This window comes from Streptomyces sp. NPDC093591, from assembly GCF_044764885.1.
GTDB lineage: Bacteria > Actinomycetota > Actinomycetes > Streptomycetales > Streptomycetaceae > Streptomyces.
On record NZ_JBIWIY010000011.1, the window covers coordinates 300950 to 358299 of the forward strand.

The 57350-nt window shown below is 70.4% G+C and carries 48 protein-coding genes; 27 read left to right on the forward strand and 21 right to left on the reverse strand.

Annotated elements, in window-relative coordinates; translation table 11 throughout:
* Nucleotides 1–133: 133 nt before the first annotated feature.
* Nucleotides 134–730 carry a hypothetical protein gene (locus ACIREI_RS24735; protein WP_403336594.1) on the forward strand — a complete coding sequence of 199 codons (597 nt, stop codon included), beginning with the start codon at nucleotides 134–136 and terminating at the stop codon, nucleotides 728–730.
* Nucleotides 731–743: 13 nt separating this feature from the next.
* Here ACIREI_RS24735 and ACIREI_RS24740 read toward each other — a convergent pair whose 3' ends face one another.
* The gene (locus ACIREI_RS24740; RefSeq protein WP_403336597.1) at nucleotides 744–1109 is read right to left on the reverse strand and encodes a DUF192 domain-containing protein; all 366 of its coding nucleotides are present in this window, start codon (nucleotides 1107–1109) and stop codon (nucleotides 744–746) included.
* A 70-nt stretch (nucleotides 1110–1179) separates the two neighbouring features.
* Here ACIREI_RS24740 and ACIREI_RS24745 point away from each other — a divergent pair, with 70 nt between their 5' ends.
* The 7 genes from ACIREI_RS24745 (at nucleotide 1180) to ACIREI_RS24775 (ending at nucleotide 9440) form a co-directional block, all read left to right on the forward strand.
* Entirely contained in the window at nucleotides 1180–2058 is an 879-nt protein-coding gene (locus ACIREI_RS24745) for an LLM class flavin-dependent oxidoreductase (RefSeq protein WP_403336600.1), read from the forward strand.
* Nucleotides 2059–2119: 61 nt separating this feature from the next.
* Nucleotides 2120–2632, forward strand: coding sequence for a GNAT family N-acetyltransferase (locus ACIREI_RS24750; protein WP_403336602.1), 513 nt, complete (start codon nucleotides 2120–2122; stop codon nucleotides 2630–2632).
* 37 nt (nucleotides 2633–2669) lie between these two features.
* The gene (locus ACIREI_RS24755) at nucleotides 2670–3470 is read left to right on the forward strand and encodes a methyltransferase domain-containing protein (protein ID WP_403336605.1); all 801 of its coding nucleotides are present in this window, start codon (nucleotides 2670–2672) and stop codon (nucleotides 3468–3470) included.
* 756 nt (nucleotides 3471–4226) lie between these two features.
* Nucleotides 4227–5000, forward strand: a complete 774-nt coding sequence (locus ACIREI_RS24760) for an isoprenyl transferase (protein ID WP_062704158.1) — start codon at nucleotides 4227–4229, stop codon at nucleotides 4998–5000.
* Nucleotides 5001–5353: 353 nt separating this feature from the next.
* A complete protein-coding gene (locus ACIREI_RS24765) occupies nucleotides 5354–6679 on the forward strand; it encodes a PhoH family protein (RefSeq protein ID WP_403336608.1) in 1326 nt (441 codons plus the stop codon).
* 398 nt (nucleotides 6680–7077) lie between these two features.
* The gene (locus ACIREI_RS24770; RefSeq protein ID WP_403336610.1) at nucleotides 7078–7791 is read left to right on the forward strand and encodes a transglycosylase SLT domain-containing protein; all 714 of its coding nucleotides are present in this window, start codon (nucleotides 7078–7080) and stop codon (nucleotides 7789–7791) included.
* 248 nt (nucleotides 7792–8039) lie between these two features.
* On the forward strand, nucleotides 8040–9440 hold the full coding sequence (locus ACIREI_RS24775; protein ID WP_403336613.1) for an AI-2E family transporter: 1401 nt from the start codon (nucleotides 8040–8042) through the stop codon (nucleotides 9438–9440).
* 24 nt (nucleotides 9441–9464) lie between these two features.
* On the opposite strand, the gene ACIREI_RS24780 is transcribed toward ACIREI_RS24775, so the two are convergent.
* Together ACIREI_RS24780 and ACIREI_RS24785 are read right to left on the reverse strand one after the other, a co-directional pair.
* Nucleotides 9465–9998, reverse strand: coding sequence for an alkyl hydroperoxide reductase (locus ACIREI_RS24780; protein ID WP_403336616.1), 534 nt, complete (start codon nucleotides 9996–9998; stop codon nucleotides 9465–9467).
* Nucleotides 9999–10003: 5 nt separating this feature from the next.
* The gene (locus tag ACIREI_RS24785; RefSeq protein ID WP_403336618.1) at nucleotides 10004–10558 is read right to left on the reverse strand and encodes a peroxiredoxin; all 555 of its coding nucleotides are present in this window, start codon (nucleotides 10556–10558) and stop codon (nucleotides 10004–10006) included.
* 170 nt (nucleotides 10559–10728) lie between these two features.
* Between ACIREI_RS24785 and ACIREI_RS24790 the strand changes: the two genes are divergently transcribed.
* A complete protein-coding gene (locus ACIREI_RS24790; protein WP_403336794.1) occupies nucleotides 10729–11685 on the forward strand; it encodes a LysR substrate-binding domain-containing protein in 957 nt (318 codons plus the stop codon).
* A gap of 432 nt (nucleotides 11686–12117) precedes the next feature.
* Here the strand turns inward: ACIREI_RS24790 and ACIREI_RS24795 are convergent, their stop codons facing one another.
* From ACIREI_RS24795 to ACIREI_RS24815, 5 genes are all read right to left on the reverse strand, one after another.
* Nucleotides 12118–14454 carry an ABC transporter permease gene (locus tag ACIREI_RS24795; protein ID WP_403336620.1) on the reverse strand — a complete coding sequence of 779 codons (2337 nt, stop codon included), beginning with the start codon at nucleotides 14452–14454 and terminating at the stop codon, nucleotides 12118–12120.
* The gene (locus tag ACIREI_RS24800) at nucleotides 14451–15140 is read right to left on the reverse strand and encodes an ABC transporter ATP-binding protein (protein WP_403336623.1); all 690 of its coding nucleotides are present in this window, start codon (nucleotides 15138–15140) and stop codon (nucleotides 14451–14453) included. Before ACIREI_RS24800 ends, ACIREI_RS24795 begins: the two co-directional genes overlap by 4 nt.
* On the reverse strand, nucleotides 15137–15661 hold the full coding sequence (locus ACIREI_RS24805) for a PadR family transcriptional regulator (protein WP_403336624.1): 525 nt from the start codon (nucleotides 15659–15661) through the stop codon (nucleotides 15137–15139). Before ACIREI_RS24805 ends, ACIREI_RS24800 begins: the two co-directional genes overlap by 4 nt.
* 496 nt (nucleotides 15662–16157) lie before the next feature.
* The gene (locus ACIREI_RS24810; protein WP_403336627.1) at nucleotides 16158–16415 is read right to left on the reverse strand and encodes a hypothetical protein; all 258 of its coding nucleotides are present in this window, start codon (nucleotides 16413–16415) and stop codon (nucleotides 16158–16160) included.
* Nucleotides 16412–17365 (reverse strand): SPFH domain-containing protein, encoded by a 954-nt coding sequence (locus ACIREI_RS24815; RefSeq protein ID WP_403336630.1) that lies wholly within the window; start codon nucleotides 17363–17365, stop codon nucleotides 16412–16414. The genes ACIREI_RS24810 and ACIREI_RS24815 overlap by 4 nt, the downstream gene beginning before the upstream one ends.
* 249 nt (nucleotides 17366–17614) lie before the next feature.
* Between ACIREI_RS24815 and ACIREI_RS24820 the strand changes: the two genes are divergently transcribed.
* The gene (locus ACIREI_RS24820; RefSeq protein WP_403336633.1) at nucleotides 17615–20020 is read left to right on the forward strand and encodes a transglycosylase domain-containing protein; all 2406 of its coding nucleotides are present in this window, start codon (nucleotides 17615–17617) and stop codon (nucleotides 20018–20020) included.
* 51 nt (nucleotides 20021–20071) lie between these two features.
* Here the strand turns inward: ACIREI_RS24820 and ACIREI_RS24825 are convergent, their stop codons facing one another.
* The 4 genes from ACIREI_RS24825 to ACIREI_RS24840 all read right to left on the reverse strand — a co-directional run bounded on the left by ACIREI_RS24825 (nucleotide 20072) and on the right by ACIREI_RS24840 (nucleotide 26767).
* The gene (locus ACIREI_RS24825; protein ID WP_403336636.1) at nucleotides 20072–22216 is read right to left on the reverse strand and encodes a SpoIIE family protein phosphatase; all 2145 of its coding nucleotides are present in this window, start codon (nucleotides 22214–22216) and stop codon (nucleotides 20072–20074) included.
* 277 nt (nucleotides 22217–22493) lie between these two features.
* The gene (locus tag ACIREI_RS24830) at nucleotides 22494–23189 is read right to left on the reverse strand and encodes a DUF402 domain-containing protein (protein ID WP_403336639.1); all 696 of its coding nucleotides are present in this window, start codon (nucleotides 23187–23189) and stop codon (nucleotides 22494–22496) included.
* 72 nt (nucleotides 23190–23261) lie between these two features.
* Nucleotides 23262–24671 (reverse strand): class II fumarate hydratase, encoded by a 1410-nt coding sequence (locus tag ACIREI_RS24835; RefSeq protein ID WP_403336642.1) that lies wholly within the window; start codon nucleotides 24669–24671, stop codon nucleotides 23262–23264.
* Nucleotides 24672–25099: 428 nt separating this feature from the next.
* Nucleotides 25100–26767 carry a fumarate hydratase gene (locus ACIREI_RS24840; protein ID WP_403336645.1) on the reverse strand — a complete coding sequence of 556 codons (1668 nt, stop codon included), beginning with the start codon at nucleotides 26765–26767 and terminating at the stop codon, nucleotides 25100–25102.
* A gap of 170 nt (nucleotides 26768–26937) precedes the next feature.
* On the opposite strand from ACIREI_RS24840, the gene ACIREI_RS24845 reads away from it, so the two are divergent.
* Together ACIREI_RS24845 and ACIREI_RS24850 are read left to right on the forward strand one after the other, a co-directional pair.
* A complete protein-coding gene (locus ACIREI_RS24845) occupies nucleotides 26938–27621 on the forward strand; it encodes a DUF1707 domain-containing protein (protein ID WP_403336648.1) in 684 nt (227 codons plus the stop codon).
* A 175-nt stretch (nucleotides 27622–27796) separates the two neighbouring features.
* Nucleotides 27797–28174 (forward strand): WhiB family transcriptional regulator, encoded by a 378-nt coding sequence (locus ACIREI_RS24850; RefSeq protein ID WP_403336651.1) that lies wholly within the window; start codon nucleotides 27797–27799, stop codon nucleotides 28172–28174.
* Nucleotides 28175–28347: 173 nt separating this feature from the next.
* Here the strand turns inward: ACIREI_RS24850 and glpX are convergent, their stop codons facing one another.
* Nucleotides 28348–29385, reverse strand: coding sequence for a class II fructose-bisphosphatase (gene glpX / locus ACIREI_RS24855; protein ID WP_403336654.1), 1038 nt, complete (start codon nucleotides 29383–29385; stop codon nucleotides 28348–28350).
* Nucleotides 29386–29512: 127 nt separating this feature from the next.
* Between glpX and ACIREI_RS24860 the strand changes: the two genes are divergently transcribed.
* On the forward strand, nucleotides 29513–30034 hold the full coding sequence (locus ACIREI_RS24860) for a DUF4245 domain-containing protein (RefSeq protein WP_403336657.1): 522 nt from the start codon (nucleotides 29513–29515) through the stop codon (nucleotides 30032–30034).
* A 99-nt stretch (nucleotides 30035–30133) separates the two neighbouring features.
* Here ACIREI_RS24860 and ACIREI_RS24865 read toward each other — a convergent pair whose 3' ends face one another.
* The 3 genes from ACIREI_RS24865 to xseA all read right to left on the reverse strand — a co-directional run bounded on the left by ACIREI_RS24865 (nucleotide 30134) and on the right by xseA (nucleotide 32458).
* Nucleotides 30134–30724 carry a malonic semialdehyde reductase gene (locus ACIREI_RS24865; RefSeq protein ID WP_403336659.1) on the reverse strand — a complete coding sequence of 197 codons (591 nt, stop codon included), beginning with the start codon at nucleotides 30722–30724 and terminating at the stop codon, nucleotides 30134–30136.
* 219 nt (nucleotides 30725–30943) lie between these two features.
* Complete coding sequence (locus tag ACIREI_RS24870; RefSeq protein ID WP_403336662.1) at nucleotides 30944–31183, reverse strand: exodeoxyribonuclease VII small subunit; 240 nt, start codon at nucleotides 31181–31183, stop codon at nucleotides 30944–30946.
* A gap of 9 nt (nucleotides 31184–31192) precedes the next feature.
* Complete coding sequence (gene xseA, locus ACIREI_RS24875; protein WP_403336665.1) at nucleotides 31193–32458, reverse strand: exodeoxyribonuclease VII large subunit; 1266 nt, start codon at nucleotides 32456–32458, stop codon at nucleotides 31193–31195.
* A 344-nt stretch (nucleotides 32459–32802) separates the two neighbouring features.
* On the opposite strand from xseA, the gene ACIREI_RS24880 reads away from it, so the two are divergent.
* The gene (locus ACIREI_RS24880; protein ID WP_403336667.1) at nucleotides 32803–33831 is read left to right on the forward strand and encodes a 4-hydroxy-3-methylbut-2-enyl diphosphate reductase; all 1029 of its coding nucleotides are present in this window, start codon (nucleotides 32803–32805) and stop codon (nucleotides 33829–33831) included.
* Between the two features lie 29 nt (nucleotides 33832–33860).
* A complete protein-coding gene (gene ppgK / locus ACIREI_RS24885; protein ID WP_403336670.1) occupies nucleotides 33861–34610 on the forward strand; it encodes a polyphosphate--glucose phosphotransferase in 750 nt (249 codons plus the stop codon).
* Between the two features lie 113 nt (nucleotides 34611–34723).
* On the opposite strand, the gene ACIREI_RS24890 is transcribed toward ppgK, so the two are convergent.
* Nucleotides 34724–35473 carry a DUF6542 domain-containing protein gene (locus tag ACIREI_RS24890; protein WP_403336673.1) on the reverse strand — a complete coding sequence of 250 codons (750 nt, stop codon included), beginning with the start codon at nucleotides 35471–35473 and terminating at the stop codon, nucleotides 34724–34726.
* 335 nt (nucleotides 35474–35808) lie between these two features.
* Here ACIREI_RS24890 and ychF point away from each other — a divergent pair, with 335 nt between their 5' ends.
* Nucleotides 35809–36897, forward strand: coding sequence for a redox-regulated ATPase YchF (gene ychF / locus ACIREI_RS24895; protein ID WP_403336675.1), 1089 nt, complete (start codon nucleotides 35809–35811; stop codon nucleotides 36895–36897).
* Between the two features lie 107 nt (nucleotides 36898–37004).
* On the opposite strand, the gene ACIREI_RS24900 is transcribed toward ychF, so the two are convergent.
* Nucleotides 37005–37586, reverse strand: a complete 582-nt coding sequence (locus ACIREI_RS24900) for a Uma2 family endonuclease (RefSeq protein ID WP_403336678.1) — start codon at nucleotides 37584–37586, stop codon at nucleotides 37005–37007.
* A gap of 384 nt (nucleotides 37587–37970) precedes the next feature.
* Here ACIREI_RS24900 and ACIREI_RS24905 point away from each other — a divergent pair, with 384 nt between their 5' ends.
* Nucleotides 37971–41846 carry a DEAD/DEAH box helicase gene (locus ACIREI_RS24905; RefSeq protein WP_403336681.1) on the forward strand — a complete coding sequence of 1292 codons (3876 nt, stop codon included), beginning with the start codon at nucleotides 37971–37973 and terminating at the stop codon, nucleotides 41844–41846.
* Between the two features lie 144 nt (nucleotides 41847–41990).
* On the opposite strand, the gene ACIREI_RS24910 is transcribed toward ACIREI_RS24905, so the two are convergent.
* Entirely contained in the window at nucleotides 41991–43991 is a 2001-nt protein-coding gene (locus ACIREI_RS24910) for a ricin-type beta-trefoil lectin domain protein (protein WP_403336684.1), read from the reverse strand.
* 856 nt (nucleotides 43992–44847) lie between these two features.
* Between ACIREI_RS24910 and ACIREI_RS24915 the strand changes: the two genes are divergently transcribed.
* Both ACIREI_RS24915 and ACIREI_RS24920 read left to right on the forward strand, forming a co-directional pair.
* Nucleotides 44848–45243, forward strand: a complete 396-nt coding sequence (locus ACIREI_RS24915; protein ID WP_403336687.1) for a PPOX class F420-dependent oxidoreductase — start codon at nucleotides 44848–44850, stop codon at nucleotides 45241–45243.
* A 176-nt stretch (nucleotides 45244–45419) separates the two neighbouring features.
* Entirely contained in the window at nucleotides 45420–45584 is a 165-nt protein-coding gene (locus tag ACIREI_RS24920; RefSeq protein WP_403336689.1) for an acyl-CoA carboxylase subunit epsilon, read from the forward strand.
* Between the two features lie 27 nt (nucleotides 45585–45611).
* Here ACIREI_RS24920 and ACIREI_RS24925 read toward each other — a convergent pair whose 3' ends face one another.
* The gene (locus ACIREI_RS24925; RefSeq protein WP_403336692.1) at nucleotides 45612–46577 is read right to left on the reverse strand and encodes a hypothetical protein; all 966 of its coding nucleotides are present in this window, start codon (nucleotides 46575–46577) and stop codon (nucleotides 45612–45614) included.
* 54 nt (nucleotides 46578–46631) lie between these two features.
* Nucleotides 46632–47543: a LysR family transcriptional regulator gene (locus ACIREI_RS24930; protein ID WP_403336694.1), complete on the reverse strand. Its 912-nt coding sequence runs from the start codon at nucleotides 47541–47543 to the stop codon at nucleotides 46632–46634.
* A 128-nt stretch (nucleotides 47544–47671) separates the two neighbouring features.
* Here ACIREI_RS24930 and ACIREI_RS24935 point away from each other — a divergent pair, with 128 nt between their 5' ends.
* The 8 genes from ACIREI_RS24935 (at nucleotide 47672) to ACIREI_RS24970 (ending at nucleotide 57334) form a co-directional block, all read left to right on the forward strand.
* Entirely contained in the window at nucleotides 47672–48502 is an 831-nt protein-coding gene (locus ACIREI_RS24935) for an oxidoreductase (protein ID WP_403336697.1), read from the forward strand.
* Between the two features lie 209 nt (nucleotides 48503–48711).
* Nucleotides 48712–50289 carry a S8 family serine peptidase gene (locus ACIREI_RS24940; RefSeq protein WP_403336699.1) on the forward strand — a complete coding sequence of 526 codons (1578 nt, stop codon included), beginning with the start codon at nucleotides 48712–48714 and terminating at the stop codon, nucleotides 50287–50289.
* 382 nt (nucleotides 50290–50671) lie between these two features.
* A complete protein-coding gene (locus ACIREI_RS24945) occupies nucleotides 50672–51793 on the forward strand; it encodes a DUF4190 domain-containing protein (RefSeq protein WP_403336702.1) in 1122 nt (373 codons plus the stop codon).
* A 147-nt stretch (nucleotides 51794–51940) separates the two neighbouring features.
* Nucleotides 51941–52693, forward strand: a complete 753-nt coding sequence (locus ACIREI_RS24950) for a GntR family transcriptional regulator (RefSeq protein WP_403336705.1) — start codon at nucleotides 51941–51943, stop codon at nucleotides 52691–52693.
* A gap of 430 nt (nucleotides 52694–53123) precedes the next feature.
* Nucleotides 53124–53315, forward strand: a complete 192-nt coding sequence (locus tag ACIREI_RS24955) for an SPOR domain-containing protein (protein ID WP_301997134.1) — start codon at nucleotides 53124–53126, stop codon at nucleotides 53313–53315.
* A 29-nt stretch (nucleotides 53316–53344) separates the two neighbouring features.
* Entirely contained in the window at nucleotides 53345–53752 is a 408-nt protein-coding gene (locus ACIREI_RS24960) for a (deoxy)nucleoside triphosphate pyrophosphohydrolase (RefSeq protein ID WP_403336708.1), read from the forward strand.
* Between the two features lie 222 nt (nucleotides 53753–53974).
* On the forward strand, nucleotides 53975–54376 hold the full coding sequence (locus ACIREI_RS24965; protein WP_403336711.1) for an ATP-binding protein: 402 nt from the start codon (nucleotides 53975–53977) through the stop codon (nucleotides 54374–54376).
* A gap of 258 nt (nucleotides 54377–54634) precedes the next feature.
* Nucleotides 54635–57334 carry a SpoIIE family protein phosphatase gene (locus tag ACIREI_RS24970; RefSeq protein WP_403336713.1) on the forward strand — a complete coding sequence of 900 codons (2700 nt, stop codon included), beginning with the start codon at nucleotides 54635–54637 and terminating at the stop codon, nucleotides 57332–57334.
* The last annotated feature ends 16 nt before the right edge of the window (nucleotides 57335–57350 follow it).

A 57350-nucleotide genomic window follows, 5' to 3' on the forward strand; every position in this document is an offset into this window, starting at 1 on the left:
TCCCGCTGGGCCCACCCATTTCCCCCCGCGTCGCCCCCCCCCCCCCCCGGCGCGGGCCCCCCCCCCCCCCCCCCCCCCCCCCCCCCGCGGCTCCGCAATCGCGTCCCCCCACGAGGAAGCAAGGCAAGGCACCATGAGAGAGCCACTGGCCGACATCGCCGCGACCGCCCTCCGGCTGGGGCGCCGCACCGCGTCCGGGCCGGTCGACGTCGCCGACGTGTGGATCGACGGCGCCCTCGGATTCGTACTCCTCCTGCACCGCAGGCACGACGGTCTGCCGGCCGAAGAGCTGTACCACTCGCTGCGGGACGAGGCCGGCGCCTGGAACCGACCGGACCATCTCGGCGGCGGCATCGTCGGTCTGGAACTGTCGGACCGCTCCGCCGTCGAGGAAGCGCTGGCCGGGGCCCCGATGGCCGTGGTCGCCGAATCCGAGTCCCTCGTCCACACAGGACGCGGCCCGAGCGGCGGCCAGGACGAAGCGGAACCGGAACTCGTCCATGTGTGGGAGCTCCTGGTGACCGGCGAGGCCGAACTCATCGAGATCGAGCACCTGCCCCAGGTGCCCGCGCCGGCCCCGCCCCCGTCCCGCACGCGCGAGGTGACGGGCCCGTTGACGCTCGTCGCCCTGCTGCCGGGCGAGCGGGTGCGCGTACACGCCCTGCGAAGGGAGGGCGCGTCCCACCTCCGCCTCGACGGCGCGCTGGACCTGCACAACCCGGGGGAGTGAGAGGGAGGGACGGTCACCCGGCCTCGACCGACACCCGCACCCCCACCCGCACCCCCCACTCCGCCATGGCCCCGGCCCCGGCCTCCAGCACATGCCGTGAACGAAGCCGGGGCAGCCCCAAGCGCCCCGGCTTCATCGTGCCCACGGCGATGACGTTCAGTTCGCGGTCGAGGTGGGCGACGTCGATGGCGATGCGCATGCGGAAGGTGTGCACGCCACTGGCGGGCGTCAGCAGCATCGCCCCGTCGACGAAGTCACGCCCCAGGAGCCCCTTCGTACGGGCCCGGTAGGACGACGCGACCTCCAGGGGAACGGAGACGTCCCCCCGCTCCCCGTGCACGACCAGCGTCCCCCGCCCGTCACGCCACCGTCGTCCCATGCTCGGACACCTCCTGGGGCCGTTTCGAATTCTGTTGTCCGCCGAGTACCGGCGGGGTAGGAAGAACCCCATGACCGGACTCGGTGCAATCTTCCGCCCCCAACTCGCCCCCGAGCGACTCCGATCCGTCGCTCGCCTCGCCGACGAGACGGGCCTCGACGAACTCTGGCTCTGGGAGGACTGTTTCCGGGAGGGAGGGATCTCCACGGCCGCCGCCGCCCTCGCGTGGACCGAGCGCGTGCGCGTCGGCATCGGGCTCCTCCCCGTCCCGTTGCGGAACGTCGCCATCACCGCCATGGAGGCCGCGAGCCTGCACCGGATGTTCCCGGGCCGTCCGATCCTCGCCGTCGGGCACGGTGTGCAGGACTGGATGGGGCAGGTCGGGGCCCGGGTCGAGTCGCCGGTGACCTTGCTGCGCGAGCATCTCGATGTGCTGCGCGCCCTGTTGCGCGGAGAGCGGGTGACCGTCGAGGGCCGGTACGTCAAGCTCGACGACGTCGCCCTGGACTGGCCGCCCGCCGAGCCGGTGCCCGTCATCGCCGGGGTCACCGGGCCGCGCTCGCTGCGGCTCGCCGGTGCGGCCGCCGACGGGACGCTGCTCACCGCCTCGACCTCGCCGGAGGGGCTACGGCGGGCACGGCAACTCATCGACGAGGGGCGGGAGTCGGCAGGACGTACCGGGGATGCGTCGCACCCGGTCGTCGTCTACCTCCTGACCGCCACCGGGCCCGACGGACCTGCCCGTCTCAAGGCCGAACTCGAAGCCGAGGGGCTCGGATCCGTGCCCGACCTCGGTGTCGCCGGGGACGCCGGCGCCGTCGCGAAGGCCGTGCAGCGGCTCGCGGACGCCGGTGCGGACACCGTGGTGCTGCAGCCGACGGGGGACGAGCCCGACCCGGAGGGGTTCGTGCGGTTCGCCGCCGAGGAAGTACGGCCCCTGGTGCCGTAGAGCGTTCAGACCGCTTGTCGGCCCAGGGGCGTTGTCAGTGGCTCCTGCCACACTCCTGGACATGCGCGAAGAACCCAGCGACGGCAACCACACGGATGGCTGCACGGACGACTGCACGGACGTACGTCTGCGAGACGTGCTGGACGCCGACCTCGAGACTTTCCTCGCCCAAGAGCACGATCCGGAAGCCGTCCGGCGGTCGGGATTCACCCCTCGGCCGCGCGACGCCTTCCTGAAGCACTGGAGGAAGAACGTCCTCGGGGACGAGACCTGCCTCGTGCGGACGGTCCTGGTGGGCGACGACGTGGCCGGCAGCGTCGTCTCCTGGTGGGACGGCGACCGCCGCTTCCTCGGCTACTGGCTCGGGCGGCCCTACTGGGGGCGGGGCGTCGGCACCAAGGCCCTCGCCCTCTTCCTCGCACTGGAGCGGACCCGTCCGCTGTACGCCGACCCCATCCACGGCAACACCGCATCCGTACGACTCCTCGAACGACACGGCTTCCAGCGCGCGGGCACCGTCCACCACGGCGACGACGAACACGTACTGCTGGTGCTGTCCGCCCCCGGAAAATGAGCGGCGCCCTCGCAGCTCTCCCTGAGACGATCAGCGTATGAAGGAGCCGCAGCCGCAGCACACCCGCACCTTCGAAGACCTCGTCGCCGAAGGCGCCGCCGTGCCCACCGAGGGCTGGGACTTCTCCTGGTTCGAGGGGCGGGCCACCGAGGCACGGCCGTCGTGGGGGTACGCCGCGTCCCTGGCCGAGCGGCTCTCCCGCTCCACCGCCGCTCTCGACATCCAGACGGGGGGAGGCGAGGTGCTCGACTTCGCGCTCCGCCGCGCCGCCCCCGAGGCACCCGCCCTCACCGTCGCCACCGAGGGCTGGCCGCCGAACACCGCCAAGGCCGCCGCCCTCCTCCGCCCGCACGGCGTCGCCGTCGTCGCCTCACCCGAGGACGCCCCGCTGCCCTTCGCCGACGGCACCTTCGACCTCGTCAGCAGCCGGCACCCGGTCAGTCCGAACTGGGCCGAGATCGCCCGCGTCCTCGAGCCCGGCGGCACGTACTTCGCCCAACACGTCGGCCCGCGCAGCGCCTTCGAACTGGTCGAGTACTTCCTCGGCCCCCTGCCGCAGGGGCAGAGCGCCGCCCGCCACCCGGACCGCGAGCGCGCCGACGCCGAGGCGGCCGGTCTGGAGATCGTCGACGTGCGGGCCGAGCGGCTGCGCATGGAGTTCCACGACATCGCGGCCGTCGTCCACTTCCTGCGCAAGGTGGTGTGGATGGTCCCCGGCTTCACCGTCGAGGCGTACCGACCCCGACTGCGCGCCCTGCACGAGCGGATCCGGACCGACGGCCCCTTCGTCGCGCACAGCACCCGCCATCTCTTCGAGGCACGCAAGTCCCACACCTGAGTGCGCCGCGCGCAGGCGGGCCAAGTCGTGCAAACCGTGCATCCGTGCGCGAAGAGCTTCCGCCCCCTGCGCATCAAAGGAAGCCTCACCTTTTCCACATTGTTATGGCGGCCGACTCGCTTTCCCTTCGGCCCTCACGTAAGTTCAGACCAAGGTAATTCGCGTAAGCAAAGCTTCGCGGCGGTGCCGCGCAGCGGAGGGGGCTGCGCGGTGCCGTGCCCCCGTGCGCACCCCTGATGGACGCGCATCGCATCGAACTCACGCCCTCCGTGCGCAATCTTGTGCGTCGTCAAGCGGGCGTTCGCGGTCGGGGTCACCCGGGGGAGGGAAGCGCGGACAAGTCGCCGAGCGCGACCCAAGATGCGGCAAACCCTCCGGATCCGGCCGCATCCGACGCGTTTCCCCTGGGAATCGGCTTCGAGCACGTCGTGAATCCGCCACGAAACGGCCCCGTCGTGGCCACCGGGCCGTCGCCGAATGACTTCGGAGAGTGATTGTGGCACGCCGATGCGCGCAGCATCCCTCACGAAGGGTTATGGTGGAAACCCCCCCTCGGGCCGGTCCGTCTCCCCCCCACGGACCGGCCCGTTTTTTGTGCCCGCGTGCCCCCGCCCGTCGCACCCCGTAAACCCGGCCCAGGCCCCGCAGGGGTAGGCTTCGCCTCCGGGGACCGCCATAGGGACAGGAACCAACCTCGCCTGCGCCGCGCGCAGCGCCACGCGCCTGTCCGATCCGTACGGAGGGGCTGACAATCACGTGAACCTGCGCGACAAGCTGCGCGGCCTGCTGGTCAGGCTGTACGCACGCCGGGTGGAGGGTCACCTGGACCACGCTCAGGTGCCCAAGCACATCGGCGTCATCATGGACGGCAACCGGCGCTGGGCGAAGGCCGCGGGTTCCTCCACCGTGCACGGTCACCGGGCGGGCGCCGAGAAGATCGAGGAGTTCCTCGGCTGGTGCTCCGAGACGGACGTCGAGGTCGTCACCCTCTGGCTGCTGTCGACCGACAACTTCGACCGGCCGCAGGACGAGCTCGTCCCGCTGCTCGGCATCATCGAGGACGTCGTGCGCACCCTCGCCGCCGACGGCCGCTGGCGGGTGCACCACGTCGGCACGCCCGACCTGCTGCCGTCCGGGATGCAGACCACCCTCAAGGAGGCCGAGGAGGCCACCGCGCACGTCGACGGGATACTGGTCAACGTCGCCATCGGCTACGGCGGTCGCCAGGAGATCGCCGACGCGGTGCGGTCGATGATCGTCGACGCCCATGACAAGGGCACCTCGATGGAGGACCTCGCCGAGTCCGTCAGCGTCGACCTGATCGGCCGCCACCTCTACACCGGCGACCAGCCCGACCCGGACCTCGTGATCCGTACCAGCGGCGAGCAGCGGCTGTCCGGATTCATGCTGTGGCAGACGGCCCACTCCGAGTACTACTTCTGCGAGGTCTTCTGGCCGGCCTTCCGCAAGGTCGACTTCCTGCGCGCCCTGCGCGACTACGCGGCCCGGCACCGGCGTTACGGCGGCTGATCCCCGCTCGGCGCTCTCACCGCCGTATCCGGACACGACGAAACTCACCCTCTCCGGGACAGAAGTAACAAGGAGTTCACCAGCGCGTCGTCATATGCGCTGGCATGGCACCGCATGTTCGAGGGCATAAGCCAGTCAGGTCGATGCCCGAACCACGGGTGTCGTATCTCAGCGGGCGGCGCCGGAGCCGTCCGCCCGGGAGGCCCTTTGCACCAGCCCTACCGTGCGGTCACGGCACGGAAGAAGCAGTGGAGGGCCGGTTTTCGGCCCATGCCAGGCGTGCAGGGCGGCCGACGACCGGTCCAGCTCCACTCCGTCGCTCCCCGACCTCATCCGAGGGGGTACGTCCTTCCGTGGTGACCAGCACAAAGCGCCACAAGCCAGACCGGCGCACCTACGTTCTCGACACCAGCGTCCTGCTGGCCGATCCGAACGCCCTGAACCGCTTCGACGAGCACGAGGTCGTGCTCCCCATCGTCGTGGTGACGGAACTGGAGGCCAAGCGGCACCATCCCGAACTGGGTTACTTCGCCCGGCAGGCACTGCGCCTGCTCGACGAGTTCCGGGTGAAGTACGGCCGTCTCGACGCCCCCATCCCGACCGGGGACCTCGGCGGGACCGTCCGTGTCGAGCTCAACCACTCGGACCCCAGCGTTCTGCCGACCGGCTACCGACTGGGGGACAACGACTCCCGCATCCTCGCGGTCGCCCGCAATCTGCAGGCCGAGGGGTTCGACGTCACCGTCGTGTCGAAGGACCTGCCGCTCAGGATCAAGGCCTCGTCCGTCGGTCTCCTCGCCGAGGAGTATCGGGCCGAGCTCGCCATCACGGACTCTTCCGGCTGGACCGGAATGTCCGAACTGACCCTGTCCGGCGAGCAGGTGGACGTCCTCTTCGAGGAAGGTCACATCTACGTCCCCGAAGCCGCCGCCATGCCGGTGCACACCGGGCTGACGATCCACTCCGAGCGCGGCAAGGCGCTGGGCCGGATCACGCCCGAGGGCAACGTCCGTCTGGTGCGCGGCGATCGGGAGGCCTTCGGCATCAAGGGCCGTAGCGCCGAGCAGCGGATCGCGCTCGACCTGCTGCTCGATCCGGACGTCGGGATCGTGTCCATGGGCGGCCGGGCCGGCACCGGCAAGTCGGCGCTGGCGCTGTGCGCGGGTCTGGAGGCGGTGCTGGAGCGCCGTCAGCACCAGAAGGTGATGGTCTTCCGGCCGCTGTACGCGGTGGGCGGGCAGGAGCTCGGCTATCTGCCCGGCAGCGAGGCCGAGAAGATGAGCCCCTGGGCGCAGGCGGTCTTCGACACGCTGTCCGCGGTCACCAGCCGCGAGGTCATCGAGGAGATCACCGCGCGCGGCATGCTGGAGGTGCTGCCCCTCACCCACATCCGCGGACGTTCGCTGCACGACGCGTTCGTGATCGTGGACGAGGCACAGTCACTGGAAAGGAATGTCCTGCTGACTGTTCTGTCCCGAATTGGCGCCAATTCACGGGTGGTTCTCACCCATGACGTGGCCCAGCGGGACAATCTGAGGGTCGGGCGCTACGACGGTGTCGTCGCCGTCGTGGAGAAGCTGAAGGGGCATCCGCTTTTCGCCCACGTCACGCTGACGCGGTCCGAGAGGTCCCAGATTGCCGCCCTTGTGACCGAAATGCTGGAGGACGGGCAGATCTGACCCAAGTGCTCAACTTGCGGTAGCTACTCGTTGGTTGGCGTCGTTCGGAAAGGCAGTGAGCCTATCCGGGCGGCGCCTCGGCGTGTGCGACTTTCCGTAAAACCCCTGGGACAAACGAGGTGTGAGCTTTCACACGCAACACAGAATTGCCTTGCGGCGTCCGGGTGCGGCAGAGTCTCCATCCTGTCAGGCCCCGCATACGACACACCTGTACCCCCAGCGGTACGGCATCACAGCAACACCATCAACTCCATACCGCCGTCGTATGCCGCCCGAGTTACCACGCGGCGCTCTCCTACACGGGAGTTGCCCACCGGGTCCGTGCCTCCCGTGACCCCGCAGTTGGGAGGCCAGCGCCAGGGGCACGATTGCGTCCGCCAGGGTCACCGAAGCGGGCGATGCTGGAAGGAAACCGTGTGAGTCCGATTTCGGTCAGGGGATTCGCAGTGGCCTCGGCCACCGCGGTCACCGCTGTCGGAAGCGTCGTCGGCGTTGCCTCGGGCAGCACCGCGCAGAACAACGACGCCCAGGCGACGGCTGCCGATTCGACGCTTCTCGCGGACATACCCGCGGGCCAGCAGGCCCAGGTGCAGACCGAGTCCCTGACGGCACAGGCCAACGTGCAGGCCATCGCCGCGGACGCGAGCGCCAAGAAGGACGCTGAGGAGTCGGCCCGCAAGGCCGCCGCCCAGACCGCGATCGAGAAGAAGGAAGCCGCCGAGAAGGCCGAGAAGGCGGCGCAGGAAGCCAAGGAGCGCGAAGAGGCCGAGGCGAAGGCCTCCCGTTCCTCCTCCGCGGACTTCCCCATTCAGAGCTCGTACAGCATCGCGCAGATCCAGGCGATGGCGCGCCAGATGGTGCCGGCCGACCAGTTCCAGTGCTTCAGCAACATCGTGGACCACGAGTCCGACTGGAACTACCAGGCCGTCAACCCCTCCTCGGGTGCCTACGGCCTCTTCCAGGCGCTGCCCGGCTCCAAGATGTCGTCCGTCGGCTCGGACTGGCAGACGAACCCGGCCACCCAGATCAAGTGGGGCCTGAACTACATGAACGAGCGCTACGACAGCCCTTGCGGCGCTTGGTCGTTCTGGCAGGCCAACCACTGGTACTAGGCGCTCCGCTGGTCTGGCCGCGATACGTCGTTTGTCGTCTGCGGCCGCGTCGTGGCTCGTCGCGCCCGCGCGGCGGAGCCGCAGATTCAATACAGCCCCGCGCCCCTTCAGGGCGCTTCTCAACCCTGCGTTGCCCCTCACCGTCCTTTGGGTGAGGGGCAATCGCGCTTCTGGGGCCCCGGGCATGTACGGTCGGACGGACGACTCCGGGGGGAGTGGTGAGGAGAGACGGGGGAAGAGGACGGATCATGTCGCGCATGCCAGGGTGGCTCGGTCGGCTCGGTGCCGGACTGACCGAGATGAGCGAGCGGTTGGACGAGCGTCGTGCCGCGGTGGAACGGGAAAGCGCTGACCTTCAGCCGGCGCGGCGGTCCGTCGACGAGTCCGACTCCTCCGCCGCTGACACCCCACCGCCGCCGGCCGACCACGTCCCCCGGCCCCCCGACTACGCGCCCGCGGTTCCGCCGCCCCGGCCCGACCCCACACAGGTCGTGCCGTGGGGTGTCCGGGTCGCGGCGGAGGCCGGCTGGCGGCTGCTGGTGCTGGCCGGCACGGTCTGGGTGCTGATGCGGGTGATCAGCGCCGTACAACTCGTCGTGCTGGCCTTCGTCATCGCGCTGCTCCTGACCGCGCTGATGCAGCCCTCGGTGGCGTGGCTGAGGCGGCGCGGTGTGCCGCGCGGGCTCGCCACCGCCCTGACCGCGATCCTCGGGTTCGTCGTCATCGGCCTGATGGGCTGGTTCGTGACCTGGCAGGTCATGGAGAACATCGACAACCTCTCCGACCAGGTCCAGGACGGCATCGACGAGCTGCGCAACTGGCTGCTCAACAGCCCCTTCCACGTCACCGACAAGCAGATCAACGAGATCGCCGAGAACCTCCGGGAGGCGATCGGCGCCAACACCGACGCGATCACCTCGGCCGGCCTGGAAGGCGTCACCGTCGTCGTCGAGGCGCTGACGGGCATTCTGCTGGCCGCCTTCTCGACGCTCTTCCTCCTCTACGACGGCAAGCGCATCTGGGAGTGGACGCTGAAGCTGGTGCCCGCCGCGGCCCGGCCGGGCGTCGCCGGCGCCGGTCCGCGCGCGTGGGCGACGCTCACGGCCTATGTGCGCGGCACGGTCCTCGTCGCCCTCATCGACGCCGTCTTCATCGGCATCGGCATCTACTTCCTCGATGTGCCGATGGCCGTCCCGCTGGCCGTCTTCATCTTCCTGTTCTCCTTCATCCCGCTCGTCGGCGCGGTGGCCTCCGGTGCGTTGGCGGTCGTGGTGGCCCTGGTGACGCAGGGAGTGTTCACCGCGGTCATGACGCTCGCCGTCGTCCTCGCCGTGCAGCAGATCGAGGGCCACGTCCTGCAGCCGTTCATCCTCGGGCGCGCGGTCCGCGTCCACCCGCTCGCGGTGGTGCTGTCGGTGGCGGCCGGCGGCATGGTGGCGGGCATCGGCGGCGCCGTGGTGGCCGTACCGCTGGTGGCGGTTTCGAACACGATCGTGGGGTATCTGCGGGCCTACTCGGAGGAGACGGTGCCCCGGCAGTCGACGCGTCCGGCGCTCGTGGACAAGGCCGTTCCGGTGGAAGCGGGCTCCGCGAGTGCGGCCCCCGGGGACGCCCAGGACAGCGCGGAGGGCCCCGCCCACCAGCAGTGAGCGAGGCCCTCGACGTCGTTCGGCCTACTCGGAGAGCACGGCCTCGGCGTCCAGAGTGACGCCGACCGCCTGAACGACGGACGCGATCTTGAACGCCTCCTGGACCGTCTCGCGGTCCACGCCGGCCTTGCGCAGCACCTGCTCGTGCGAGTCGAGGCACATGCCGCAGCCGTTGATGGCGGACACCGCGAAGGACCACAGCTCGAAGTCGACCTTGTCGACACCGGGGTTGCCGATGACGTTCATACGGAGCCCGGCGCGCAGGCTGCCGTACTCGTGGTCGGACAGCAGGTGCCGGGTCCGGTAGAAGACGTTGTTCATCGCCATCACGGCGGCCGCGGACTTCGCCGCGTTGTACGCCTCCGGCGTGAGGTTCGCCTTCGCCTCCGGCTCCAGCTCGCGCAGCACGATCGGGGAGCGCGAGGCGATCGCGGTGGCGAGCACCGTGCCCCACAGCTGCTGCGCCGGGAGGTCGGAGTTGCCGATGACCGAGCCCAGGTTGAGCTTCAGGTCCTTGGCGTAGTCCGGTATGCGGGACTTGAGGGAGTCGAGGGACATGTCACTCACTCTCCGGCAAGCAGCTTGACCGGGTCCAGGGTGTCCTCGCCCTTGGTCCAGTTGCACGGGCACAGCTCGTCGGTCTGCAGGGCGTCCAGGACCCGCAGGACCTCCTTGGGGTTACGGCCGACGGAGCCGGCGGTCACCATGGAGAACTGGATCTCGTTGTTCTGGTCGACGATGAAGACGGCGCGCTTGGCGAAGCCGTCCTCGCCCTCGATGCCGAGGTCGCGCATCAGCTCGCGCTTGGTGTCGGCCAGCATCGGGAACGGCAGGTCGCGCAGGTCGGCGTGGTCCTTGCGCCAGGCGTGGTGCACGTACTCGGAGTCACCGGAGAAACCGAGGACCTGCGCGTCGCGATCGGCGAACTCCTCGTTCAGCTTGCCGAAGGCCGCGATCTCGGTCGGACAGACGAAAGTGAAGTCCGCGGGCCAGGCAAACACGATCTTCCACTTGCCCTCGTAGGTCTTGTGGTTGACCGTCTCGAACTCCTTGCCCTTCTCCAGCGAGACGCAGGCGGTCAGTTCGAACTCGGGGAACTTGTCACCGACAGTGAGCACACGCTCTCCTTGCAGCGAAAGAGACACCTGTTCGGTACAGGTGTCTCCATTGGGTTGGACCTTACCGATCCTGGCACAGGCCGCATTGATACGGGAAATAGCTACACTCGGTCGGGTTGATCGGAGGTGCCTATCGATGATCGTGAGGTCGGGTGACCGTGGGTAAGGGCATGCCCGGCGTGTCCGTGGGCAAGAAGCGGCAGCCCAGCCTCGCGCAGCTGCGGGCCTTCGCCGCCGTCGCCGAGCATCTGCACTTCCGGGACGCGGCCGCCGCGATCGGGATGAGTCAGCCCGCGCTGTCGGGTGCCGTGTCCGCGCTGGAGGAGACGCTCGGGGTCACGCTGCTGGAGCGGACGACCCGCAAGGTGCTGCTCTCGCCGGCAGGCGAGCGGCTGGCCGTACGGGCGAAGGCGGTGCTGGTGGAGGTCGGGGCGCTGATGGAGGAGGCGGAGGCGGTCCGGGCGCCGTTCACCGGCGCCCTCCGCCTCGGGGTCATCCCCACTGTCGCGCCGTACCTGCTGCCTACCGTGCTGCGCCTCGTCCACGACCGCTATCCGCACCTCGACCTCCAGGTGCACGAGGAGCAGACGGCCAGCCTCGTCGAGGGGCTCACCACCGGCCGCCTGGACCTGCTGCTCCTCGCGGTCCCGCTCGGTGTGCCCGGCGTCGCCGAACTCCCCCTCTTCGACGAGGACTTCGTGCTCGTCACCCCGCTCGACCACTGGCTCGGCGGCCGCGAGGGCATCCCGCGCGAGGCTCTCAAGGAGCTGAACCTGCTGCTCCTGGACGAGGGGCACTGCCTGCGCGACCAGGCCCTCGACATCTGCCGGGAGGCGGGCCGCGAGGACGCGCCGGTCACCACGACGGCCGCGGGGCTGTCCACGCTCGTGCAACTCGTCGCGGGCGGCCTGGGCTGCACGCTGCTGCCGCGCACCGCCCTCAAGCTGGAGACGACCCGCAGCAGCCAACTCCTCACCGGCTACTTCGCCGACCCGGCCCCCACCCGCCGCGTCGCCCTCGCCATGCGGACGGGGGCGGCGCGCGCGGCGGAGTACGGGGAACTGGCGTCCGCCCTGCGCGAGGCTCTGCGTCCGCTGCCGGTGCGGGTGCTGGAGGGGGAGGCGTGAGCCCGTGCGGTCTTCGCGGCCGGCGCGAGGAGTAAGGGGGCGGCTTGACGGGCGGGGGCGCGTCCCGTTGAGGGAGGGATCGGTGGGTGCAGAGTGAGAGTGAGTGCGAGGCTCTGCGTCCGCTGCCCGTGCGGGTGCTGGGCGCGGGCGGGTGAGTTCCGCGCGGCCTTCGCGGTCGGCGCAGGGGTGCCCGGGTTGGCGCACAGGCGTGGGTCGGGCGCCCGCCGTCTCGGCCGATCCTGCCCCGCGTTTCGGCCGATGCTGCCCCGCGTTTCGGCTGCGCCTGCCCCGCGTCTCGGCTGTGCCTGCCGGCCGCGGGCCGACCGGACAGCTGCGCCCGACGGCGGGGCTGCGCCCGCGGATACCGCGTGCGTCAGGCCGTCCGGACCGGTGCGGTCCGGACGGCCTGAGGGCGAGGAGGGCGGCGGATGTCTACTCCGTGCGCAGGCCGTCCGGGCGCATCAGCCGCAGCAGCGGCGGCAGGCTGAGCAGCGTCACCGCGAGGACGATGCCGGCGCCGACGCCGAGCATCGACAGCACGCTCGTCCAGTCCACGATGACCGGCGTGGCCGTCATCCGCAGCAGGACCGTGCCCAGGGTCAGCCCCACCACCGAGGACAGCAGCAGGCCCAGGGAGATCGGGATCGCCGTCTGCCACAGCACCGACAGGCTCAGCGTGCGGCGCCGGGTGCCGAAGGCGACCAGGGACGACAGCAGCTTCTTGCGGTCGCGCAGCTGCTCCAGCTGGGAGACCAGCAGGCTCGCGCCGATCAGCGCCAGGACACAGACGGCGCCGACGAACAGGCCGGTGCGGATGGTGCGGTAGCGGTCGGCCGTCTGCGTGGAGAACCAGGTCATGGGATAGGACAGCGGGTCCGCGGCCGTCGCCGCGTTCCGCACCCGTTCGTACACGTCCGGCACCGAGCGGTCGAGCTTGAGGTACACCTGCCCCCGCAGTCCCGGCTCAGCCGCCGCGGGCAGCGCCTTCGGGGTGACGAGGAAGCCACCTCGCTGCCGGCCCATGAAGTCCGCCTGCGTCCGAGCCTGCTTCAGGCCCTTCGGCACGGTCCAGGCGATCTCCTGCTGCTGCGGCCCGCCGTCGTACGACGGGTCCAGATACACCGTCCGGCCCGGCTGCTTCGCCAGCTTCGTGGTGTCCCCGTCGTACTCGGAGTTCGTCACGTAGAAGATGTCGCCGTCCCGGCACGAGGGAAGCTCGGCCGCCTGGCGCAGTGACGTGCAGTCGCCGACGGTCAGCTCGGCGCCCATGTCCGGGTTCTCGCGCCGCTCACCCAGGTAGCCCTCGGAGAGCGCGTAGACCTGCTGGACGCCCTTGGTGTCCCGGAACTCCTCGACCGCCGGGCCGAGTCGGGCGCCATGCGACATGGCCACCTCCATCTGCGCCCGCTGGGTGTCGTACCGGGACTGCTTCGTGTAGTCGCTCTCCACGCCGGCGAACAGCATCTGCAGCGCGATCGCCCCGGCGACCGCCACCGCGACGCCGTTGACCATGCGGGCCGCCGTGCCGCTGCTCAACTGGAGTCTGCGGACGGCGAGTTGCCAGGCGACGCCGCCCGAGCCGAGCCGGGCGACGACCGCCTCGACGACCCACGGCAGCAGGGTGGTCACGCCGATGAGCAGCAGGAGCACGCCGCCGATGACCAGGTATTCGTTGAAGGTGCCGTTGTCGCGGCCCTGGCCGATCATCGGGTAGAGCATCGCGAGGCCGCCCAGCGGCAGCAGCAGCCGCCACCACAGCCGGCGTCGCGAGGGCTTCGCCGTACGCACCACGCCGAGCGGCTCGATCACCACGCCACGCATCGCGAACAGGGTGACCAGCACCGCCGCCGCCGGGACCGCGAGGCCGACCAGCAGGGCCAGTGCGGGGGAGGGGTTGAGATAGCTCGGGAAGACGCTGACGTCGAACACCTCGACCGAGCCCGCGATCTGGCGGCCGATCAGGAAGAACCCCGTACCGAAGACCAGTCCCAGCACCGCCCCCGCCAGCGCCTCGCCGGCCGCGATCCGCCGGGTCATCCGGCTGTCGGAGCCGACCAGCCGCAGCGCCGCGAGGCGACGGTCGCGCCGCTCACCGCCGAAGCGCACGGCCGCGGCGATGAAGACGGCGACCGGCATCAGCAGCACCACGAAGACGACGATGACCAGCAGGATCAGCACGGGGTCGGTCCGCGTCTCGGTCGGGTTCGTGTCCCCGAACCGCTCGATACGGGCGACCCGGGAGCCGTCGATGTGCGGCGCGAGGCCGTCGCCGCCCCGGAAGAAGGCGAGTTCGTGCGAGCCGATCAGCCCGCTCTCCCCGATGGTCCCGACGATCCGCTCCGGCAGCCGCTCGCGCAGCAGCTTCGCGCCGTCCGACTCCAGCAGCCTCTTCAGTGCGGGGGAGACGACCATCTCGCCCACCGCCGGGAACTTCTCCAGTCCCGGCGGCAGCGGCGCCCTCGGTCCCTCGGGCTCCAGCGCCCGGCCGCGGATGTCCTCGTTCCGGAAGTCCGTGCCGACGTTCGCGACGATCAGGGTGGCGTCGGACTTCTTCAGATCCGTGTAGCTGTAGGTGATGTCGGCGCGGGCGCTCTCCCGCTCGTGCCGGACCGTCAGCATGTTCGGCACCGCCGTCGTCAGCAGCAGCAGCGCCACCCCGAGCCCGACCCCGACGGCCGTCAGCAGGGCCCGGACCCAGCCCTCGCGTCCGCCGGCGAAGGCGAACCGGACCCCCATCCCGAGATCCTTCGCCCACTGACCCACACTCATACGACGCGCTCCATGTCCCGGGACTTGCCGTCCCGTACGACGATCTCGCGGTCGGAGTAGGCGGCGACCCGCGCCTCGTGCGTGACGAGGACGACGGCGGCGTTGGTCGACCGGGCGGCGTCCGTCAGCAGCTCCATCACGCGCTCGCCGTTGAGGGAGTCGAGCGCGCCGGTCGGTTCGTCGGCGAAAAGCACACGCGGATTGGTGACCAGGGCGCGGGCCACGGCGACGCGCTGCCCCTGACCGCCGGAGACCTCACCGGGCCGCTTCTTGCGCAGGTCGTCGACCTCCAGTCGCTCCATCCAGGTCAGGGCGGCCTTCTCGGCCTCCTTGCGGGAAGTGCCGTTGAGGCGCAGCGGAAGGGCGACGTTCTCCACGCAGGTGAGCTCCGGCACGAGCTGACCGAACTGGAACACGAACCCGAACTCCGAGCGCCGGAGCGCACTGCGCTGGGCGTCGCTCATGGTGGCCAGCTCACGGTCGGCGTAGATGATGGACCCCGAGTCGGGCGGCACGATCCCGGCGAGGCAGTGCAGCAGCGTCGACTTGCCGGAGCCGGACGGCCCCATCACGGCGACGACCTCGCCGGGGTGGATGGAGAACTCGGCCCCGTCGAGCGCCATGGTCGGGCCGTAGGCCTTGCGCAGCTCCTGCGCCGAGAGCAGGGAACCGGGAGGCGGTGTCACTTGGTCACCACCTCGGCCAGCTTGTCGAGGCGGGCGGCGGTGAGTTCCAGCCAGCGCAGGTCGGCCTCCAGGTGGAAGAGGGCGTGGTCGCAGATGAGCTGATCGGCGAGATTCCCCTTCCGCTTGCGGTCGGTGAGGATCCGCATCATGCGCAGGTGCTCGGAGCGCTGCGTGTCGAGGATGTCGGCCGCGTCGCGCCGGGTGAGCAGCGCGAGGACGACCTTGGTGTAGAGGGTCGACTGCAGGTACGGCTCCGGCTTCTCGGGCGTCGCGAGCCACTGCTGGACGTCGGTGATCCCGGCGTCGGTGATGGCGTACCGCTTGCGCTCGGGCCCGCCGCCGGGCTCGATCCCGTCGACCTCGACGAGCCCGTTCTTCAGCAGCCGGGACATCGTCGAGTAGACCTGGCCGTAGTGCAGCGGCCGGTCGTGACCGAACTTCTCGTCGAAGGCCCGCTTGAGGTCGTAGCCGTGGCGGGGGCCCGATTCCAGGAGCCCTAGAAGGGTGTGACCGATGGACATGGCCATGACTCTACACGGGGTGTATACGCCGCATGTATACGCGGGGTGTGTAGATCATGGCGGTGGGTGCGGCGGCGCTGCGGCGGCGACACGACGGCCCAGGTGAGGGCCGATTGTCACGGTTCTGCTACGCGGGCGAGGGCTTGACCGGAGGCCACGCAACTCCCAGCGGGACCGGCCTGCACGGACGGGACCGGCCCGGCAGCCCCCCGCCTGTCCGGCCTGTGCGGACGGGACCGGTCCGGCAGCCTCCGGCCTGTCCGGCCTGTGCGGGCGAGCTTTGCTCAGCCACTTCCTGCCTGTCCGGCCTGCACGGACGGGACCGGCCCAGCAGCCTCCCGCCTGTCCGGCCTGCGCGGGCGAGCTTTGCTCGGCAGCTTCCTGCCTGTCCGGCCCGCAGGGCTGAGACCAGCTCAGCCACCCCAGCCCGTCCGGCCCGCACGCACGAGACCGGCTCAGCCACCCCAGCCCGTCCGGCGTTTGAGGACGAGGCCGTTCAGGCCGACGGGGGTCTGGGGGCGGAGCCCCCAGGGGGTCGGCCGCGGCGGGGGATCGGCCCGGTGTCCGTCGGCAGACGACCCGCGTCCGCCAATGCCTTCCGCAGCAGGAACTCGATCTGGGCGTTGGCCGACCGCAGCTCGTCGCCCGCCCACCGCGCGAGCGCCTCGTACACCGACGGGTCCAGCCGCAGCAGCACCTGCTTGCGCTGCTGCGGCCGACGCTGAGGGGTTGAACCCCCGGAGGGAACCGTCACTGGTAGAGCGTCCCGGTGTTGAGGACCGGCTGCGGGGACCGGTCGCCGCACAGCACCACCATCAGGTTCGACACCATCGCCGCCTTCCGTTCCTCGTCCAGTTCCACGATGTCCTGCTCGGAGATCCGCGCGAGCGCCGCCTCGACCATGCCCACCGCCCCGTCGACGATCTGGCGCCGCGCCGCGACGACCGCCCCCGCCTGCTGCCGCTGGAGCATCGCGGAGGCGATCTCGGGAGCGTACGCGAGATGCGTGAAGCGCGACTCGATGATCTGCACGCCGGCCGCCTCCACGCGCGCGTGCAGCTCGAAGGCGAGCTTCTCGGTGATTTCCTCGGCGTTCCCGCGCAGCGACAGGCCGCCCTCGTCATGTGCGTCGTACGGGTACTCGATGGCGATGTGCCGCACGGCCGCTTCCGTCTGGGTGGCCACGAACTCCAGGTAGTTGTCCACCTCGAAGCTCGCCTGCGCGGTGTCCTCGACCTTCCACACCACGACCGCGGCGAGCTCGATCGGGTTGCCGTAGGCGTCGTTGACCTTGAGGACGGCCGTCTCGTGGTTGCGGACCCGGGTCGAGATCTTCGTGCGGGACGTGAAGGGGTTCACCCAGCGCAGCCCGTCCTGCCGGATCGTCCCCCGGTACCGCCCGAAGAGCTGGACGACCCGCGCCTCGCCCGGCGCGACCATGTTCAGCCCGCACATGGCCAGCAGTGCGGCTATGCCGACCAGGACGCCGGTGATGATCAGCACCGCCTTGCCGCCGGCCCCGGCGACCGCGGTGGCGCCGACGATCAGGCCGGCGCCGGCCAACAGCCCGACCAGGCCCAGCAGCAGGGCGAGCCCGCCGCCGAGGCTGTGCGCGGTGAACTCACGGACCTGGGGTGCGGGCATGTCGGGTACGTCGGGTGCGCCGGCGGTGACGGGCGTGGCGCCGTTCTTGTCGTTCGGCATGGGTGATGTCCCCCGTTTTCTCAAGTTAGCTTTGGTCTAGCTAAGTGATATCACTTTACCCCGGCCGGGCAACCCTATGCATCCCTCAGCCGTCGGTTCCGTTGGGATGGGTGCTGATTGTCACGTCCCCAAAAGCCCGGATCGACCGGCCTTTGTCACAACTTCCGGTGTTAGCTTTCTGAGCTGACCTGAGCGGCGAACCTGTGTGGCGGGAGCGCACACAAGAGCGAAGCGGAGCGGAACGGACCCATGGGACGAGCGGAAGAGAGACGAGCGCGCCAGCATGGCGGCCGCCGCGCCGCGCCCCGGCGCTCGTCAGGCATGCAGTCGGCCGCAGCCGGCGGCGAGTCGGCCACCGTGGTGGGCCCCCCGGCCGCGCCGGGCGGCCGGGCCGCGGCCCGCCGAGCGGCCAAGGCCGCGGGCAAGGGGGGCGGCAGAGGCGCAGGCGGCAAGGGCCGAATACGCCGGCTCTTCACCTGGAAGAAGATCCTCGGCACGTTCCTCGGCGTCTGCCTGCTCGGCATCGGCGCCTTCATCGCGCTGTATCTGTACGTGGACATCCCGAAGGACAACGCCGCCGCCCAGGCCGCCCAGCGCCAGAGCAACGTCTACAAGTACAGCGACGGCTCGACGCTGGCCCGCGACGGCAAGGTCAACCGCGAGATCGTGGACCTGTCCAAGGTTCCGAAGAAGGTCCAGTACACCTTCGTCGCGGCCGAGAACAAGACGTTCTACAACGACAGCGGCATCGACCTGAAGGGCACGGCCCGCGGTCTGCTCAACACGATGATGGGCAAGGGCGCGCAGGGCGGTTCGACGATCACCCAGCAGTACGTCAAGAACTACTACCTCAGCCAGGAACAGACGGTCAGCCGCAAGCTCAAGGAGATGGTCATCTCCTTGAAGGTGGACCGCCAGATGTCCAAGGACGCCATCCTCGCCGGCTACATCAACACCAGCTACTACGGCCGCGGTGCCTACGGCATCCAGGCCGCCGCCCAGGCCTACTACCGCGTCGACGCCGAGAAGCTCTCCGTCGCGCAGGGCGCGTACCTCGCCGCGCTGCTCCAGGCGCCGAGCCAGTACGACTGGCAGGCCGCGACCGACACCGGCAAGAAGCTGGTGACGAACCGCTGGAACTACGTCCTGAACAACATGGTCGAGGAGGGCTGGCTGACCAAGGCCGAGCGCCAGGAGCTGAAGTTCCCGGTACCGAAGGAGCCGAAGCCCACCGCCGGCCGGGAGGGCCAGAAGGGCTATCTGATCGAGCTCGCCAACCGTCAGCTGGAGGACCAGCTGATGAAGCAGGAGGGCATCACCCGCTCCCAGGCCGAGGCCGAGGTCGTCGACCAGGGCTGGACCATCACCCTGAACATCGACAAGAAGAAGCAGGCCGAGCTGGAGAAGGCCGTCAAGGCGCAGCTGACCAGCAAGCTGGACAAGAAGAAGCGGCCGGTCGACGCGGACATCCAGGCCGGCGCGGTCTCCGTCGATCCCGCGACGGGGAAGGTCGTCGCGCTGTACGGCGGCGTGGACTACTTCAAGCACTACACGAGCAACGCGACCCGCACGGACTACCAGCCCGCCTCCACGTTCAAGCCGGTGATCCTCGCCGCCGCGCTGGAGGAGAACGCCAAGACGCAGTCCGGCAAGCCGATCACCGCCAACACGATCTACGACGGCACCAGCAAGCGCCCGGTCGTCGACAGCAACGGCGACAAGGTCGGCTTCGCCCCCGAGAACGAGGACGACAGGAACTACGGCGACATCACCGTCCAGACGGCGATGAACAAGTCCGTCAACTCCGTCTTCGCGCAGATGGGCGTCGACGTCGGTATGGAGTACGTCATGGACGTGGCGGCCAAGCTCGGCATGGACACCACCAACGAGCAGGCCGTACCCGCGCAGACCCTGGGCACCATGGGCGCCAGCCCGCTGCAGATGGCCGGGGTGTACGCCACCCTCGACAACCACGGCAAGAAGGTCACCCCGAGCATCCTCAAGAAGGCCGAGCACAACAGCCGTAAGGTCGACGTCCCGAACCCGATCGGCGAGGAGGTCATCAGCCGTGAGGCCGCCGACTCGGTGACCTCGGTGCTGACGGGCGTGGTCGACGACGGTACGGCGCAGACGTCCGTGGCGAACAACCCCAAGCGCGACGGCCAGAAGGTCGCCGGCAAGACGGGTACGTCCGACGACAACAAGTCGGCCTGGTTCACCGGCTACACACCCGACCTGGTCACCTCGGTGGGCCTGTTCGGTGAGGACGACAAGACCCACGCGCAGACCAAGATGTACGGCGCGGGCGGCGAGGAGCGCGTCAACGGCGGTGGTTTCCCGGCGCAGATCTGGGCGGCATACATGTTCGGCGTGACCAAGACGGACGCCAGGTTCGACCTGGAGACCGACCAGGGCGCGGCCGTCCAGCCCACCTGGACGCCGACGCCGAGCCAGGAGCCGACGACCCAGGAGCCGACGGAGGAACCGACGACTCAGAAGCCGACGGAGACCCCGACGACCGAGGAGCCGACGGAGACCCCGACGACGGAGCCGCCGACGGAGGAGCCCACGACCGAGCCGGCGCCGACGGCGCCGACGGACGAGCCGACGGATCCGATCACCTTGGACCCGGGCAGACCCGACGAAGACCAGTAGCAACGAGAAGGGTGCCCGGCAACACGCCGGGCGCCCTTCTCGTTGCGACTCTCAGCCCCGGTTCAACTCGAACCAGACGACCTTGCCGGTACTGAGGCGGGTCGCCCCCCACCGCCGAGCCAGCCGATTGACCAGGTACAGCCCCCGCCCACCCTCATCCGTGGCGCGAGCCTGCCGCAGCCGCGGCAACTGCGGTACGTCGTCCCCGACCTCGCACCGCAGCACGTCGGTGCGCAGCAACCGCAACGTCACCGGCCGCGAGGCGTACCGCACCGCGTTGGTCACGACCTCGCTGACCAACAGCTCGACCGAGTCGGTGAGCTCCTCCAGGCCCCAGCGGGCCAACGCCCGCCGCGCGAGCCGCCGGGCACGGCCGGGCGCCGCGTCCTCCGGCTCCAGGAACCAGTACGCGACGTCGCTCGGCGCGATCCCGTCGAAGCGGGCGGCGAGCAGCGCGATGTCGTCGTCCCGGTCGCCCGGGCCGAGCATGTCGAGGACCTCGTCGCAGAGCGCTTCGAGGGGCGGCGGATGGTCGGGGCCGGTGAGCTGCGCGGTGGCGGCGAGCTTCTCGCGCAGCTGCTCTATGCCGGTCCACACGTCACGCAGGCGCGACTCGACCAGGCCGTCGGTGTAGAGGAGCAGGGTCGCTCCGGCTGGTGCGTCCAGCTCCACGGCCTCGAAGTCGACGCCGCCGACACCGATCGGCGCGCCCGCCGGCACGCGCAGTACCTCCGCGCGGCCGCCCAGGTGCAGCAGGACGGGCGGCGGATGGCCGGCGTTGGCGATGGTGATGCGGTGCGATACCGGGTCGTAGACGGCGTACAGGCAGGTCGCCATGCGGTCGGTGCCCAGGCGCTGGGCCTGCTCGTCGAGGTGGTGCAGTACCTCCTGCGGAGGCAGGTCGAGCCCGGCGAGGGTCTGGGCCGTCGTCCGCAGCTGGCCCATGATCGCGGCCGAGGTCATGGAGTGGCCCATGACGTCACCCACCACCAGCGCCACGCGGCTGCCCGGCAGCGGGATCGCGTCGTACCAGTCGCCGCCCACCCGGGCCGTCTCGGCCGCCGGCAGGTAGCGGGAGGCCAGCCGTACGCCCGTCGGACGTGGCAGCGTCTCCGGCAGCATCGTGCGCTGCAGTTCGTCGGCGATGTACGCCTCACGGCCGTACAGCACCGCCTTGTCGATGCCGAGCGCGCTGTGCGTGGCGAGCTGGGCGGCGACGAGGAGGTCGTCGGGCTCGAAGGCGATGCGGTCCGGGCGGCGCAGGAACACCGCGGCGCCGATGACACGGCGCCGGCCGCGCAGCGGGGCGAGGATCGCGCGCTGACCGTCGGGGATGATCAACTCGCCGTCGTCACCGAGGAGTTCGGGCAGGGCGGCGCGGGCGGCGGGCGCGTCGGCGAAGACGGGACGTACGCCACGCAGCACCTCGGCGAGCGCACCGCCGGGCCGCACCTCGCACAGTTCGGCGGTGACGGTCGACAGCTCGGACAGTTCGTTCGGCTCCGGCTGCTGCTGCCCGCCCGCGGACAGGAAGCCGCCCTCGGTGTCCCGCTCCTCCGGGATCCGGTCGGTACGGCGCAGCCGCAGCACGACCGGCCCTGTGGGCCGTTCGTCGCCGACCGGCAGCGGGTCGCGCAGATAGACGAGGATCGCGTCGGAGAAGGTCGGCACGGTCGCCCGGCACAGCCCCATCACGATCTCGTCCAGGTCGATGCCGCGGGCGATGCGCCGGGTGGCGGCGCCCACGAAGCGCAGCCGGTCCCCGTCCCGCCGCATCGGCGTGGGCCGCCCCGGCGGCAGTCCCTGCCCGGTGCGCCGCTCGGCGGAATCCTGCGGCTGCTCGGCGCCGGGCTGTGGCGGTATGGCCTCCGGAACGGGCCGCGGCCGGTGCGTGTCGGGCTCGGCGGCGACGGAGGGCTGTGAGTGCTCGGGGCCGTTGCCGGCGATGTCTGAGGGCTCCTTGCTCGGGCCGGGCGGTGCGGTGGTGCCCGGCGTGGAGGGGGTCTCTCCGGCGCGCGCCTGCGCGGGTAATGCGGTCCCCCCGCGGGCGTCGCCGCCGGGGGAGTGCGGCGGCGTGGAGTGCGCCGTGGACGGTGTCGAGGTACGCACGAGCGCCCCGCGGGTCTCCGCGGGGTCCACGCCCGTCTCAGGGCGTTCGAAGGAGGTCGGCTGCTCCGTCACGCCTCTCGAATCCATCCGTCCGGGGCTGCGCGCCACGCGTGCAGTTCGTCCCGCCGAAACTCCGATACCCGGAATACGTGCCCCAGGAACGGAATTACCGCGTGACCAGAGGCAGTTCCTGTGCAGCCGGTGGACGGTCTGCCCCTGCCGGCGTTGCCCTGGTAACCCTCGCTCACGTCCTGCCGCCCCTCGGTGACGATCGGTCAAGCCCGGCGCGCACTCTGGTAGTTGTCCCTGCGCGCCCTTGCGGAGGACGATCCTACGTTTGTTGCCCGGGGGCGCATCAAGGGTCTCATGAGGACATGTGCGCGGGTGTGCGATCCCAGTCCTCAGGCAAAGAAGGTACAGCCCAGGCCGGATCGGGGCGCCAGTGCTGCCAGCCGTCCGAGAACGGCGGCCCCCAGGCGCGGATCACCTCCACCGCCTCGCGCCCCGCCTCGCGCACCCGCGCGGCGAGCCCGTCGTCCACCAGCCCGTCCCGCTGGGCCTGCGCGAACTCGTCCTCGTCCCGCCAGTGCCAACTGCGGTCCGGGTGCACGGAGATGTCGAGAAAGTGGTCCTCGGAGTCCACCCCACCCGCCCAACGGGACATCGGCTGCTCGAGGTTCACGTACCAGTTCTTGAACTGCCACCCCGGTTCCCAGAACAACCACACCGACCAGGGCTCCCCGGGCCGCGCGAGCTTGAGCACCCCGGTCCCGAACCACCGGTCGCGCTGGACGGAACGCGGCTTGGTGTACCGCGTCTCCAGCGGTTCCATGTGCACGGAGGTCCCGTCGGCCAGCACGGGTTTGACGCACTCGGTCCCCGGGGCCAGCCATACGGCGAGGATCTCGGCGTCGTCCCGTACGACGGTGACGGGACGCGCGATGTGGAAGCGCCGGCCGGCGTTCTCCCGGTACCGCCACAGGATGTGTGTGCCGGGCGCCCAGAAGCCCGTCGATCCGCCCGCTTCCACTTGCGTCGTCACCGCTCCACCGTCCGCCATGCACAGATATTAGGTGCCACAGGCATACGACGCTGCGGCGCGCGTCACGGTTCACGCCGCGGTGATCATTGGTTACGGCCGTGTCATCCGCAGGACATCCAGGGCCTCGTCGAGCTGCTCGACGGTGAGGTCGCCACGCTCCACGTACCCGCTCTCCAGAACGACTTGACGGATCGTCTTCCGCTCCGCGAGCGCCTTCTTGGCGACCTTGGCGGCCTCCTCGTACCCGATGTACTTGTTGAGCGGCGTGACCACGGAGGGCGACGACTCGGCGTACTCCAGGGCCCGTTCGCGGTGGGCGACGATGCCGTCGACGGTCCGGTCGGCCAGCAGCCGGGAGGCGTTGGCGAGCAACCGGATGGATTCCAGCACATTCTTCGCGATGACCGGCAGCATCACGTTCAGCTCGAAGTTGCCGGCGGCTCCGGCGGTGGCCACGGTGGCGTCGTTGCCCACGACCTGAGCGGCGACCATGAGCACGGCCTCCGGGATGACCGGGTTGACCTTGCCGGGCATGATGGACGACCCCGGCTGGAGGTCGGGGAGGGAGATCTCGGCGAGCCCGGTGCGCGGTCCGGACGACATCCACCGCAGGTCGTTGGCGATCTTCGTCAGGCCGACCGCGATGGTCCGCAGCTGCCCGCTGGTCTCCACGATCCCGTCCCGGGCGCCCTGCGCCTCGAAGTGGTCGCGGGCCTCGGTCAGGGGCAGTCCGGTGGTGCGGGCGACCTCCTCGATGACGGCGGCGGAGAACCCGGGCGGGGTGTTGATGCCGGTGCCGACGGCCGTACCGCCGAGGGGGAGTTCGGCGAGGCGGGGCAGCGAAGCGTGGAGCCGCTCCACGCCGTACCGCACTTGGGCGGCGTAACCGCCGAACTCCTGCCCCAGGGTCACGGGCGTGGCGTCCATGAGATGGGTCCGCCCCGACTTCACGACGTCGGCGAACTCCTCGGCCTTGCGCTCCAGGGACCCGGCGAGGTGGTCGAGGGCCGGGACGAGGTCGCGGGTGACGGCGGCGGTGGCGGCGATGTGGATGGAGGACGGGAAGACGTCGTTGGAGGACTGCGAGGCGTTGACGTGATCGTTCGGATGTACGTCCCGCCCGAGCCGCTCGGTCGCGAGGGTGGCGATGACCTCGTTGGTGTTCATGTTGGACGAGGTGCCGGACCCGGTCTGGAACACGTCGATGGGGAAGTGCTCGTCCCACCGCCCCTCGGCGACCTCCTGAGCGGCTTCCTGGATGGCGTCGGCGATGTCCTTGTCGAGCACCCCGAGCCGCGCGTTCACCTTCGCGGCGGCCCCCTTGATCCGGGCGAGCGCCTCGATGTGGGCGCGCTCGATGCGCTGGCCGGAGATGGGGAAGTTCTCGACGGCCCGCTGGGTCTGGGCCCGCCACTTGGCGTCCGCGGGGACGCGGACCTCGCCCATGGAGTCGTGCTCGATGCGGTAGCCCTGGGCGGCGTCGTCGGCAGTCGTCGTCATTGTTGTACCTCCACGGGGGAGAGCGCGTGGCCCGTGGGGCCTATTCCCGTTTCAGGATCACGCAGTCCGCCACCTCCCGCAGGGCGGTTCGTACGCCAGGTCCGGCGACACGTCCTCCTTCCAGCGGGCGCGGGCGGTGTCGGTCCGCCACAGGCGTAAATTCCGTCCGCGTCGCCGGTGATGAGATGGCCGCCGCGTGGGCTGTGGACCAGCGCGTACACGTCTCCGCCGTGGCCGTTGACCGGATAGCCGTACGCACCGGTCCAGCCATTCCAGCCCGTCCGGCGTTTGAGGACGAGGCCCGAAGGGCCGAAGCGGGGGTCCAGGGGGCGGCAGCCCCCTGGCGGGGTCGAAGGGGCAGCGCCCCTGGGGACGGGACGGGTAGGGGCGGCGGGGGCGAAAATCCGTCTCCGCCGCACCCCCGGGCACTACGCCAGCCCAGGCCCCCGCACCGGAATCGACGTGAACGTCGGCGCAGGCGCCGGGTCCTGGAAGAAGTCGTTGCCCTTGTCGTCGACCACGATGAACGCCGGGAAGTCCTCGACCTCGATCTTCCAGACGGCCTCCATGCCGAGCTCCTCGTACTCGACGACCTCGACCTTCTTGATGCAGTCCTGGGCGAGGCGTGCGGCCGGGCCGCCGATGGAGCCCAGGTAGAAGCCGCCGTGGGCGCCGCACGCGTCCGTGACCTGCTTGCTGCGGTTGCCCTTGGCCAGCATCACCTTGGAGCCGCCCGCCGCCTGGAACTGCTCGACGTAGGAGTCCATACGGCCGGCCGTGGTCGGCCCGAAGGAGCCGGACGCGTAACCCTCGGGCGTCTTCGCCGGGCCCGCGTAGTACACCGGGTGGTCCTTCAGGTACTGCGGCATCTCCTCGCCCGCGTCGAGCCGCTCCTTGATCTTGGCGTGCGCGATGTCGCGGGCCACGACCAGCGGACCGGTGAGGGACAGGCGGGTCTTCACCGGGTACTTCGTCAGCTCGGCGAGGATCGATTCCATCGGCTGGTTCAGGTCGATCTTGACAACGTCGCCGTCCTGCTCCAGGTGCTCGTCCGTCGTCTCCGGCAGGAACCGAGCCGGGTCCGTCTCCAGCTGCTCCAGGAAGACGCCCTCGGCCGTGATCTTCGCGACGGCCTGACGGTCGGCGGAGCAGGACACGGCGATGGCGACCGGGCAGGAGGCGCCGTGCCGCGGCAACCGCACCACCCGCACGTCGTGGCAGAAGTACTTGCCGCCGAACTGCGCCCCGATCCCGATCTTCTGCGTCAGCTCGAAGACCTTCTCCTCCAGCTCCTTGTCCCGGAAGCCGTGCCCGAGGGGCGAGCCCTCGGCCGGGATCTCGTCCAGGTAGTGCGCGGAGGCGTACTTCGCGGTCTTCAGCGCGTACTCGGCGGACGTACCGCCCACCACGATCGCCAGGTGGTACGGCGGACAGGCGGCCGTACCCAGCGAACGGATCTTCTCCTCCAGGAACTTCATCATGGAGGCCTCGTTCAGGACGGCCTTCGTCTCCTGGTAGAGGAAGGACTTGTTGGCGGAGCCGCCGCCCTTCGCCATGAACAGGAACTTGTAGGCGCCGCCGTCGGTGGCGTACAGCTCGATCTGGGCCGGGAGGTTGGAGCCGGTGTTCTTCTCCTCCCACATGGTGAGCGGAGCCATCTGCGAGTAGCGCAGGTTGAGGTTCAGGTACGCGTCGTAGATGCCGCGGCTGAGCGCCGCCTCGTCGCCGCCCTCGGTCAGCACGTTCTGGCCGCGCTTGCCCATCACGATCGCCGTACCGGTGTCCTGGCACATGGGGAGCACGCCGGCGGCCGCGATGTTCGCGTTCTTCAGCAGGTCCAGGGCGACGAACTTGTCGTTGCTGGACGCCTCCGGGTCGTCGATGATGCGCCGCAGCTGAGCCAGGTGGGCGGGCCGCAGATAGTGCTGGATGTCGTGGATGGCCTCCTCGGCCAGCTTGCGCAGCGCCTCGGGCTCGACCTTGAGGAACGTGCGCCCGTCGGCCTCGAAGGTGGAGACACCCTCGGAGGTCACCAGCCGGTACGGGGTGGTGTCCTCTCCCATGGGGAGCAGATCGGTGTACGCGAACTCAGGCATGTCGCCCATTCCTCACTCGACAGACAGCGCGGCTGACCTCCGTTGGCAGCGTCCACCAGCGTAGAACCTGCCACTGACGGCGAGCTTGTGAGGTAAGGCTCAGTTCGACGATCACCGAACAATCCATACGGGGGCTATCGCGATCTATCGTGTTTCGGTACGCTGCTGCCGTGGACCTTCAGAAGCAGACCGCACCCCCTGCCGCCACCGAGCTCCGCGCCTCCGACGCCGACCGCGACCGGATCGCCGACATCCTGCGCGACGCCCTGGCCGAGGGCCGCCTCACCGCCGACGAGCACGCCGAGCGCGTCGAGGGCGTACTGGCGGCGAAGACGGTCGGTGAACTGGATGTCTTCATACGGGACCTGCCCGCGGCCCACGAGCGCCGCGCGCCGTACGTGCCCGCTCCCGGTCGCCCCGCCCCCGGCGCGATCCCCGCCGACGCCGACGAGAACGTGGTCGCGGTCTTCAGCAGCGCCGTCCGCAGGGGCCGCTGGCGCGCGGGTCGCCGTATCCATGCGTACGCGATCTTCGGCAGCGTGGAGATAGACCTCAGTGAGGCGCTCTTCGAGTACCAGCAGGTCGTGGTCCGCGCGATATCGGTCTTCGGCACCGTCGAGGTCCGCGTCCCGGAGAACGTCTCGCTGCGCGGCACGGGCGGCGGTGTCCTCGGCAACTTCGAGGTGGACACGCTCGACGCGGAGGACCCCCGGGCGCCGGTCGTCCATGTCGACGGCTGGGCCGTGCTCGGCAACATCGAGGGCCGGCCGAAGCGGGGGAAGCTCGTCGCGGACATTCTCGACCGCGTTCAGCGCAAGGTCGACAAGGGTTTGCGCAAGCATCTGGATCGTTGACGATTGCGAATCAGATCGTCGTCAACCCCGCTCCACGGCCGTCCCGATCGCCCCGAGGCGGCGCGCACCACCCCCCGAAATCCAGCGGTTCGGAACTGGCTGCATAGGCGCGCGCACAGCGGGTAGACCTTGCTGCATCGTCTCTCGCTCGCGAAGCCGTCGTCAGGAGTAGACCGTGCTGCAACCGCCGCATTCGTCCCTGCAGGTAGCTGCCGTTCCGGCCCAGCGGGTGCCAGTGCGAGACAGGGACCAAGACGCCCCGTGGCATACGGAGGCCGTGTGCCGCCGCGACGAGGCCGGCCTGTTCTTCGCCCCTTCGAAGGAGCCCACCGCGGCCCGACTCTCCCGCGAGGAGGCGGCCAAGCGAGTCTGCGCCCGCTGCCCGGTCATGGTCGAGTGCCGCGAACACGCCCTGCTGCAGCCCGAACCGTACGGCGTCTGGGGCGGCCTCACCGCAGCGGAACGCCGAGTGGTCCTGGCGCGGCGCCGCCGCCGCGAGATGGAGTTGAAGAAGGCCGCGAGGGCGGCGGACCGTATAGCGCAAGCGGGCTGAGCACGGAGAAAGGCGCCCCCTCCGCACCGGGGGCGCCTTTCTGCAGCTGGGCTTCATGCCGGCCCAGGGGCACGGGGCGGTGTCGATATGCGGCTCTGCCGCGTATGCGCGATCAACCGCGAACTACCCGCAGTCGCCGACGATCCGCGGTGCCCGAACTCTCAGGCGCTAGGTCACTTGGCCCGGTCGAAGTCGATCGCGCTGTAAGCCCGCAGCTTGCTCAACCGGTGCTCGGAGTCGATCCTGCGCACCGTCCCCGACTTCGACCGCATCACGATCGAGTCGGTGGTCGCGGTCTCCGACCGGTACCGCACACCCCGCAGCAGCTCACCGTCGGTGATCCCGGTCGCGACGAAGAACACGTTGTCCCCGGCGACCAGGTCATCGGTCATCAGCACCCGGTCGAGGTCGTGCCCGGCGTCGATCGCCCGCTGCCGCTCCTCGTCGTCCTTCGGCCACAGCTTGCCCTGGATGGTCCCACCGAGGCACTTCACGGCACAGGCCGAGATGATCCCCTCCGGCGTACCGCCGATGCCGAGCAGCATGTCGACGCCGGTGCCCTCACGCAGTGCGTAGATGGACCCGGCGACATCCCCGTCGGAGATCAGCTTGATGCGCGCACCGGCGTCCCGGATCTCCTTGATGATGCCCTCGTGGCGAGGCCGGTCGAGGATGACGACGGTGACGTCCTCCGGCGTGGACCGCTTCGCCTTGGCGACCCGGCGGATGTTCACTTCCACGGGCGCGTTGATGTCGACGAAGTCGGCGGCCTCGGGACCGGTGACCAGCTTGTCCATGTAGAACACGGCCGACGGGTCGAACATGGACCCCCGGTCGGCCGCGGCCAGCACCGAGATCGCGTTGGGCATGCCCTTCGCGGTCAGGGTCGTCCCGTCGATCGGGTCGACGGCGATGTCGCACTCGGGACCGGTGCCGTCGCCGACCCGCTCCCCGTTGAAGAGCATCGGCGCCTCGTCCTTCTCGCCCTCACCGATGACGACGACGCCGTTCATCGACACGGTGTGGACGAGGGTCCGCATGGCACGCACCGCGGCACCGTCGGCGCCGTTCTTCTCGCCCCGCCCGACCCAGCGGCCCGCGGCCATCGCCGCCGCTTCGGTCACACGGACCAGCTCCAGGGCGAGGTTGCGGTCGGGGGCTTCGCTGGGTACTTCGAGCTCGGACGGCAGATGATGATGATTCTCGGTCATCGAGGCGCACCTTTCTGATACGACGACGGCCGGATGAGGGTGACCGCCCTGACTCTATCCTCGGGCGCGCAGTATGAGCAGGGGGCCCCACGGATGAGCAGCCGGGGCACCTGCGACGATAGGGGGCGTGGCAGGTTCGAACGGCAAGCAGAAGTCGGTCCGCAACATGGTCCTCTCCCTGGGAGTGACCGTGCTCGCGGCGGGAGTCATCTATCTCTTCGTCCCCCATGAGGACGGCGCACCCGACCTCCCGCGGGTCGACTACCGCGTCGAGCTGCTCACGGCCCGCCGTGCGGCGTCCTACCCCGTGGTCGCGCCGCAGGGCCTGCCCGACTCCTGGAAGGCGACCTCCGTCCGCTTCAAGGGCGACGACTTCGACGCCTGGCACCTCGGCTTCCACATCCCCGGCGGGGAGTACGTGCAGGTCGAGCAGTCGGCCGAGAAGCCGGCGACCTTCCTGGAGGAGGCCACCCAGGGCGGACGGGCGACCAAGGACACCGAGAAGATCGGCGACCGGACGTGGACGCGGTACACGGGCGGCCGGTACGACGCCCTCGTGCACCAGGAGAAGGGCGCGACGACCGTCGTGGCGGGGACGGCGTCGTTCGAGCAGCTGACGCGGATGGCGAAGGCGCTGAAGGCGGAGTGACCGTCCGCCCACGACTCGGCTGACGACGAAAGGCCCCCGGCGACACCGCGGGGGCCTTTCGTGTGCGCGGGCTCGGCGCCCGCCGTGTGCTCGGACCGGTCAGACCGTCGTGATGACCTGGTCGAACTCCAGGCGGGGGGAGCGCGGGTACCAGGCGTCGGGGCCCGGCTTGCCGATGTTGACGACCATCAGCGGGGTGTGGTCGTCGTCCAGGAACTCCTTGCGGACGCCCTCGAAGTCGAAGCCGGTCATCGGGCCGGCGGCCAGGCCGGCGGCGCGGACGCCGACGATGAAGTACGCGGCCTGGAGGGCGGCGTTGAGCCCGGCGGCGTTCTCACGGGCCCCGCGCTCGCTGAAGAAGAGGTCCTTGGCCTGCGGGAACGCCGGGAACAGGGCCGGCAGCTCCTCGTGGAACTCGTTGTCCGCGGACAGGATCGCGACCAGCGGGGCGGCGGCGGTCTTGGCCTGGTTGCCCTCGGCCATGTGCTGCACCAGGCGCTCACGGGCCTCGGCGGAGCGGACCAGGGTGATGCGCAGCGGCGTCTGGTTGAAGGCGGTCGGGCCGTACTTGACCAGGTCGTAGATCGCCTGGACATGCTCCTCGGTCACCGGCTCGTCGGTGAAGGAGTTCGCGGTGCGGGCCTCGCGGAACAGCAGGTCCTGGGCGGCGGAGTCAAGAACGAGAGACATGCGTGAACCTTCTCGGGATGTGCGGGGTGCGCGTCAACGGACCGGGTGCGTCAACGGACGGGGCCGCGTAAACGGACCGGGGACCGGTTGTCGTCGTCGACAGTACGCGAGACAAGTTCAAGCTTCAACAAAAGAGCGATTGTGGTGATCCGCTTCACAGCCGGACCCAGAGCCGGAGCCCCACCCGCCACCGCCGCTGAGGCAGCAACCGCGCTGCTGTCACGACTCGTCCCCGCCGTCTCCGCGCTCGGCCGCGGCCTCCTCGGCCAACGCCGCGTCCAGCCGCGCCCGCGCTCCGTCCAGCCAGCGCCGGCACACCTTGGCCAGCTCCTCGCCCCGCTCCCACAGCGCGAGGGACTCCTCCAGCGTCGTACCGCCCGCCTCCAGCCGCCGTACGACCTCGATCAGCTCGTCCCGGGCCTGCTCGTACCCGAGGGCCTCTTCCACCTTGCTGGTCATTCGCCCACCCTAAGCATCGCCATGTCCATCGCTGTGTGCCTCACCCGGACCGTCGCCTCGACGGCTCGGACCACCGACTCGTACGGAGAACTCTCCCTCGGCGACCCGCGCCCGCAGCGCCTCGTCCGCCGTCACCTCGCCCGGGTCACGCACCACATGCCCGTCGGCCTTCTGCAGCACCGCATACCCGCGCTTCAGAGTCGCAGCGGGGGACAGGGCCACCACGCGCGCGTGCGTGTGCGTCAGCTCCGACTCCGCGCGGTCGAGGAGGTGGCCGAGGCAGCGGCGGCTCCGGTCCAGGAGCGACGCCACGTGATCGGCGCGTTCGTCGATCATCCGGTGCGGATCCTCTATCGAGGGCCGCGCGAGGGCGTGCGCCAGCCCGCGCTCCTCCCGCTCGACGAACGCCACGACACACCGCCGGGCCCGATCGCGCAGCATCCGGACCCGCTCGTACTCCTCACCCACGTCCGGTACGACCTTCTTGGCCGCGTCGGTGGGGGTGGAGGCCCGCAGGTCGGCGACGTGGTCGAGGAGGGGGTTGTCGGGCTCGTGCCCGATGGCGGACACGACCGGCGTACGACATGAGGCGACGGCCCGCACCAGCTGCTCGTCGGAGAAGGGCAGCAGATCCTCGACGCTCCCGCCGCCCCGGGCGACGATGATCACGTCCACGTCGTCGATCTCGTCGAGCTCCTTCACCGCCTGCACGACCTGCGGTACGGCGTGCACGCCCTGCACGGGGACGTTGCGCACCTCGAAGCGGACGGCGGGCCAGCGGTGGCGGGCGTTCTCCAGGACATCCCGCTCGGCGGCCGAGGCCCGTCCGCAGACCAGGCCGATGAGCTGCGGAAGGAAGGGCAGCGGCTTCTTCCGCTCCGGCGCGAAGAGCCCTTCCGCGGCGAGGGCCTTCTTCAGCATCTCCAGGCGGGCGAGCAGCTCGCCGACGCCGACGGGCTTTATCTCGGTGGCGCGCAGGGAGAGCTGGCCGCGCGGCGCGTACCACTCGGGCTTGGCCAGTACGACGACCCGGGCGCCCTCGCTCACCACGTCGGCGACGTCGTCGAACACCTGCCGGTAACAGGTCACGCTGACGGAGATGTCGTACGACGGATCCCGCAACGTCAGGAATACGACGCCGGCGCCGGGGCGCCGCGACAACTGCGTGATCTGCCCCTCGACCCACACCGCCCCGAGCCGGTCGATCCACCCCCCGATGAGCCGCGACACCTCACCGACGGGCAGGGGCGATTCCGGGGACGTGTTCACAGCCATGCGCCGAGCGTAACGGCCACCGCTGACAACGTGGCCCACCGGAACGGGGGCCCGGGCGGACCGCGCGGGGTTTCGCCCCCGCCGCCCCTACCCGTCCCATCCCAGGGGGCTCCGCCCCCTGGACCCCCGCTCCTCAAACGCCGGAGGGGCTGACGTACTCAGCCAGTCCGGCGTTTGAGGACGAGGCCCGTCCAGGGCCGAAGCGGGGGTCTGGGGGCGGCAGCCCCCGGGGGGACGGGAATGGGTAGGGGCGGCGGGGGCGAAAAACCCGTCACAGCCCACTGTCAGTCTCGCCACCAACCCGTCACCCACACGACCTTCGGCCCCCCGACCGCACCCTTACGATGGGACGCATGACTGCTTCGCCTGGCCGCCGTGTCCTGCTCGCCGCCCCCCGTGGCTACTGCGCGGGTGTGGACCGCGCCGTGATCGCCGTCGAGAAAGCCCTGGAGCAGTACGGCGCTCCGGTGTACGTCCGGCACGAGATCGTCCACAACAAGTACGTCGTGCAGACCCTGGAGAAGAAGGGCGCGATCTTCGTCGAGCGGACGGAGGAGGTCCCGCCGGGCAACATCGTCATGTTCTCGGCGCACGGCGTGGCCCCCGTCGTCCACGAGGAGGCCGCGCGCGGCAAGCTCGCCACCATCGACGCCACCTGCCCCCTGGTCACCAAGGTCCACAAGGAAGCCGTCCGCTTCGCCAATGAGGACTACGACATCCTCCTGATCGGGCACGAGGGCCACGAAGAGGTCATCGGCACGTCCGGCGAGGCCCCCGACCACATCCAGCTCGTCGACGGCCCGGCCGACGTCGCCAAGGTCGAGGTCCGCGACCCGTCGAAGATCGTGTGGCTGTCCCAGACCACCCTCTCCGTCGACGAGACCATGGAGACCGTCGACGCGCTGAAGGAGAAGTTCCCGCAGCTGATCTCCCCGCCCAGCGACGACATCTGCTACGCCACGCAGAACCGTCAGCTCGCGGTGAAGCAGATGGGCGCCGAGGCCGAACTGGTCATCGTGGTCGGCTCCCGCAACTCCTCCAACTCCAAGCGGCTGGTCGAGGTCGCCAAGCTGGCCGGCTCGCGCGAGGCCTACCTCGTGGACTTCGCCAGCGAGATCGACGAGGCCTGGCTGGAGGGCGTCACGACGGTGGGCGTCACCTCCGGCGCCTCCGTCCCGGAGGTCCTCGTCGAGGAGGTCCTGGAGTGGCTCGCCCAGCGCGGCTACGGCGACGTCGAGCTCGTCAGGGCGGCCGAGGAGCACATCACCTTCTCCCTGCCGAAGGAGCTGCGCCGCGATCTGCGCGAGGAGGCGGCGGCGCTGATCGCCGAGCGCACGGGGGCCGACAAGGGCTCCGCGGACTCCGGGGAGTGACTGTCAGTCCGCCGTCGTAACGTAGGGCCATGCAGATCTTCGGCTTGGACATCGGCGGATCCGGGATCAAGGGCGCCCCGGTGGACCTCGACAGGGGCGATCTCGCTCAGGAGCGCTTCAAGGTGCTCACCCCGCACCCGGCCACGCCCGACGGGGTGGCAGACGGCGTGCAGCAGGTCGTCGAGCACTACGGCTGGACGGGGCCGGTCGGGCTGACCTTCCCCGGCGTGGTCACCGACGGATCCACGATCCGTACGGCGGCGAACGTCGACAGAGGCTGGATCGACACGGACGCACGCGCGTTGTTCAGCGAGCGGCTCGGCGGCCTGCCGGTGACGGTGGTCAACGACGCGGACGCGGCCGGCGTGGCCGAGATGCACTTCGGTGCGGGCCGCGACCGCCGGGGCACCGTGATCCTCCTCACCTTCGGCACCGGCATCGGCAGCGCGCTGTTCGTCGACGGCACCCTCGTCCCCAACACCGAGCTGGGCCACCTCGAACTCCACGGCCACGACGCCGAGAAGCGCGCCTCCAGCAAGGCCAGGGAGGACGAGGACCTGTCGTGGGAGCACTGGGCCCAGCGCGTCCAGAAGTACCTCGCCCATGTCGAGATGCTGTTCTCCCCGGAGCTGTTCATCATCGGCGGCGGGGTGAGCCGGAAGTCCCACAAGTTCCTGCCGCACATCGAGGGCATCAAGGCGGAGATCGTCCCGGCGCAGCTGCAGAACAACGCGGGGATCGTGGGAGCGGCGATGCGGGCGGCGGAGAAGGCCGGCTGAAGGACGTCTGGCGGCTGAGGACATCTGAGGTCTGAGGTCCAAGGACGCCCAAGGACATCTGAGTCTGAGGCCCAAGGACGCTCAGAAACTCACGGAGGACGGCTGGTCGACGCTCACAGCGACCGGCGGCGGGCCGCCGCCCTGCGCACCATCAGGCGGACCCTTCGTACGGTCACGATGAGAGCGGTGACCAGCGTCCCCCCGTACAGCCACCCGGCCTCAGTGGCGAGGGCGGTCACGATCCCCATCAGGTGACCGCCGATCCCCCCGCCCTGGTCGGCCAGCGGAACCAGCCCCACCGCGAAGGCGATGGGCACGACCACCGGCGCGGTCATCAGGTCGCCCCTGCGCACCCAGACCGCCGTCAGCACGCAAACCGGCAGGAACAGCGCGCTGTACACCGCGAGCGACGACCCGAACAGCAGCGCGTCGAGATAGCCGAGCAGCAGCATCACGGCACCGCAGAACAGGCCGCCGCCCAGGCCGGTGAGCCGGGGGTTGGGAAACCGGCGCGCGGTCTGCGGCGCGGGGGACGGCCCTGGACGCCGTACCGCCGCTGCCTCCGGGACCGGGCCCGGACGGCGCTGGGAGACGGGCCGGGGCGACCGGGCGGGCTGGGCGGATCCGGTGGCGCGGGATGACCGGGCGGGGCGGGGGGAGCCGCCCGCCTGGGCGGAGCCGGACGACCGGGGCGGCCAGACGGACCGATCCGAACCGCCCGCACCCCTCACCCGCCCCGCACCGCCCGCACCGCGCTCACCCCGCGCGAACCCGCCCGCGCCGCGCCTCGTACGACCTTCGCCCCGCTCCACACCGACCCCGTCCGGCGCGCACCCGCGCTCACCCCGCGCGAACCCGCCCACGCCCCGCCCCGCACCACCCCCACCCCGTGCCGCCCGCGGCGGCAACGGAGGCGGCGTACCGCGTCGCGAGTCATACCCGGCAGGTCGCGCCCTGTCTGACTCCACTGCACCAACCTAGGTCGGTTTATGTGGTGAATCGGTCCTCAGACACGCCCGGGGGTGGACCTTGGCCACCTGTTCGATACGGCGGCCCTCGGCCGCCGGGGCCCGGTCCGGTACGCCGTAGACTGGTGGATCGGCCCGTGCGTCTGCATCATCTGCACCGAAGATCGAAGAAGGACCGGGCCCCAGCCCAGCCCAGCCCTGAAGTCCTCTCACGTACGGGAAGTCGCAACGTGTCGCTCACGATCGGAATCGTCGGTCTGCCGAATGTCGGCAAGTCGACCCTGTTCAACGCCCTGACCAAGAACGACGTGCTGGCGGCCAACTACCCGTTCGCCACGATCGAGCCGAACGTCGGTGTGGTCGGCGTCCCGGACCCGCGCCTGACGAAACTGGCCGAGATCTTCTCCTCCCAGCGCGTCCTCCCGGCGACCGTCGACTTCGTCGACATCGCGGGCATCGTGCGCGGCGCCTCCGAGGGGGAGGGCCTGGGCAACAAGTTCCTCGCGAACATCCGGGAGTCCGACGCGATCTGCCAGGTCATCCGCGCCTTCAAGGACGAGAACGTCGTCCATGTCGACGGCAAGGTCTCGCCCAAGGACGACATCGAGACGATCAACACCGAGCTGATCCTCGCCGACCTCCAGACCATCGAGAAGGTCCTGCCCCGGCTCCAGAAGGAGTCGCGGATCAAGAAGGACATCGCGCCGAAGGTGAAGGCCGTCGAGGAGGCCAAGGAGATCCTGGAGAAGGGCGACACGCTCTTCGCCCACGGCATCGTCCAGGGCACCGAGCGCAACGAGCTCCTGCACGACCTGCACCTGCTCACCACCAAGCCCTTCCTCTACGTCTTCAACGTCGATGAGGACGAACTGGTCGACGAGGACTTCAAGAACGAGCAGCGCGCCCTGGTCGCCCCCGCCGAGGCGATCTTCCTCAACGCCAAGCTGGAGGCGGACCTCGCCGAGCTCGACGAGGAGGACGCGATGGAGCTGCTGGAGTCGGTGGGCGCCGAGGAGCCCGGCCTCGCGACCCTCGCCCGCGTCGGCTTCAACACCCTCGGCCTGCAGACCTACCTGACGGCCGGCCCCAAGGAATCCCGCGCCTGGACCATCAAGAGGGGCGCCACCGCCCCCGAGGCCGCCGGCGTCATCCACACCGACTTCCAGAAGGGCTTCATCAAGGCGGAGGTCATCTCCTTCGCCGACCTGGTGGAGACCGGGTCGGTGGCCGAGGCCCGCGCCAAGGGGAAGGCGCGGATGGAGGGCAAGGAGTACGTGATGCAGGACGGGGACGTGGTGGAGTTCCGCTTCAATGTGTGAGCGGTTCGTTACCATCTGGTAGATCATTGGATATCTGCAGGTCAGAAGGGGTCGGGCTCGGTGAGTCCGGCCCCTTCTGTGTTCCCGTGCTGACTTGGTGCTGACCCCTACTTGGCCCTCGGTGGGATGAGCCTTTCGAGATCCAGGCTGATCTCGAAAGGCACAGGCCGCTTCAGAGTGCCCCGGAAGATGCCGACGGGCGCGTAGACGCCGGTCGGCTCGTCGAGTTCGTAGACGTGGACGACGGGGGCGCCGTTCTCGTCCTCGATGCACCAGTAGTGCGGGATACCGGCCTCCGCGTACTTGCGGAGCTTGACCGTGCGGTCCCGGTGCGCGGACTCGGGTGAGACGACCTCGATGACGAGTCGCACCTCATCAGGCGTGAACCAGGTGCGGTCGCCGTCGTAGGCGGCCGTCGTCAAGAGCAGATCGGGCTCGGGCCGGTTTCGCTCGTCGAGCTTTATGGTCATCTCGCGGCCGACGCTGACCTCGCTGGGCGCCTGCTCCATGAGGGCGACAGTGAGCATGGTGACGAGGTGGCCATGCCACCACCGCTGGGGCGACATCATGAAGACGAGGGCTCCGTCGATCAGCTCGGTGTGGCGGGGTGCCTCGGGGAGGCGGTCCAGGTCCTCCGCGAACCAGCCTTCCTCGCGCGGCGGGCGCATCCAGTCGGGCAGTGCGGTCATGGCTAAACCGTAGCGACTCGGCCAGGCCCGGGCCACGAGATCGTCAAGGGGCGATCGCCTTCCTGACCGTCCTGCAACCCTCGGGCCTGCCGGCCGTGCTGATTCTGTGCTGACTTGGAGCTCCCAGGAGCCCGGTGTCGCAGGTGAGAGCGCTGTGGCTGACGTTCCGCTGCAGCGTGTAGCGGGCGCCGTATCGCCACGTCGTAGATCTGGCGAAGGTGCAGTTCGGAAGGGGTCCGGCCGTGCGCGGTCGGACCCCTGGTTTTTCCCGCACCTTCGACGAAGGCCGCGGCCATCTGCTGCAACTGGGCCTGTGGACAACGCGGTTGGGCGTGCCTGGCCTCTGCTACGGTGCCCGGGGATCGACGATCACAGGGGGGACGGATGGGGGCCGTCAATCGATCGAGGGCCGAGCGGCAGCGGCAGGCGCGGATCCTGCGTTATTGGCGGGCCGTGGAGTACTTCTCCCCACCGAAGGTCGATCCGGTCAATCCACGCAAGAACCTCTTCGCCGTGGGGCCGAATCGGCCACTGCCCTGGGAACCCGGCTCCGTCATCCGCCGGACCCGGTCCCGGCCGAACCTCGTGTGGCAGCACACGGTCTACGCGGGGATCTTCGCGGTCGACAAGGTACGTGACGTCCTGTTGCAGGCGTTTCGTGCTCCGGAGTCCGAGCGGGACTTCGACGGCCGGATCGGCGGCGACAGCGCCGTGCTCTGCTTCACCGTGAACCAGGACGGGCTGCTGATCAAGGACAGTGTCACCCTGTCCTCATGTGCCTGGGCGGTCGGGCAGACCCTGCACCCCGGACCGCACAGCGACGAGTGGCTGACCGGTTTCGACGAGGACAGCACGCACCTGCTGCAGCGACTGCTGGACCTCGGCGACGGGAGGGTCGAAGTCGATCGCCGGCCCGTGCCCGTGCCCGGGGCCGTGTCGTCGCAGTCGCAGTCGGGGCTCGGCCCTGTCGCGGGGCTGATGTCCCGCCTCGTCGTGGGTGCGGCGGCCGGTGCGGTGGGGGCCGGGCTGGGTCCCGTGGCGGGGGCGGTGGCCGCGAAGGTGATCGAGCAGGTCGGCGGTGACCTGATCGATTCCGCCGCTGCCCGGTTCACCGACCGCACCCGGGGCGACAGGGCGGCATCCGGCCAAGGTCCGGACAGCGGTGCGGCGGAGGAAACGGAGGAAGCCGAGGAGTCGGAGCAGCGCGGGGCGGAGCCGGAGGGGCCACCGCCCGAGGTGGGCACGAAGGTCCTGGATGTGTACGACCTGGCGGCCATCACCCGGTGGGTCGCCGAGCAGCTCGGCGTCGCCGAGACCCTCCTGCCCGACGCGATCCGCGTCAAGAGCTACCAGGTCGCGGCCCGGCACGCGGACGACGCGGGCGGTGATGTCTTCCTCAACAGCTTCTACGCCGACGATCTGGAGCGGGTCGCCGGCGTCCTCGAGGCCGGACAGGCCGGCACCGCCCTGCTGGACTACCTGCGGGCCGAGGCGGATCTGGACGCGATGAACCGCTTCGACGTGCGGCGCCTGCCCGAGGTCGTCTGGGAGAGCGTGCAGCCGTCGAACATGCCGCCCGGCCGGTGGCCGGCGGATGCCGACAAGCCGCTGGTGCTCAGCCAGCAGTTCGCGGTCAACCGCATCCTGGCGAGTCTCGGGCCGGACGACGGCCGCGGCCTCTACGCGGTCAACGGACCACCCGGAACCGGCAAGACGACCATGCTGCGCGACCTGATCGCGGCCTTGGTGGTCCAGCGGGCCGAGCGGTTGGCGGTCCTGCGGCGGCCGGAGGACGCCTTCGCCCGAAAGCCGCGCACCTGGCGCACGGAGGAGACCGCCGGCAAGACCTACCCACGCACCATCCACCCTCTGATCCCCGAACTCACCGGCTTCGAGATCGTGATCGCTTCGTCCAACAACGGAGCGGTGGAGAACGTCACCCTGGAAGTCCCCGGAGCACGGGCGATCGGCGACGCATGGCAAGGACGCGCCGACTACCTCGCCGGCCCCGCCACCCTGGCGCTGGAGGAAGACGCCTGGGGTGCTGTCGCCGCACGCCTGGGACGGCGCAGCAATCGCTCCGACTTCGTCCAGCGTTTCTGGTGGGGCGAGCAGGCCAAGGGCACCAGCAGGCCAGGACCGGAAGCGAGCGAGGACCGCCCGCTGATGGGCCTGCACAAGCTCCTGCAGCTGCAGGGCAATCACCTCTCCGCCTCCTCACGGAACACCCAGGGCACGAGCACGAGCCCTGATGCCGAGGCGGCGGCGCCGCTGGGGCGAGAGACCTGGCAGCAGGCGGTCCGGCGCTTCACCCTGGCCCGCAGCCGCGTGCGCGCGCTGGCCGCGGAGCGGCAGGAGATCGCGGATCTGCTCACCCGGCTCGCGGGCCCCGATGCCCTCCTGGATGAGCTGGTGGCCTTCGAGTCCGGCGCCCATGACACGCTGCTGCTCCTGCAACAGGAGCAGCGCCGCGCCGAGGACGAACTCGCCGGCCATCGGGAGGAGCACGCCCGGCGCCGGGACACGATGGCCGCCGAGCGCACGCGACTCGACCAGGCGGAAGCCGCGGTCCGCTACGGCGAGGAAGGCGTCAGGACAGCGGAGTCCGCACTGCGCGCCCACGACGCGGGCAGACCGGGCCTGGTCAGGAGACTGGTCACCCGCGAGCCCATGCGGCGCTGGGAGGCCGGGCGCCTTCCGCTCCAGGCGGATGTGGAGGCCGCGGACGCCCGTCTTGCCGAGCTTGAATCCGCTCGGGCCGCACGGCACGCGGCGCTGCGTTCCGCCCAGGCGGAACTGGATCAGGCATGGGGCGCGATCACGCGTGCCGAGGCCCGGCTGACGGCGTGCGAGCAGGCACGTGAGCGACAGGTCATCACCACCGACGAGGCCGGACAGCAAGTGGCCCGCCGACGCCGCGAAGTGGAAGCCGAGCGACGCCGACTGGCCGCCGCCAAGGAGCGGTGGGGCGACCGCGTGCCGGGAGCCGAATGGGGGGCGGCGCTCGACGACCGTCAGGCGATGGAGACGCGGGAGCAGTCGGCGCCCTGGATGGACACCGCGTTCGCCGAGGCGCGCTCGGAACTCTTCCTCGCGGCCCTGGATCTGCATCGCGCGTTGCTGGCCACCGCGCCCGAGCTCATGCGCAAGAATCTGCAGGCCGTGATGGAGGTGGTCAAAGGTCAGGCGCCGGCGGACCTGGACGCCGAAACGGTACTGGCCGCCTGGCAGTTGCTGTTCCTGGTGGTCCCCGTGGTCTCGACGACCTTCGCCTCGGTGGGCCGTATGTTCGCCCAGCTGGGCAGCGAGGCCCTGGGCTGGCTGTTCGTCGACGAGGCCGGCCAAGCCGCCCCGCAGGAGGTGGTCGGCGCGCTGTGGCGAGCCCGCCGCGCCGTCGTTGTCGGCGACCCGCTGCAGCTCGAACCCGTGGTCACCCTCCCGTGGACGGGCCAGCGGCGCCTGGCCGGACACTTCGCGGTGGACCGCCAGTGGGCCCCGGCCGCCTCCTCCGTCCAGGCCCTCGCCGACCGCCTCAACCCGTACGGCACGTGGCTGAAGGACCAGGACGGCGAGGACATCTGGCTCGGCTCGCCCCTGCGGGTGCACCGCCGCTGCGATCGCCTGATGTTCGACGTCAGCAACAAGATCGCCTACGACGGGATGATGGTCTACGGAGTCCACCGGGACCAGGACGACTTCCCGCTGGCGCAGCGCAGTGTGTGGTGGGACGTGCGCGCGCTACCGGGCGAGGAGAAGTGGAACCCGGAGGAAGGCAGGGCCCTGGAAATCACCCTCGACCGGATCCGCACCCGCATCGACGAGGCGATCCGGCAGGAGCGCCTGCACACCGGCGAGCCGTTCCCCGGAGGGTCGTTCCCCGGCGAGGCTGGGGGAGGCGATCCCGCCGCGGAGCGAAAGCGCCGTCTGAACGACTCCGTCTTCGTCGTCAGCCCCTTCCGCGACGTCGTCCACGGCCTCGGCAAGGTGGTGGGCGGTGCTCTCACCTCCAAGCGCTACGGCACGGTGCACACCACGCAGGGCAAGGAAGCGGACATCGTGATCCTGGTGCTGGGCACCGGCGCCGGCCAGGTGGGGTCTCGGAACTGGGCCGCCCAGAAGCCCAACCTCCTCAACGTCGCCGTCACCCGCGCCCGTCGGCGCCTCATCGTCATCGGCGACCTCGACGCCTGGTCGCGACACCGTTACTTCAAGGACCTGGCGCAGCACGAGCTGATCCACCGATGGACCCCGGAGCGCTGAGCAAAGGGACGGCCCCGCGCCCGCAGGGGGGCGCGGGGCGCGAGGCCGTCCAGGAGGGCCGGCAGCGGGGGGAGCCGCCGGCCGGGACCGACTCTTCCGCAGGAAGGGATTGATCAGTAGTCCCTCACGGGCGCCGAACAATCGTCAGGCAGTGGTCCACTTCTGGTTGTTCTGGCCGTTGCAGGTCCACAGGACGAGCTTGGTGCCGTTGGCGGTCGCCGCGTTCGAGGCGTCCAGGCACAGGCCGGAGAGGTTGTTGGTGACGGTGCCGTCGGAGTTGAGGGTCCACTTCTGGTTGGTGCCGCCCGTGCAGCTCCAGATGATGACCTTGGTGCCGTTGGCGGTGCCGTTGTTGTCCGCGTCGAGGCACTTGTTGCCGTAGACGACGAGTTCGCCGCGCGAGGTGGGGGTGAAGGTCTGGTTGCGTCCGCCGGAGCAGTCCCAGAGCTGCGCCTGGGTGGCGTCGGTGATGGTGTTCTTCTCCAGGTCCACGCAGCGGCCCGAGGCGGAGCCGACGAGGGCGATGCCGTTGGTGCCGGGGATCCCCTGGACGCGGACGGCGTCGATGTCGGGGGCGGTGCCGCCCGAAACCGCGGCGAATCGCACGGTGTTGGCGCCCTTGGCCAGGTGCGCGAGCACGGAGACGGTCCGGTAGGTGGTGGCCGAGCCGGTGGGCGGGAAGGACACGACGGAGGCGTACTGGCCGTTGACCTTGATGGTGGCCTTGCGGGCGGTGCTGCCGCCGTTGGCGTACGTGATGTCCACCAGCTTCGTGCCCGCCGACGACGCGGTGACGCTACTGAACGTCGGGGTGGTCGCGGTGGTGGTGTCCTCGTACGTCGAGCCGGACGCCTCGGTGCCGGACACGGTCAGCAGGACGGCGTCGCCCGCGGGCACGGTGGTGGTGTATCCGGTGCCGAAGGAGCCGGCGTTCGTGCCCGTCCAGACGTTGCGCACGGACGCGGCGGCCGACGTGAGGCCGAGGTCGGCCCAGCGCACGGTCATCGACGCCGACGCCGACGTGCGGTTGAGCAGCAGCACCGCGCGCTTGCCGGTGCCGGCGAGGACCTTGCCGTACACCTGCAGGTTCCTTGTGTCCTCGGCGACCTTGACGCCCTGGAGCCCGCGCGGGTCCTGGTCGATGGCGATCATTTCGCGGTTGGTGAGGATGTCGCGGGTGGTGGTGCTCATCGTGGCCAGGTTGTTGCCCGCCAGCAGGGGTGCGCCGGATATCGCCCACAGGCCCATGTGCAGCCGGTTCTGGGCGGCGGTCAGGCCGCTCATCCCGGTCATCAGCATGTCGGGGTCGTTGTAGTAGCCGGTGTGCTGGGCGGCCGGGTGCAGGGCCCGGTCGAAGTTGGTCAGCATCATGGCCGTCGTGGGGGTCTGGCCCCAGAAGATGACGTCGGTGCTGGTGCGCCACAGGTCGCCGTAGCCGGTCGCCCAGTTCCAGGGCAGTCCGGTGCCCCACTCGCAGAAGGACAGCACCAGCTTGTGCCCGGTGACGGCGGTCGCGGCCTCGTTGGCGGCGGTGATCGCCTTGTACGTGGTCTCCTGGTCCAGGCCCTCCACGCGGCCGCCGCACCAGTCGATCTTGACGTAGTCGAAGCCCCAGCGCTGGAAGGTCTCCAGGTCCTGCTGGTAGTGGCCCTCCATACCGGTGTTGGGGGCGGCCGGGCGGGTGGTGGGGTAGTAGTAGCCGCAGCCCTGCTTGCCCGCGTCGGTGTAGATGCCGGCCTTGAGGCCCTTGCTGTGGATGTAGTCGGCGACGGCCTTCATGCCGCCCGGCCAGAGGGTTTCGTCGACGGCTATGGATCCGTCGGCGTTGCGGTCGCCCTGCCACCAGCCGTCGTCGAGGTTGACGTACTGGTATCCGGCGGCCGCCATGCCGGAGGAGACCAGCGCGTCCGTCTGCTGCTTGATGACGTCGAAGTCGATGCTGCTGGCGAAGCTGTTCCAGGACGCCCAGCCCATCGGCGGCGGGGTCACACCGGCCTGGGTGGTACTGACCGCGACCGGCTCGGCCGCCAGCGGTGCCGACGAGTCAGGGCCGTCCAGGGCCGCGAGACCGGTCAGGGCGAGAGCGAGGGTCAGGACGCGTGCGGCGAGGCGTCCGGCCCATCTTCGTGTGAAGACGTACGGCATGGGGGGCTCCGGTGGTCAGTGACCGATGGGGATGAGGGGGAGGAGAAGGCAGGGTGGGCCGGTGGCGCGTGAGCTCGGGAGGAAGCAGGAGTCTCGTGTGCCTGCCGGCCCGGACGAACTCAGGTGCTCGGCTCCGGCTGCTTGGTGTCGACCTGAACGTCGGCCACCTCGCCGCCTGGGTGCTCCAAGGTGGCCCGCACCAACCGTTGAGGCGGAGGGCCCGTTTCCCTGCCCAGGGAACGTCGGCGTGAGGGCTGAGAGTCCGGCCGGGGACTCGTGCTCATTTGCTGCTCCAAGGGGGCCTGCGGGAGGGGGGGATGGGCACCTGGTGAGGACAGGAGACCGGGGGCTCACGCCTGCACGGCTACCGGCACGGGTGTCCGATATACCGGACCTGGTTCGATCAATCGGTCAGAAGGTAAGGGCGAGAAGACAGCGGGTCAATGGTTCCGTCGTTTCTCGTTGGATTCTGTGTGACTGGGCATCGGGTAGCGGCACGCCCTCCCGGATGCCGGTATTCGGCACGTCATACGCAGGCGTGACGACCGGAGTTGGCGCTCGGGTGTGATGTGCTGCCCAGAGGCAGGGAACGCACATGTCCTGGCCGGGGCCGACGCCGGGTCGCCGGAGCCGCTCATCACCGCCCGGGCCTGCATGGGGGGAGAGCGGACTTGCCGGTCCCGCACGGCAGGCCTTCCTGGACGCCATCCATCTGGCCGCCGCGGCGGCCCTCGTGGGCGCCCTCGCCGTGCTCCGCCGGCGCCCTCCACCGTCACGAACCCGAAGCCCGGGGCGGGTCCCGCGCCCGGCCGGGAGCATTCCGACCACACCAAGACCAAGGCCAAAGGAAGCTGACATGCCTTTCACTCCTGACGAACTCGAGTACTACGCCTCCCAGAACCTCGGCCGACTGGCCACCGTGGCGCCCGACGGCCGGCCCCAGGTCAACCCCGTCTCGTTCACGATCAACACCGAGACCGGCACGATCGACATCGGCGGGCACAACCTCACCGCCAGCAAGAAGTTCCGCAACATCGGCAAGAACGACCAGGTCGCCTTCGTCGTCGACGATCTGCTCTCCACGCAGCCGTGGAACGTACGCGGTATCGAAGTGCGCGGCCGGGCCGAGGCACTGACCGACGCCCAGCCGCCGCACCCGTACTTCGGCACCGCGATGATCCGCATCCACCCCAAGCGCATCATCACCTGGGGCCTCGGCGAGGACACCGCCCAGCGCGGCCGCAACGTCTGACGCAACGTCCGACGCCAGGGCCCAGGCCCCTTCGACTCCGCTTCGAGCGGACCTCGATGTCCTCTTGCCTGGGTGGAGCCCCTGGGACGGGCACACCACGGCGAGGGCCTGATGAGCACGGAAATCTTCCATGAGGATTTCAGCGGGGGACTGAGGACCGAGGGACCGGGCGCGCCATGGCGGCCGAGGAGATAGCGGCCCTCACCACGGTCCTCCTCGCCCGAGCCGCGGCGCAGCCCGACTCCGACGTGCCGCACTGCCCCGACAGCCCGGCGGGCTGGCGCCGCCTGGAGCGCACACCGGGCTTCCGCGCGGCGCACAGCTGGCAGGAGTCCGGTTGACGGCGATCCAGGCGCCCCGAGGCGGCCCTAGTACTTGTAGCCGCAGGGCCGGGACGTCGGGGGCTTCGGGGCGCATTCCACGATCCCGGATTCGGAGACATCGAAGACCTGCTTCTGCTTCTCCGCGATGCCGCGCACGGCGAAGCCCTCGCCGTTGTTCGTGATGTCCCGGGTGTGTGTTCCGTCGGAGTCGACGTAGGTGACCTCGAAGGCCTTCCAGGTGCAGTCCTGCGTGCCGGACGTGACCTGGATCCGCAGTCCTCTGGGCGGGGCGCCGTTGCCGAGGTCGATCGACTTGTGCTTGAAGAACGGTTCCCCGTAGTGCTTGTCCGCCCCGTCGGCGATGAGCAGCGTGTCGGGGCGTGCGGTGTCGAAGAGCACTCCGTCGTAGTTGCCGACGCGCCCGTCCGGGTGGATGATCACGGTGGTGGCCTTGGCGGGGACACACTCAAGTCCCTTCATCCGCAGGCCGTTGATGACGAGGGTGGCTTTTCTGTCGCTGAGAATGTCCACCATCCATGCCTGGGCGTATCCCCGGGTCTCGACTCCCATGCGCTCGTCCCAGACGTCGTTGAGGAAGACGCCTCGTCCGTGGTGGGCAGTCCGGTAGGGGGCAATGTCCTTCCGTGCTCCGATGAGCAGCTTTTTCTCCTCGGCGGAGAAAGGCCTGTCGAAGAGCGTCGCCTCGAAGGTGTCCGTGTCCGCCCGGGCGCTCGCCGAGAACGCGGGGCCCTGCCGGTCGACCTTGTCGTCGGCCTCGTTGGCGACCTCCGCGTTGTGCTCCGCGGTCAGCCACTCTGCGCCCTTCGCCGTCAGAAACAGCACGAGCGAGCTCACGACCACCCAGCACAGCCTGATGAGGATCTTCCGGTTCCGTCTGCGCGGGTCCGCGTCCGCCGCCTCCGGAACGACGCCCGCGACCACGTCGTCCATCAGCGGCGAGGTGTCCGAGGACCTGGGCGAGGGGGAAGGCGGCGTCTCGCTGTCTGCCATGGCGGTGGCCTCGCTGGCGTAAGTGAGAGGTATGGAAGGAAAGTTGATGCTACGTCATGGGCTTGCCGGCCTCGGCACCTCTCGGCACGCCTCCGCATACGCCCGCACCAGCGGCCGCTCCGCGTCCTCCGTGCGCCACGCCAGCGCATACCGACTAGGCGAGAGCCCCCGCACCCGCCGCGTCACCACTCCCCCCAGGCTGATCAGCGGGGCGTTGCCCGCCGCGACCAGGCAGACACCGAGACCGGCGACCAGCGCCTCGTACGTCTCCTCCGTACTCGCGATCTCCGCCCCGATACGCGGCGCCCGGCCTCCCCGCTCCTCCCGCGCCAGCCAGTAGTCGCGCAACGGCCCCGCACTCGCCGGCAGCGCGAGGAACGGCTCGTCCATCAGGTCCGTGAAGTCGACCTCCGCACGGGCCGCGAGCGGATGGGACACCGGGAGAGCGACCAGGCGGGGCTCCTCGGCGACCACCGTCCAGGCATAGCGCTCGGCGTCGGGCAGGGGCAGCCAGACGAAGGCCACGTCGGCGTCGCCGCCGGCCAGGCCCGCCGTCGGATCCTCCCAGCTCACCTGGCGCAGGCGCAGGACCGTGTCCGGGTGCGCGGCGGTGAAGCGGGAGCGGATCGCCGGGAGCAGGCCGCCGCGGCCCGGGCTGGTGCTCATGCCGACCACGAGCGTGCCGCGTGCCGCCGCCCGTGCCGCCTCCACCGCCGCCGCCCCCTCCGACCAGGCGTCCAGCACGCGACGCGCATGCGGCAGCAGCGCCAGCCCTGCCTCCGTCAGGACCACGCCCCGCGGATCGCGGCGGAACAGCTCCACGCCCAGCTGCCGCTCCAGCGCCCGTACTTGTTTGCTGAGCGCGGGCTGGGAGACGTACAGCCGCTCGGCCGCACGGGTGAAGTGGAGTTCTTCCGCCACCGTCGCGAAGTAGCGCAGGTCCCGCACATGCACGTCCATCGTCATTACCTTCGGCTATCACCAAAGGTCTTGGACGGGCAACCGCCCCTGGCCGGAGGCTAGTCCACATAACCCCGATCAACCCGATCAAACCGAACAAGCCGATACGGCTACCGCATTCACGAGGAGCTGTCATGAACAAGGTGTGGCTGATCACCGGCGCGACCAGTGGGTTCGGACGGGCGATCGCGGAGGCGGCGCTCGCGCAGGGCGACATCGTGATCGGCGCGGCACGACGGCCCGAGGGCCTGGACGACCTGGTGGCCGCGCACCCCGACCAGGTGGAGGCGCTGCGCCTGGACGTCACGCGGACGGGCGCCGCCGAAGCCGCCGTACAGGACGTCGTCGCGCGGCACGGACGGATCGACGTCCTCGTCAACAACGCGGGCCGCACCCACGTCGGCGCCTTCGAGGAGACGACGGAACAGGAACTGCGCGAGCTGTTCGACCTGCACGTCTTCGGGCCGGCCGCCCTCACCCGCGCCGTACTGCCGCACATGCGCGAGCGGCGCTCCGGCGCGATCGTGCAGATGAGCAGCATGGGCGGCCAGATGTCCTTCGCGGGCTTCTCGGCGTACAGCGGAACGAAGTTCGCCCTGGAGGGCCTGTCCGAGGGGCTCGCGGACGAGGTCGCCGAGTTCGGCATCAAGGTGCTGATCGTAGAGCCGGGTTCCTTCCGGACCTCACTCTTCGAGACGGGCCGGGCCGGTGCCAGCACGGACAGCGGCCTGTACGCCAAGGTGAGCCGGACCCGCGGCTTCGTCTCCGACGGCGACGGCAGCCAGCCCGGCGACCCGGCGAAGGCGGCGTCCCTGATCCTGGCCGCGCTGGAGGCCGAGGAGACCCCGCTGCGGCTGCCGTTGGGCGACGACGGGGTCACGGCCGTACTCGGGCACCTGGACCAGGTGCGGGAGGACGTCGCGGCCTGGGAGAAGCGCACGCGCGCGACTGCCTTCGACGACTGACCGGAGCACCCGGCGGCGAGGAAAGCCCTCCAGGCAGCGAGGCCGGCCTGGAGGGCGTCGCCGTCTTCTGTCTGCAGGACCCTTGTGCAATTCCTGTGGAGGCCTCAATCTTTCGGCTGACGCACAGGAGTGGCACAGGAAAGTGACATGCTCCTGCCCACTCCTCGTGTCCCCCACAAGCGCACCACCACTCGAGGAGGACCCCTCAGATGGCAGTGATGCGTAACTCCCGAAGAGACACCCGGCGAAGACTGGCCGCCCTCAGTGCCGTGGCCACCGCGGCCCTCACCGCGGGCCTGGTCTCCGCTCTCCCCGCCGCGGCCGCACCCGAGGGCCGCATCCAGTACGCGGGCGCGGCCAACGCTGTGGCCGACAGCTACCTCGTGAACCTCAAGGCGGACCACGCCCGTTCGGGCTCCGAGGCCGGGCGCGCCCTGGTCGAGAAGTACGGCGCCGACATCGAGCGGACGTACCGCAAGGCCCTCAACGGCTACGCGATCGAGGCGTCCGAGGCCGAGGCCGAGGCGCTCGCCGCCGACCCGGCCGTCGCCTCCGTCGTCCAGAACCGCACCTTCAGCATCGACGCGACCCAGACCAACCCGCCCTCCTGGGGCCTGGACCGCGCGGACCAGCGCAACCTCCCCCTGAACAGCTCGTACACGTACCCGGACTCGGCCGGCCAGGGCGTGACCGCGTACGTCATCGACACCGGCGTCCGCATCACCCACAGCGACTTCGGCGGCCGCGCCTCCTACGGCTACGACGCCATCGACAACGACAACACCGCCCAGGACGGCCACGGCCACGGCACGCACGTCGCGGGCACGGTCGCCGGATCGGCGTACGGCGTGGCCAAGAAGGCGAAGATCGTCGGCGTCCGCGTGCTGAACAACTCCGGCCAGGGCACCACCGCCCAGGTCGTCGCCGGCATCGACTGGGTCGCCCGGAACGCCGTCAAGCCGGCCGTCGCCAACATGTCCCTCGGCGGCGGCGCCGACACGGCCCTCGACACGGCCGTACGCAACGCCATCGCCTCCGGCGTCACCTTCGCCGTCGCGGCCGGCAACGAGTCGACCAACGCCTCCACCAGGTCACCCGCACGCGTCACCGAGGCCATCACGGTCGGCGCCACCACGAGCAGCGACGCCAAGGCGAGCTACTCCAACTACGGCTCGGTCCTGGACCTGTTCGCGCCGGGCTCGTCCATCACCTCGTCCTGGAACACCGGGGACTCGGCGACCAACACCATCTCCGGCACGTCGATGGCGACCCCGCACGTGGCGGGCGCGGCCGCCCTCCACCTCGCCGCCAACCCCTCGGCCACCCCGGCCCAGGTCGCCTCGGCCCTGACGTCCGCCGCCACGACCGGCGTCGTCACCAGCCCCGGCACAGGCTCCCCCAACCGCCTCCTCTACGTAGGCGGCGGCACCACCACCCCGCCCGGCCCACGCTTCGAGAACACCGCCGACTACACGATCAGCGACAACTCCACGGTCGAGTCCCCGGTCACGGTCACGGGCGTCTCCGGCAACGCGCCCTCGGCCCTCGCGGTAGAGGTCCACATCGTCCACACGTACATCGGCGACCTCCAGGTCCAGCTGATCGCCCCCGACGGCACGGCGTACACACTCAAGTCGTACGGCACCGGCGGAAGTTCGGACAACATCAACACCACGTACTCGGTGAACGCCTCCTCGGAGCCCGCCAACGGCACGTGGAAACTGCGCGTGAGCGACAACGCCAACATCGACACCGGACGGATCGACGCCTGGGCGCTCCAGTTCTAGCCCCGTTCCACTAACCCCTCGTCCTCGCGGAACAGCCCCGGGCCGACCGCGAGGACGAGCCGTTACAGGCGGCCCACCCGGCGTCGACGGAGCCCCCCCACGTCGCGGCACCCGCGTACGGCGGGAAGGGGACGTGCCGGGGGGTGTCCGCCCGCAGAGTCCGGTGTCAACAAACGGCACCTCCAGCCCAAGGCCCACCACCGGACCGAGGACGGACACCCCCCGGCACGGCCCCGACCCACAACACCACCCAAGGCGCTACGCGAACCCCCACCCCACAGCAACAGGCCGCCGCAGGCATCGAGGCGCACCCCCGCTTACCATTCGCCAAGTCGTACGCCAGTTCCCACCACCCGGGACCGCCGCCTCACCCAGGAGCACCGTGTCCATACCCCCGCCCTCCGGCCCCCCGGGCCCGTACGCGTACCCGTACCACCCCTACGGCCCCTACGGCCGCCCCACGCCCGTCAACGGCGTAGCCATCGGCGCCCTGGTCCTCGGCATCCTCTGCTTCGTGCCGGCCGTGGGCCTGGTGCTGGGCCTGGTCGCGCTGGCGCAGATCAAGAAGAAGGGCGAGCGCGGCAAGGGCATGGCGATCGCCGGTTCCGTACTGTCCTCCATCGGGCTCGCGCTATGGGCGCTGACGCTGTCGACGGTCTCCGCCTCCGACTTCTGGGCCGGCTTCACGGACGCCGCGAAGGGCGAGGGCACCGCCTACGCGCTCGCCAAGGGCGACTGCTTCGACACCCCGAACGGCAGCCTGGAGGGCGAGGCCTACGGCATCGACGAGGTGCCCTGCGCCCGAGAGCACGACGGCGAGGTGTTCGCCGTCGTCACGCTGCCGGGCGGTTCCTTCCCGGGCGACGACGAGGTCGAGCGGACCGCGGACGACAAGTGCTACACGCTCCAGGACGGTTACGCCATGGACACCTGGGCCGTACCGGACGACGCGGACGTCTACTACCTCGTCCCGTCCCGGGAGAGCTGGCGCATCGGCGACCGCGAGATCACCTGCCTGTTCGGCAGCACACGGGAGAACGGCAAGCTGACCGGCTCGCTGCGCGGCGACTCGACGACCCTCGACGCCGACCAGATGGCCTTCCTCGCCGCGACCAACGCCATCGACACCACGCTGTACGAGGAGCCCGAGGAATACCCCGAGGACGACCTCGCGGCGAACCGGTCCTGGGCGAAGGACGTCCACGCGGAACTCGGCGAGCAGATCGAGGCGTTGCGCGAGCACACCTGGCGGACCGACGCCAAGCGGCCGGTCGCCGACCTGATCAAGGAGATGGAGAACGCCCGCAAGGACTGGGCACGAGCGGCCGCGGCCACCGACGCCGACACGTACTACACGCACTACGACAGCGGGTACGAGTACGTCGACGGCCCCACCACCGTCACCGCGCGCAAGGCTCTGGGCCTGGACACCACCGTGCCGACGTACGAGGACGACTACGACAGCGTGGACGAGGGCGGAAGCGGGACCGGCATCGAGGTGTGAGCGCGGCTATAGCGGGGAGAAAGTGCCTGCGTAAAGCCCACCCCCGGCACAAGTCATCACATCGAGTGATTCTCTGGCCTTTGCTTGCATGGGACCACCCACGGTTGCCACGCTGTTGCTGTCTGTACAGCCTGATGGGAGCGGCCAGTGACTTTCGGTGAGCAGCCGGCGTACCTGCGCGTCGCGGGTGATCTCCGCAAGAAGATCGTCGACGGTTCGCTGCCACCGCACACCCGCCTCCCGTCCCAGGCCAGGATCCGCGAGGAGTACGGCGTCTCGGACACCGTCGCGCTGGAGGCGCGCAAGGTCCTGATGGCCGAGGGGCTGGTCGAGGGCCGCTCCGGCTCCGGGACGTACGTCCGTGAGCGGCCCGTGCCCCGCCGGATCTCCCGCTCCGGCTTCCGCCCGCCGAGCGGCGCCACCCCCTTCCGTCAGGAGCAGGCCGACGGCGAGACGCGCGGCACCTGGGAGTCCAGCAGCGAGCAGGCCGAGGCGAGCGGCGTCATCGCCGAGCGGCTCGGGATCCGGCCCGGCGACCGCGTGATGTGCACGAGGTACGTCTTCCGGGACGCGGGCGAGACGATGATGCTCTCCACGTCCTGGGAGCCCCTCGCCGTCACCGGCCGTACGCCCGTGATGCTGCCCGAGGAGGGCCCGCTCGGCGGCATGGGCGTCGTCGAGCGCATGGCGGCCATCGACGTCGTCGTGGACAACGTCACGGAGGAGGTGGGCGCGCGCCCCGGCCTGGCGGAGGAACTGCTGGCGTTGGGCGGCGTCCCCGGCCATGTGGTGCTGGTCATCCAGCGCACGTACTACGCGTCCGGCCGCCCCGTGGAGACGGCGGACGTGGTGATCCCGGCGGACCGCTACCGGGTCGCGTACCACCTCCCGGTGAAGTAGCGCACGCGCTGATGGAGCGGCGCAGTCGCTGACGGGGCAGCGCACACCTTGGTGAAGTAGCGCACGCCTCCAGGGCAGTTGCCGTCGCACTGGCCCCAACTCCCCCCTCTCCCACGGCCGTTGGAATCCGGCCGTTTTCGCAGGTCGTGACAGGCGTGTTCGATATGCCCGTGACCGGATGCATCGACGCCTGCGCACGGCGCATTCGATGCCGTGCGCCCCCGGCGACTTGGCTGGTTGCGTACCTCTTTGTGAAAAGCCGTATTCGCTGCGTAAAGGTTAGGCGTAGGCTCGGGCATATGCGGATTGCGGTTTCCTTGGCGGGTGGGGCACGGCACAGGCCGCGAGCGAAGCGAGATGGGGGTCCCCCCGGCCGAAGGCTGGGGGAGGAACTCAGGCGGTCGTGGGCGGGAAGGAGCAGTGGGGCGCGATGAACGACAGCACGATCACTCTTCCCTGGCTCGTCGTCCGGCAGGACGACAACGGCAATCGCTATCGCGTGGGCCGGTACGCGACACGGGCCGAGGCCCAGAAGATCGCGGACAGCCTCGATAGCCGTGGACACAAGCAGTTGTACTGGGTCGAGCGGCTCGCGCAGAACGGGGACAGCGCCGACCGCTGAGACGTCACCACTCCCGTAGGCTCCGGCGCATGACGGAACGGATCGTGGTCGGCGCCGCACTGTTGGAGGGCGGCTGCCTGCTCGCGGCGCGGCGCAGCGCGCCCGAGGAGCTGGCCGGACGCTGGGAGCTGCCCGGCGGGAAGGTCGAACCCGGCGAGACGCCCGAGGCGGCGCTCGTGCGCGAGCTGCGTGAGGAACTCGGCGTGGATGCCGAGGTCGTCGAACGAGTGCCGGGGCAGTGGCCCCTGAAGTCCCCGTACGCCCTTCAGGTGTGGGTGGCCCGCCTCCTCCCCGGCGGTGACGAACCCAAGCCCCTCCAGGACCACGACGCGCTGCGCTGGCTGGCGCCCGCGGAACTCTGGGACGTGGACTGGCTGGACCAGGACGTACCGGCTGTCCGGGAGGTGGCGGGCCGACTGGGGGCGGGGGGCCTCTGAGCCCGGAGGTGAGGGCCGCCTGAATCCGGAGGCGAAGTCCCCCCTCCCCGAGTCCGAATGCGAAGGGCGCCCCAGTCCGGACCCGAGGGCTGCCTGAGCCGGTCGGGGGTAGTCGAGTCACCGGATCCCTCGCGCGGTACTGCCCGCCGAATATCGGGTATGTGCCCATTAACCCCATGAAACCGGACATGGGGGAATCCGCTGGCCCGGGAAGTGATCGGCGTGATCGACTCCGAAGGCGGCTGCGCCGAGTGGACCTTTCCCGCGGAGGCGGGCGCCGTGCGTGCCGCTCGTGCCGCCGTTCGCGGCCGGCTGCGCGACTGGGGCCTGGACAGCCTCGCCGACATCACGGCGCTGCTCGTCAGTGAGCTGGTGACCAACTCCCTGCGACACGCGACGGGCCCCATCGGCGTACGCCTGGTGCGCCCGGTCGGTCTCGGCGGCGTCCTCCTGGTCGAGGTCTCCGACCCGCTCCCCGACCCACCCCTCGAACGCATCGCCGCCCCCGAGGACGAGAGCGGCCGCGGACTCCAACTCGTGGCGCACTCCTCGCGCCGTTGGGGAACCCGACCGGGGCGGAACACCGGCAAGACGGTGTGGTTCGAACTCGCGGTGCCGAAGTGACCTCCTGACGGCGCTGTACGTAGGTCCTCGCCCTGTCGAACGAATGGTTCAGGCCAGTGGCAGTTGGCGTGCCGCGTGATTCGACTGCGTGTCCGCTGGTTAGAAGACTGGAAGTGTTTCCACGGCCGGGACCGAAAACCACCGGGAACGTGCTGTGATCGTGAACACCGTGTTGTGCGGAGCCGTAGTGCTGGATACTGCGGGCAGCCGCTGTCGGTGACCGGTGCCGGGCGCGGTGAGCTGGAGGGGACGGTTCGCGTGAGCGAGATACCAGCGAAGGCCACGGAGTCCGAGGACCCGTCGGACGGCGCGGGGGCCAAGGCCGCGAGAGAGCGGCCTTACGACACACAGGCCTCGCAATACACACAGGTCTCCCAAGACACACGGGCCTCACAGGACACACGGGCATCCCGCGACACACACTCCTCCGACGAGTTCCGCCCCGGCGACGCCGTCTGGCAGAGCAGCCCGCCCGGCTCGATCTACGACTACATCAAGGTCGCGTCCTTCTCCATCGGCCCCGACGGCCTGGTCGACCAGTGGAGCCTGCGCGCCGAGCAGCTCTTCGGCATCCCGGCCGAACGCGCCGTCGGCATGGACCCCATAGAGGCGTTCATCGACCCGGACCTGCGCGAGCGGGGCCAGCGCAAGATGGCCGAGATCCTCGACGGACGGGAGTGGACCGGCGTGGTCCCCTTCCGGATGCCGGCCCCCGCCGACGGGGATCACGGCAAGGACGGCCTCGCCGAGGTGTACGTCATGCCGACGCGGACCGAGGACGGCGAGAAGGCCGCCGTGTGCATCGTCGTCGACGTCCGCACCCTGCGCCGGATGGAGACCGACCTCGCCGCCTCGCAGGCGATATTCGGTCAATCTCCGTTCGGGTTCGTGCTGATCGACCCCGAACTGAAGGTCCGCCGCGTCAATCACCGGTTCGCCTCCCTCTTCGGCGGCGCACCCGACGACCACCGCGGCCGCGACGTCCACGACTATCTGCCCCGCCCCGAGGCCGACCGGGTCGCGGCCACCCTGCGCCGCGTCCTGGAGAGCGGCGACTCCATCACCGACATGCACGTCAGCGGCTTTCTGCCCGGCTCCGACGAACGCCGCCACTGGTCCATCAACCTCTACCGGGTGCGCAGCGGCAGCGGCCGGCCCATCGGCATCGCCTGGCTCGGAACCGACATCACCGCCCGTCGCGCCGCCGCCCGCGAGGCCGCCGCCGCGCGGCGCAATCTCGCCCTGCTGAACGACGCCGGTGCCCGCATCGGCAACTCCCTCGACCTGGAGACCACGGCCCGCGAACTCCTCGACGTCGTCGTCCCCGGCTTCTGCGACCTGGCCACGGTCGACCTCTACCAGGGCCTGCTGGCCGGCGACGAGACCCCGCCCGGCCTCGCCGACGGCAGCGCGGAACTGCGCCGCGTCGCCTTCGCCAGCGCCGTCTCCGACGCCCCCTTCGTCGGCGGCGGCGCCGCGGTCGCGGTCGGCGCCGTCCACCACTACCCCTTCAACTCGCCCTGCGCGGACGCCCTGCGCACCGCCCGGCCGCAATACGTGCCGGGCGAGGAGGGTGGCCTCGTGCAGTCCACGCTCGCCGTGCCGATGGTCGCCCACGACACGGTCGTAGGACTGGCGCAGTTCGCCCGTACGAAGGGCAGCGAGCCGTTCGGCGACCGGGACCGCGAGCTGGCGGTGGAGCTGGCGGCGCGGGCGGCGGTGTGCATCGACAACGCCCGCCTGTACCGGCGCGAGCACGAGCGGGCGCTGATACTGCAGCGGTCCCTGCTGCCGCCGGGGGACCCGGTGGCGTCCGGGCTGGACATCGCGTGCCGTTACCTGCCGGGCAACGCGTCCTCCGACCGGCCCAGCGAGGTGGGCGGTGACTGGTTCGACGTCATCGAACTTCCCGGCCACCGCACGGCGTTGGTCGTCGGGGACGTCATGGGCCGAGGGCTGCGCGCGGCCGTGGCGATGGGCGAACTGCGTTCGGCCGTCCGAACGCTGGCGTTGCTGGACCTCGAACCGGCCGAAGTGCTCTCGGCGTTGGACGAGATCGCGCGCGGCCTCGGCGCCCCCGGCGGGGTGCAGCAGGCCACCCGCGCGGCCCGCCGCCCCCGCGAGGCGGACCTGTCCGAGGTGTACCTCGCGACCTGCGTGTACGCGGTCTACGACTCCGTCACGCGCCGTTGCACCTTCGCGAACGCCGGTCATCTGCCGCCGGTCCTCGTCGAACCCGGCGAGGCGGCGCTGATGCTGGACGTGCCGCCGGGGATGCCGCTGGGTGTGGGGGGCGAGCCCTTCGAGGAGGTGGAGGTCGAGCTGCCGGAGGGTGCGCTGCTGGCGCTCTACACGGACGGCCTGGTGGAGTCCCGCGACCACCCCCTGGACGAGGGCCTGCAAGCCTTCGTCGGCGCGCTCACCGACCCCTCCAGCCCTCTGGAGGACGTCTGCGACCACGTCCTCAACACCCTCGACAGCCATCACGGCGAGGACGACATCGCCCTGCTGATGGCCCGCGTCCAGGGTCTGCCCGCCGAGTCGGTCGGCGACTGGACGCTTCCGCGCGAGCCGCGCAGCGTGGGGCGGGCCCGCGAGTACGCCCGCGGGCAGCTGCTGTCCTGGGACCTGGAGCCTCTGGTCGACACCACGGAGCTGTTGGTCAGCGAACTGGTCACGAACGCCCTGCGCTACGGCGAGGGCGAGATCAGGCTGAGGCTGCTGTTGGACCGCACGCTGGTGTGCGAGGTCTGGGACTCCGGGCTGGTCCAACCGCGCCGCCGGCGGGCCCGTGACACGGACGAGGGCGGGCGAGGGCTGCAACTGGTCGGCCTCCTCAGCGCCGCGTGGGGCTCCCGCCGGACGCCGCGCGGCAAGACGGTGTGGTTCGAACTGCCGTTGCCGGACGGGGAGAACGGGCTGGCGGATCCGGCGGAGGCGTTGCTGAGCCTGTTCTGAGTGCGCCGGGCGGGGC

Excerpts from the sequence above, each read along its gene's own strand:
- ACIREI_RS24925 (WP_403336692.1), bottom strand. The coding sequence starts at position 46,577 with ATGGCAGACAGCGAGACGCCGCCTTCCCCCTCGCCCAGGTCCTCGGAC.
- ACIREI_RS24825 (WP_403336636.1), bottom strand. The coding sequence starts at position 22,216 with ATGGATTCGAGAGGCGTGACGGAGCAGCCGACCTCCTTCGAACGCCCT.
- ACIREI_RS24735 (WP_403336594.1), top strand. The coding sequence starts at position 134 with ATGAGAGAGCCACTGGCCGACATCGCCGCGACCGCCCTCCGGCTGGGG.
- ACIREI_RS24840 (WP_403336645.1), bottom strand. The coding sequence starts at position 26,767 with ATGCCTGAGTTCGCGTACACCGATCTGCTCCCCATGGGAGAGGACACC.
- ACIREI_RS24935 (WP_403336697.1), top strand. The coding sequence starts at position 47,672 with ATGAACAAGGTGTGGCTGATCACCGGCGCGACCAGTGGGTTCGGACGG.
- ACIREI_RS24755 (WP_403336605.1), top strand. The coding sequence starts at position 2,670 with ATGAAGGAGCCGCAGCCGCAGCACACCCGCACCTTCGAAGACCTCGTC.
- ACIREI_RS24940 (WP_403336699.1), top strand. The coding sequence starts at position 48,712 with ATGGCAGTGATGCGTAACTCCCGAAGAGACACCCGGCGAAGACTGGCC.
- ACIREI_RS24740 (WP_403336597.1), bottom strand. The coding sequence starts at position 1,109 with ATGGGACGACGGTGGCGTGACGGGCGGGGGACGCTGGTCGTGCACGGG.
- ACIREI_RS24835 (WP_403336642.1), bottom strand. The coding sequence starts at position 24,671 with ATGACGACGACTGCCGACGACGCCGCCCAGGGCTACCGCATCGAGCAC.
- ACIREI_RS24775 (WP_403336613.1), top strand. The coding sequence starts at position 8,040 with ATGTCGCGCATGCCAGGGTGGCTCGGTCGGCTCGGTGCCGGACTGACC.
- ACIREI_RS24780 (WP_403336616.1), bottom strand. The coding sequence starts at position 9,998 with ATGTCCCTCGACTCCCTCAAGTCCCGCATACCGGACTACGCCAAGGAC.
- ACIREI_RS24910 (WP_403336684.1), bottom strand. The coding sequence starts at position 43,991 with ATGCCGTACGTCTTCACACGAAGATGGGCCGGACGCCTCGCCGCACGC.
- ACIREI_RS24750 (WP_403336602.1), top strand. The coding sequence starts at position 2,120 with ATGCGCGAAGAACCCAGCGACGGCAACCACACGGATGGCTGCACGGAC.
- ACIREI_RS24795 (WP_403336620.1), bottom strand. The coding sequence starts at position 14,454 with ATGAGTGTGGGTCAGTGGGCGAAGGATCTCGGGATGGGGGTCCGGTTC.
- ACIREI_RS24930 (WP_403336694.1), bottom strand. The coding sequence starts at position 47,543 with ATGACGATGGACGTGCATGTGCGGGACCTGCGCTACTTCGCGACGGTG.
- ACIREI_RS24745 (WP_403336600.1), top strand. The coding sequence starts at position 1,180 with ATGACCGGACTCGGTGCAATCTTCCGCCCCCAACTCGCCCCCGAGCGA.
- ACIREI_RS24770 (WP_403336610.1), top strand. The coding sequence starts at position 7,078 with ATGCTGGAAGGAAACCGTGTGAGTCCGATTTCGGTCAGGGGATTCGCA.
- ACIREI_RS24920 (WP_403336689.1), top strand. The coding sequence starts at position 45,420 with ATGGCGGCCGAGGAGATAGCGGCCCTCACCACGGTCCTCCTCGCCCGA.
- ppgK (WP_403336670.1), top strand. The coding sequence starts at position 33,861 with ATGCAGATCTTCGGCTTGGACATCGGCGGATCCGGGATCAAGGGCGCC.
- ACIREI_RS24830 (WP_403336639.1), bottom strand. The coding sequence starts at position 23,189 with ATGGCGGACGGTGGAGCGGTGACGACGCAAGTGGAAGCGGGCGGATCG.
- ACIREI_RS24915 (WP_403336687.1), top strand. The coding sequence starts at position 44,848 with ATGCCTTTCACTCCTGACGAACTCGAGTACTACGCCTCCCAGAACCTC.
- ACIREI_RS24820 (WP_403336633.1), top strand. The coding sequence starts at position 17,615 with ATGGGACGAGCGGAAGAGAGACGAGCGCGCCAGCATGGCGGCCGCCGC.
- ACIREI_RS24880 (WP_403336667.1), top strand. The coding sequence starts at position 32,803 with ATGGGACGCATGACTGCTTCGCCTGGCCGCCGTGTCCTGCTCGCCGCC.
- xseA (WP_403336665.1), bottom strand. The coding sequence starts at position 32,458 with ATGGCTGTGAACACGTCCCCGGAATCGCCCCTGCCCGTCGGTGAGGTG.
- ACIREI_RS24815 (WP_403336630.1), bottom strand. The coding sequence starts at position 17,365 with ATGCCGAACGACAAGAACGGCGCCACGCCCGTCACCGCCGGCGCACCC.
- ACIREI_RS24870 (WP_403336662.1), bottom strand. The coding sequence starts at position 31,183 with ATGACCAGCAAGGTGGAAGAGGCCCTCGGGTACGAGCAGGCCCGGGAC.
- ACIREI_RS24865 (WP_403336659.1), bottom strand. The coding sequence starts at position 30,724 with ATGTCTCTCGTTCTTGACTCCGCCGCCCAGGACCTGCTGTTCCGCGAG.
- ACIREI_RS24900 (WP_403336678.1), bottom strand. The coding sequence starts at position 37,586 with ATGACCGCACTGCCCGACTGGATGCGCCCGCCGCGCGAGGAAGGCTGG.
- ACIREI_RS24955 (WP_301997134.1), top strand. The coding sequence starts at position 53,124 with ATGAACGACAGCACGATCACTCTTCCCTGGCTCGTCGTCCGGCAGGAC.
- ACIREI_RS24905 (WP_403336681.1), top strand. The coding sequence starts at position 37,971 with ATGGGGGCCGTCAATCGATCGAGGGCCGAGCGGCAGCGGCAGGCGCGG.
- glpX (WP_403336654.1), bottom strand. The coding sequence starts at position 29,385 with ATGACCGAGAATCATCATCATCTGCCGTCCGAGCTCGAAGTACCCAGC.
- ACIREI_RS24960 (WP_403336708.1), top strand. The coding sequence starts at position 53,345 with ATGACGGAACGGATCGTGGTCGGCGCCGCACTGTTGGAGGGCGGCTGC.
- ACIREI_RS24805 (WP_403336624.1), bottom strand. The coding sequence starts at position 15,661 with ATGTCCATCGGTCACACCCTTCTAGGGCTCCTGGAATCGGGCCCCCGC.
- ACIREI_RS24790 (WP_403336794.1), top strand. The coding sequence starts at position 10,729 with ATGCCCGGCGTGTCCGTGGGCAAGAAGCGGCAGCCCAGCCTCGCGCAG.